This window comes from Halomonas sp. GXIMD04776, from assembly GCF_049808615.1.
Classification (GTDB): Bacteria; Pseudomonadota; Gammaproteobacteria; order Pseudomonadales; family Halomonadaceae; genus Modicisalibacter.
The window spans coordinates 1-56917 of record NZ_JBNCAN010000005.1; the positions used below are offsets into that span (position 1 = coordinate 1).

Consider the following 56917-nt stretch of genomic DNA (forward strand, 5'->3'; position numbering starts at 1 on the left):
AAGGAGGCGGTGGGCATGGTACATTTTGTCATGGCGGCTGATGCGGTTGATTCTGGTGTAGGAGCTTGAATTATAACCGATTTTCAGCCGCTTTTTTCATGCCCGATGCAATATCCGGGCTAGGGCAGGATCGATGCTGGAGAATCTTCCCATGCCTGATTAACGTGGCTGCGTCCTGTCTGATCTGGCGATGGATAGAAAACGAGAGCTGCACTAGGATAAGGAAATGGCAATATTCATAAGGGAGGTCACATGTTGAAAGTAAGCAAGGTGGCGTTACTGACAAGCTTGGTATTGCCCACCGCTGGAACGGCGGTGGCCGATGAAAATAGTCCAAGTATGAAGATCGACCTTCAGGAACCTGGTGGTGACATCACCATTGCCAAGCTCGTATCGAATGTCGATGGCTTCGTGGTGGCGCACGAGGCGGATGATGAGGGCAATCCGATAGCGCCGGAATCCATCGGCCACACCCAAATACACAAAGGTGCCCAGGAGCGCGTCGGGATAGTGTTGGATAGGGACATCGACTCCGGCGAAAAAATCTTCGTTATGCTGCACGAGGATACCGGCGAGATCGGCAAGTACGAATTCGGGCCGGATAACACCGAGGTGGATAAACCCGTCATGGTGGACGGTAAACCCTTCATGCAGTCTTTCCAGGTTAGCTGGACCGGCGATCACTGATCCTCGCGGGTCATCCAGTGGCTAACCATCCCCTGGTGGTCACTGGAATGATTCCCCACGCTGAAGCATTCGGCAAAGTTCGGTCGCTAGGGGCAGTTCGACAAAGTAGCGTCGATATATTGACATAAGTCAATTACTCCTCAGGAAACCTCGTTTCAAGGGCTCTACTGCCACTTGTTTTAGCGAAGGCCTGCTAAACTATATGGCATAGCCAGTAGCAATTTCTTACCTACAAGGAAAAGAAATAGGTCAGTGCTAATTTTTTAGTATTTTATGTATTAGATTTTTTTAATCTATATGTTGGCATGGCGCTTACATATCGGTCTGCTTAGCGTGAAATACGAGCATTCGATTTTTAAAACGGCAGTTCTTTGGCGTTTTATCCAGCGAATTCGCTGAATGAAAAATAAATGGCCATGAAAAACGACGACCGGTGAGTCTCAGGTAGGCTCGCCAACGATGAGGAGAACACCATGGGGATGTGGAAACTCAAGCGCCGGGACTTCCTGAAAGGCATGGGGCTCACCGGCACCGGCATCATGCTCAGCGGCAATGTCTGGGCGCTCAATCGCCTCGAGCCCATCGGTGACACCCTGAACGATGAGTATCCTTATCGTGGCTGGGAGGATCTGTACCGCAATGAGTGGTCCTGGGACAAGATCGGCCATGCGGCTCACTGTATCAACTGCATGGGCAACTGCGGCTGGGATGTCTATGTAAAGGACGGTATCGTCATCCGCGAGGAGCAGATCGCCAAGTACCCCTCGGTCAATGACAAGGTGCCGGATGCCAATCCGCGAGGATGTCAGAAGGGCGCCATTCACTCCACCGCCATGTACGAGGCGGATCGTGTGCATTATCCGCTCAAGCGTGCCGGTGAGCGCGGCGAGGGCAAGTGGCAGCGTATCTCCTGGGATCAGGCCACGGAAGAGATCGCCGACAAGATCATCGACATCTTCGAGAAATACGGCCCGGGCAAGCTCAAGACCCACCAGGGCTCCGGCAACCAGTCCATGGTGCGTCAATCCGCAGGCAATCGCTTTTCCTGCCTGGTCGGCGGCATCCAGCTCGACGGCTTCACCGTGGTCGGCGACCTGAACACCGGCGCGCATCTGGCCTACGGCAACCCGCTGGAAAGCTTCACCTCGGATGCCTGGTTCGATGCGGACTACATTCTGCTGGGCATGATCAATCCCAACGCCACCCGTATTCCGGATGCCCATTATATCTGGGAAGCACAGCATAACGGTGCGCGTATCGTCTCCACTGCGCCGGACATGAACCCCAGCGCCATCCACACCAACCTGTGGATGCCCATCAAGAAAGGTACCGATCCCTACCTGGCCATCTCCATGGTCAACGTGATCATCGAGGAAAAGCTCTACAAGCCTGACTTCATGAAGGAGCAGACGGACCTGCCGATCCTGGTGCGCAGCGACAATCAGAAGATGCTGCGGGAATCCGACATGGAAGAAGGCGGTTCCGAAGAAGTCTTCTACCACTGGGATCTCAACAGCAACAAGGCAGTCAAGGTCAAGGGCTCCACGGGGTCCACGGACAAGACACTGAAACTCGACAACGTCGACCCTGCCATTGAGGGCGAATTCGAGTTTGACGGTATCAAGGTCACCCCGGTCTTCGAATTCGTCAAGAAGGAAGCCGCCAAGTTTCCCCCGGAAGAGACCGAGTCCCACACGGGGCTGAACGCGGACATGGTGCGTCGCGAGGCGCGTCGCCTGGCCCAGGCGCGCAAGGCCATCGTCATGCTGGGCTACATCACCTCGTTCTATTCCAACTGCCTGTTCACCGGCTGGGGCTATGCGCTGGCGCTGGCATTGACCGGTCACGGCGGCAAGACCGGCGGCCTGGATACCTCCTGGGTGGTGTGGAACCATCCGCGCTGGACGGAGCTTGCCAACTTCGGCGGCAAGAAGCTGCCTCGTTACGAAGCCGGCGGCATCGGTGAGTTCAAGCGCGGCAACATGATCAAGGGGGCGCGCAACCACTTCATCGGCGCAAAGCTCAAGGAGGCGGTGGGCTTCGATCTCGACGATATGGAAGAGATGATGCAGGAGTCCATCGACAAGGGCTGGATGCCCTATTACGGCGAGATCAAGGGCATGATCTCCGTGGCGGACAACACCTTCCGACGCAACAAGTACATCGACGAGTATCGCCGGGTGCATCTGGAGCAGGCCAGCGAACTCTATGTCAACGTCAACGTGCGCCTGGACTCCACCGCGGAGTGGGCGGACTACGTACTGCCCGCGGCCAGCCACTATGAGGCCTGGGATCTGCGTACCCAGGGTTTCCACCGCTTCTGCAACGTCTTCACCAGCCCGGTTAAGCCTATCTTCGAATCCAAGCCGGATTGGGAAATCATGGCGCTGCTGACCAAGAAGATACAGGAGCGGGCCATCGCTCGCGGCATCGGGCCGATCGAAGACGGCGATGTGACCCGGGATCTGCATACCATTCATGACGACTTCACCATGAATGGCAAGCTGATGACCGATTACGACGTGACCAAGTGGATGGTGGAAAACTCACCGGAGTTCGGTGATATAACGATAGAGGAGGCGGCGGAGAAAGGCTTTATCGTGTTGAACGAAAAGGCTGGCACCAATCAGCCTTTGGTGAAAGATGAGCCCTACAACCCCTTCACCGCCCAGACGGATGCCAAGAAGCCCTACGATACCCTGACCGGGCGTATCACCTTCTATTGCGATCACCCGTGGTTCATGAAGATGGGCGCCGCGGTACCCACCGGGCGCGGCACCGCCGGGCCTGCGGCTTCAAAGTACCCGTTGGCATTCTACTCGCCTCACACCCGCTGGGGTATCCACTCCAACTGGCGTTCCAACAAGTTCATGCTGCGCCTGCAGCGGGGCGAACCAAACATCTACATCAATCCGGCGCTTGCGGAGAAGCGAGGCATCAAGGACGGCGATACCATACGGTTGTTCAACGCCAACGGCGAGTTCTTTGCCCAGGCCAAGTTCTATCCGAGCATTCCCGACGACACCATCATGATGGAGCATGGCTGGGAGCCGCATCAGTACATTCAGAGAAAGGCCATGAACGTCTCCATGGCAACCTTCCTGCAACCGCTGGAAATGGCCGGCGGCTGGGGACACCTGGGCTTCAAGTATGCGATGTGGAACGCCAACCAGTTGTCTCATGAAGGTAGCTACGACATCGAACTGGCCAAACCCGAAGACATCAGCTTCAGCTGATCCTGACCGGCACAAGAGGAGAACGTCATGGCCGTAAAACGTCAAATCAGCATGGTGCTGGACCTGAACAAATGCATCGGTTGCCAGACCTGCACAACCGCCTGCAAGCTGATGTGGACCAACCGCAGTGGTCGCGAATACATGTACTGGAATAACGTCGAAACCATGCCTGGGGAGGGTTATCCCAAGGGCTATCAGAAGATGGGGGGTGGTTTTGACAAGGACGGGGGCCTCAAGCTCAGCAAGCAGCCCTCGTTGGAAGACTACGGTATTCCCTGGGAATACAACTACGAAGAAGCCCTGATGACCGGTACCGACCCCTGGCTCAGGCCCAACGTCAAGCCCACCTGGGGTCCCAACTGGGATGAGGATCAGGGGGAAGGGGACTACCCTAACAGTTACTACTTCTATCTACCGCGCCTGTGCAACCACTGCGCCAATCCGGCCTGCCTTGCGGCCTGTTCGCGCAATGCCATCTACAAGCGTCAGGAAGACGGCATCGTGCTGGTGGACCAGGAGCGCTGCCGGGGTTATCGCTACTGCGTCAACGCCTGCCCCTACAAGAAGGTCTACTTCAACGAGGAGCTGTCCAAGTCCGAGAAGTGCATCTTCTGCTACCCGCGTATCGAAAAGGGTCTGGCCACCGCCTGTGCTCGCCAGTGCGTCGGCCGGATTCGCTGGATCGGCTATCTGGATGACGAGGACGGCCCCATCCATACCCTGGTGGAAAAGTACAAGGTCGCCTTGCCGCTGCACCCGGAGTGGGGTACTCAGCCCAACGTGTTCTACGTGCCGCCGCTGTCGTCGTCCAAGTTCGGCCCCAATGGCGAGGAACTGGATGAGCCGCGTATACCCCTTGCTTACCTGGAAAGCCTGTTTGGCGAGCGGGTCGGCGAGGTGCTGGAGACCATCAAGCGCGAGCGCAAGGCCAAGAACGAAGGTCGGGAGAGCGAGCTGATGGATACATTGATCGGCTTCAAGCATGCCGAAATGTTCAAGCTGAGCTGAGGGCAACACCATGACGACAGCTCAACGGCCACCTTCAGTGGACTCTCCCGCTCGCGCGAAAGCCAAGAGCACGATTTATCGTCTGGCGGCGGTGGCCTTCGGCCACCCGCTGCCGGAAACCCAGCAGGCCTTCGCGGATGGCAGTTTCAACCAGGCGCTGGACAGCGCCTGGCAGGCGGTCACCGGTCGTCCCTGGCCCTGCCAGCCGGCAAGCAGTAGTTTCGCCGAACTGGAAGCCGGCTATATCAGCGCCTTCCGTCATGGCCGACAGGGCAGACCGCAGGTTGCGCTGGTGGCAGGCGAGTATGAGGAACTGCTCGATGGCCAGATGCGCCCCACTTTTCTACTGAACGTGCAGGCCTTCTACAAGCATTTCGGCCTAAAGGCTGCCGTAGGGGACGAGGGGCTGACCGAGGAGCCGGATCACCTGAGCGCCATGCTCGAGTTCATGGCGGTCTTGACCCATCTGGAAGCCCAGGCGCTCGCAGCAGGCAAGGAGCCAACCTCCTACCGTCTTGCGCAACGGGATTTTCTCAAGCGTCATCTGGTGCCGCTGCTTGCAACCATTCAACGCCAGGTCGCCAGCGAAAAACGGCTGACCCTGGATGCGACCTTGGTACGCCTGATCGAGGATCTGCCGGAGTGGGCCAGAAACCAGCTTGTCGAGCTCGAAGCGCGGGTTGGCCCTTACGATGAAAAGGTGAAGGGGGCTGCCATCAAGGGCCGCGCCCTCGACCAGAACTTGTGGAATTGAGGAGAAAGTCATGGCAATGCGTTGCTCGATCAAGTACGTAGTCGCGCTCTGCGCGTCCCTGGCGCTGCCTGGCACCGCCATGGCGGAATTCTCGGAGTTTGAAAACCCTAATATTCAGGACGTAAAACCCTGGGACACTATCAGGATAGGTCGAGTACCTGATGACATCTATCTGCGAGATATTGATGATCCAGACGACATTATCTGGGACCGGATTCCTTCCTATCGCACTTATTTGAGCGTGGCGCCGCCGGTGCACCCCTCGACAAGGCTTCGCTTCAACGCGGATAGCGGTACGAACCTGTATTTCCAGATTGCCCGCACCTCGGATTATTTCCTGGTGCGCTTGCGCTGGAAGGACACCACGCAAAACGTCGGCACCACCATTGACGGCTTTCGCGATGCCGCCGCCATCCAGTTCGCCCTCAATGGCAGTACGGACACGTCCTACATGATGGGCTCCGGGCCGGATAGCCCGGTCAATATCTGGTACTGGCGTTCGGACTATGACTTTAATGTGGAAGACCTGGCCGCCGGTGGCTATGGCAGTACTACCATGTTGCCGGATCAGCAGATCAACGGACATGCCGCCTACATCGATGGCCGTGCACCCGTGGATCAGGAATGGCATCTGGTGATGGCTCGAAAAATCGGTAGCGACGGGGAACATCAGATCGATCTGACCAAGGATGAGATTCCCATCAGCTTCGCCGTATGGCAGGGCGCGGATGGCGGACGCGACGGTAACAAGCACGTCACCCAAGGGTGGATTCTGCTGGACAATAGCCTGGAGGACGGCAAGTCATTTGACGACGACAAGGCTCAGGCCTCCACTCAAACGTCCAATCAATAGGTTTTTATCATGTCGGTTTCCTACCTCAACGTAGGCAGTGACTCAGCGGACAGTAACGAGGAACTCAAGCTCAGCCCGGCGGATTGCGGGCTGGGTCACTCCTGTCAGTTTTGTCCTCACGAGCCCCATTGCAGTCTGGACAAGCCCCACCACGAGAAACTGCTGATCGAAAGCCGCCTCGAGCGCATCGATCAGATCGTGCTGGTAATGGCCAACAAAGGCGGTGTGGGCAAGAGCACCGTATCCGCCAATCTGGCGGCGGGCCTGGCCCAGCGCGGCTATCGGGTCGGGGTGGCGGATGCGGATATTCACGGCCCCAATCAGAGTCGTTTTTTCGGCTTTGCCGGCGAGCATGTTCGCCTGAGCGATCAGGGCTTGGCGACCAAGGAGTTCAAGGACGATTCCCTGGCGCATCCGGTCAAGGTAGGCTCTCTGGCCTTTCTGATGGAAAGCGACGACACCCCCATCGTGTGGCGAGACGCCTACAAGCATGACTTCATGCATCATCTGGTGGGCTCCTTCGACTGGGGCGAGCTGGATTTCCTGATCGTCGACATGCCCCCGGGTACCGGCAACGAGCTGATCACCCTGGCGGACATGCTCGAAGGCGCAAACGTCTCGGCGCTGCTTGCCACCACTCCGCAAGACGTGGCGCTGATGGACAGCTTGAAGGCTGTGCGTTTCTGTCATGAGCGAGGCCTGCCGATGCTAGGCGTGGTGGAAAACATGTCCGGCATTACCTGCCCGCACTGCAGCGGTGAGTTTCATCTCTTTCCCCGAGAGCATTTGGCAGAAAGCCTTGCAAAAGCGGGTATCGAATCTCTTACACAGATTCCCCTGGCGCTGGAACTTGCCTCGGGCTCCGATCTTGGCACCCCGGTGGTGGTCGCGCACCCGCAGAGCCCCGCCGCTCAGGCATTCACGCCGGTGGTGGAGGCCTGCGTGGCAAGAGCCCAGGCAGAGTTTTCCCAGGCTGCGGTGCATTCCCTGGGGGATGCCTTCGAGAAGAATCTCGAGTCCACGGATCTGGAAGAGGCCTTGGCCGGCTTGCCGCCGGAGGAACGCGATGCTGTGCGCCAGGAACTTGCAGCCATGTTGAGCGCCGAACAGAATCGGCTCTCGGATATCGACTCATCCGTCGATTCATCCAGTTATGATGACAGCGACAAATAAGGAATTTCATGCGCACCACCGGTACCGCACCCGACCCTGAGCGTCGTCGCCTGTTTCGTAATCTGCTTGGTGGTGGCGATCCCGAAGCGCCGCATCAGGCGCCCTGGCACCGCGTGCCGGAAGTCGGTGCCGGTGATGGCGATGTGCTGTGGTCCGGCTGGGCATCCCAGAGTGAAGTGTTCGTGGTGGGTGACGAAGGCATGATTCTGCACTTTGATGGCACTCCCGCTGAAGACGGCAGCCTGTGGCATCACATGGAAACACCGATACGTCTTCCGCTGCACGCCCTCTGGGGCCTTGATCGCTCGCGGCTTTATGCGGTGGGTTGGATGGGCACCATTCTGCATTTCGATGGCAGCCAATGGCATCTGCAGCGCGGCGGCATCATCGACGAGCACACCGAACGCTTCGCGCCCTGTGAGGAGAACACGCCGCTGTTCGCCATCACCGGCGACGAGTCGGGCCGCGCCTGGGCGGCAGGGGACGACGGTATGATCCTGGCCTTCGACGGCGAAACCTGGCAGCGCGAGGCAAGCCCCTCCACGATCAACCTGCGCGGCATTACCCGCACACCCAATGGGCAGCTCTATGCGGTGGGCGGCGAAGGCACGGTGCTCACCAGTTCCGGCGATGGCCAGTGGCAACAGCTGGACTGCCCCTTCGGTTCCGGCTTCATGACCGTGCTGGCCCTCGGCGATGATGAATTGCTGATGGCCGGCGGGCGCTACTTCATCGATCAGAACGGTTTTCGCGGCGAGCTGGTACGTTATCGAAAAGGGCGCTTCGAGAACGTTCAGGTCGACAAGCCCATGCCGCGACTGCGTTCCCTCAAGACCTACAAGGACGGCGTACTGATCGTCGGCGACCAAGGGCATCTTTACTATCTCAAGGGCAGCCGTCTCGACCAGTTGCAAAGCAACAACCGGCACGACCTGATGGATATCGTGCCGCTGCCCACCGGGGAAGCCCTGGCGGTGGGGGACTTCGGCACCATCATGACTGCGGCGGCGGACTTTACCCAAGCCCTGGCGCCGGTGGTGGACCCGAACGCAGAGCAGGCCGTTGATTGGCAAGCCATGGACTCCGGTACCAACCATCAGCTCTGGGGCCTCTGGGCCAGCCCGGATGGCACGCTTTATGCCTGTGGCGAAGGCGGTGTCGTGTTGCGCCACGCCAGCCACGATGACAGTGATCGCTGGGAAACATTGCCCGCCCCCAGCGAACTCTCGGTGCACTGCGTATGGGATGCGGGGCAGGGTGGCCTGTATGCCGGTGGGCAGATGGGACAGATATTTCGCTTCGACGGCGAGCAGTGGGACAAGCACTACGACCTGCACCTGGATATCACTATCCTGGCCATGTGGGGCACCGGTCCGGACTCGATCTATGCGGTGGGAGATGAGGGGCTGATCCTGCACTGGGACGGCCTGGGCTGGCAACGCATGACCAGCGGTACCAAGTCCGCGCTCTACAATATCTGGGGCATGGACGATGAGCATATCCTGGCGGTGGGCGATTTCGGTCTGATCCTGCGCTGGAATGGGGACAACTGGGCGGAGTTTCATGCCGGTACCGAGAACTTCCTCTACGATGTCTGGGGCGACAGTCTGAGCAACATCTTCATCATCGGGCTGTCCGGTACCCTGGGCCACTTCGACGGCACGCGCTGGGTGCTGACCCCGGCCCGGGCCCGGGATGATCTGCTGGCGATAGATGGCTCATCAAGTGTCGGCCCCTACGTGGTCGGCACCGGCGGTAATATCCTTCGCCATGAGGCGGGAGAGTGGCATCCGGAGAACTCCGGCACCACCACCGGCCTGCGCGCGGTGCGAGTGTCGGCCCAGGGCGATGTCTATGCCGCCGGCGATAAGGGCACGATTCTGAAAAGAAAGCGTTAGCGAAAGCCATGAATAATGATGACGCGGTGCTGGTCTACGACGGCCAGTGTCCTTTCTGCGCCAACTATGCGCGTCTGGTGCGATTGCGGGGCACTGTCCGTCGACTGCAGCTGGTCGATGCCCGGGAATCGCCGGCAATCATGGACGAGATTAGCCGCGCCGGGCTGGATATCGACCAGGGCATGGTGCTCAAGCTGAACGGAAAGCTGTATCACGGCGACGATGCGATGCATCGGGTGGCACTGATGAGTAGCCGCTCGGGCATCTTCAATCGCTTCAATCACTGGATCTTTCGTTCGCCCACTCGGGCACGTCTGCTGTATCCGCCGCTGCGAGCAATCCGCAATCTCGTCATCAGGGGGTTGGGGCGCAGGCCTATCGATAATCTTGGTCGCAAGCAGGGTGGCGGGGATTCCTGACATGCTTGCACCAACTCAAGAATCTGTTGTGGCTCGACGTGGGCGGGGCGGGAGCAGAGGGTTCAGGTCGTGACGATATGTGGTTGGCCGGCCGGTGTCTCGAGCACTGCGTTGGGGCCTGTGATCACCACGTCGAAATCTTCGAGGCTGGCAAAGTAGGCGGGGCGGATTACCCCCGCCTTGGTATCGTCGGCCACCAGCAGGCGCTGCGTGGCACATGCGATGGCGGCTTGCTTGGGTGCCACTTCATGGAAGTGAAAACAGCTCACTCCCTTGTCGGCATGCATGCCGGCGGCTGAGATGAAGGCCTTGTTGATGCCAAGGCGGGAAAGGCTAGCGGCAACGTCGTCGCTGGCGAAGGTTCGAGAAGAGGCGTGATAGACCCCTCCAAGCAATACCAGACGCACACCGGACAGCTGGGAGATCGCGTTGGCCACGTTGAGGGCATAGGTGACCACGGTCAGGGAGCGATCCTGGGAAAGGCCTGATGCCAGAGGCATCAGTGTCGTGCCGCAGTCGATGAACAACGTATCGCCATCCTCGATGTGATGAGCCGCCGCGTCACATAGCCGCTGTTTGGCGTCGGCCTGGCGATCCTGCTGGGTTGCCAGGTCATAGAGTGGGGTATAGCGCGGATCGTCGGCGCGCACCAGGTGGCCGCCGATCAAGGCAAGACCGCTGCTCTTGGTGGTTAGATCGCGGCGAATGGTCATTTCCGAAACGCCACAGAGCCTGGCGGCCTCGGGCAGGCGTAGAGCGCCACCCCGTGCCAGAGCCTCGGCCAATCGCGCCAAGCGCCGAGCGCTGCGTTCGTTCATTCGACAGTTCTCCATAGGACAGGTACCGGCCTCATCCCGGCCGGTATTCATTGATGCTAACCGAACTCTCTGGCGTCTTGAATCGAGTTCGGAGCGTGATTTTTGTTAGAAAAATAACACTGAATGTTATAAATTTCACTCTGAGTGCCATGACACCTGTTCGTGCTCACGGCGCTTTCGCTGATTACAACGACAAGAGTGGAGTCCGTCATGCCCAAGTTTGTTTTCCGTCCCCCTATCATCTCGCTGGCTGCCGCTAGTGTCTTACTCCCCATCACTTCCTCGGTGCAGGCCGAGGACACTTTCACGCCGCGCTGGTCCTTCGCCAACGTGTCGATCAACTACCTCGATTGGTCGGATGGCACCGAGGAACGCACTGCCGACAATGCCGCCAAGGGCGACTTCTTCTACCTTGAACTCGAGGGCAGTGTCGGTTTCGACTGGGGGGAGTTCTATGGTTTCTACGATTTCGAAAATCCTCAAAACGATACAAAAGAGGAAGACGGCCGCGACAATCGACGCAGTGCCGCCAAGGTCACCTCGCATATCTATCTGGGCGAGACGCCTTTCTCGCTTTACTTTCACGTCTACGACTTTCGCGACTACGGTTACGACAGTGAGGAGCAGGATCGCGTCGTCGGCTTGGGGTACCGCCATACCTTCGACAATGGACTGTGGTTCAAGCCGTTTCTGGGCAAGGCCTGGGTGGAGAGCCAGTCCGGTGGCTACAGTGGCGAGAATGGCTACATGCTCGGCTGGGTGCTGGGCTACGATTTCGAGGCCTTCGGTGAAAACCTGAGTCTGACCAACTGGCACGAGCAGACCTTCGACCGAGACGACGACTACCTGTCTCGCAACTACGTCAACGGGCCGGCCGGCAGTGTCGGCACCAACGGCGCCGTGGCCCTGTGGTGGCATCCGGTCGAGGCGATTACCACCGGCGTGCAATATCGCTATTCCAACAACAAGTTGGGTACCGCCGACCATTATCAGAACGCCATGATCTATACCCTCAAATACAATTTCCTCTAGAAACAAGGATCTCACCATGACGCTGATCATGAGCCTCATCGGGATGGCGACCCTGATTCTCATCGCGCTGCTGTTCTCGACCAATAGGCGGGCAATACGCCTGCGTACCGTGGGCGTCGCCTTTGCCATTCAGGCGGGCATTGGCGCCTTCGTGCTCTATGTACCCTTCGGTCAGGCGGTTCTCAAGGCGGTCTCCGATGCGGTCAGCCAGGTAGTGCTCTACGCCAACGATGGCATCGATTTCCTGTTCGGCGGACTGGCCAACGTGGAATCGGTCGGCTTCGTCTTCGCGATCAAGGTGCTGCCGGTGATCATCTTTTTCGCGTCGCTGACCGCCGTGCTCTACTACCTGGGCATCATGCAATGGGTCGTCCGCATTCTTGGCGGCGCGCTGCAAAAGGCGCTTGGCACTTCTCGCGCCGAATCGCTTTCGGCCACCGCCAACATCTTCGTCGGACAGACCGAGGCGCCCTTGGTAGTGCGCCCTTTCATCGCCGGCATGACGCCATCGCAACTGTTCGCGGTGATGTGTGGCGGGCTTGCCTCGGTGGCGGGCTCGGTGCTGGCGGGCTATGCCGCCCTGGGGATTCCCATGGAATATCTGGTGGCGGCCTCCTTCATGGCTGCCCCCGGGGGATTGCTGTTCGCCAAGCTGATCATGCCCGAGACCCAGGAGGTGGTAGACAACGTCGACGAGGCCAGCGAGGTGCTCGAAGCTCAGGACCAGCCAAGCAACGTGCTCGATGCCGCCGCCGCCGGAGCTTCTTCGGGTCTGCAACTGGCGGCCAACGTTGGCGCCATGCTGTTGGCCTTCATCGGCCTGATCGCGCTGATCAACGGCATTCTGGGCGGGATCGGCGGCTGGTTCGGCATGGAGTCGCTGAGTCTCGAATTGATCCTGGGCTGGCTGTTTGCTCCCTTGGCGTTTCTGCTGGGAGTGGGCTGGGAGGAGGCGGTGTTCGCCGGTTCCTTCATCGGGCAGAAGCTGGTACTCAACGAGTTCGTTGCCTACGTCAACCTGGCGCCCTACATCGACGGCGAGACGGTGGTGGCTGCCACGGGCGAGATGATCTCGCCCCATACCGTGGCGATACTGTCGTTTGCCCTGTGCGGCTTCGCCAATCTGTCGTCCATTGCCATTCTGCTGGGCGGTCTGGGGAGCATCGCCCCGAGTCGCCGTCACGATATCGCCCGATTCGGCCTCAAGGCGGTGTTGGCGGGGACGCTTTCCAACCTGATGTCCGCCACGATCGCCGGTTTCTTCATCGCCCTGGCGGCGGGGTGATGACCGGCATGACGCTAATCCATGAGAGAACAGTATGACCCATTCTTCCGATAACGAACTTCGCAATGCGGCACGTCAGGCCTTGAGTCTGATGGATCTCACCAGTCTCAATGATGACGACAGCGACGCCACCATCGAGGCATTGTGCCGACGCGCCAAAACTTCCGTCGGCACACCGGCGGCGGTCTGTATCTATCCAGCCTTCGTGGCGACCGCCAGACGCGCACTGTCCGCCTATGGCCTTGGCAATACCGTGAAGATCGCCACCGTCGCCAACTTTCCCGGCGGTGACGGTGAGCTCATGAAGGTTGCCCGAGAGGTCAGGGCGGCGGTCGCCTCCGGTGCCGACGAGGTGGATGTGGTCTTTCCTTATCGTGCCCTTATGGCGGGCGACGAGGAGCAAGGTCGCGAACTGGTTGACGCCTGCAAGTCGGTGTGTGCCGATGCCACGCTCAAGGTGATCCTGGAAACTGGCGAGCTGAACGATCCGGCCCTGATCCGGCGGGCCGGTGAACTGGCCATCGACGGCGGCGCAGATTTCCTCAAGACCTCTACCGGCAAGGTGACGGTCAATGCGACCCTCGAGTCGGCGGAGATCCTGTTGACCCTGATTCGCCACGCCGATCGTGAGGTGGGTTTCAAGGCTGCCGGCGGCGTGCGTAGTGCCGAAGATGCCCAGGCCTATCTGCAGCTGGCGACGCGCATCATGGGCAGTGACTGGCTCACGCCGGCGCACTTTCGTTTCGGCGCCTCGAGTCTGCTCGACAGCCTGCTCGTCACCCTTGGCGTGGCCATCGTCCCGGACGACGCCGGAGACTATTGATGCTGCCCCAGGAGTTGATCCGCCACAAGCGCGACGGTCTCGAGCTGCCCTCGGAGGCCATCGCCGAATTCGTGCGTGGCATTGCCGAGGAGCGTATCGGTGACGGTCAGCTGGGGGCCTTCGCCATGGCGGTGTATCTCAACGGCATGAGCGATGCCGAGACCGTGGCACTGACTACCGCCATCCGGGACTCGGGTCAGGTGCTGCGCTGGGACGATCTCGAACTGCCTGGTCCGGTACTCGACAAGCACTCCACCGGCGGAGTCGGCGATCTGGTATCGCTGGTACTTGGCCCCTGGATCGCTGCCTGCGGCGGCCACGTGCCGATGGTTTCCGGGCGAGGTCTGGGGCATACCGGGGGCACGCTGGACAAGCTGGAGTCGATTCCCGGCTACGACGTGTCGCCGGATCAGGGGCGCTTTCGTCGTCTGGTCCAGGAGGTCGGCGTGGCGATCATCGGCCAGACCGCAGATCTGGCGGCCGCCGACAAGCGCCTCTATGCGGTCCGCGATGTCACCGCCACGGTGGAGTCGCTGCCGCTGATCGTCGCCTCGATATTGGGCAAGAAACTGGCTTGCGGGCTCGACGCCCTGGTCATGGATGTCAAGGTGGGCAGCGGCGCCTTTATGCCCACACAGGAGGCGTCCATCGAGTTGGCCAACGCCATTGCCGAGGTGGCCAGCCGGGCGGGAACGCCGACGACGGCGTTACTCACCGACATGAGCCAGCCACTGGCGCCTTGCGCGGGCAATGCCTTGGAAGTATACGAAGCCATCGCGCTGCTCTCCGGTGACAAGCGCGAGGGTCGTTTGTTCGAGGTGACCCAGGCGCTGGCGGTGGAGATACTGCTTCAGGGTGGCCTGGCCGAGTCGCGCCAAGCGGCGATGACGCGTCTCGACCGGGCGCTTTCCTCCGGAGACGCCGCCGAGCGCTTTTCGCGCATGGTAGCGGGGCTCGGCGGGCCCACGGATCTGCTCGAGCGCGCCGATCGTCATCTGCCTCAGGCACCTTGCCAGATCGTGGTGCATGCCGACAGACCGGGCATCCTGCGGCGTCTCGATACCCGGGCCCTGGGAATGGCCGTCGTTGAACTGGGCGGGGGGCGTCTGCAGGCCGGGGAGGCCATCGATCACGGGGTCGGCTTGAGTGATATCGCGGCCTTGGGCGAACGCGTCGATGACCGGCGTCCATTGGCGATCATTCACGCCCGGAATCAGGCCGACGCCCAGCGCGCCGCCCAGCGCCTGCGCGCCGCGGCCGAGATCGGCGATGACGAGGTTACACCGCCCACCTTGATTCACGATGCGATCCGCCGGGAGGCCAAATGACACGTGCCATCGTACTGGTACTCGACTCCTTCGGCATCGGTGCCGCCGCGGATGCCGCCGACTTCGGCGACGCCGGTGCCGACACCCTGGGGCACATCGCTGCCGCCTGTGCCCGGGGGGATGCCGACACTTTACAGGGCCCCGAAGCCGGCCTCTCAACAGGCCCCGAAGCCGGGCTCTCAACAGGCCCCGAAGCCGGCCTCTCATCGGGCCCCGAAACTGCCCCTGGCCGTCGAGGCCCGCTCAAGCTGCCCAACCTGGCGCGTCTGGGGCTGTTGCATGCCCACCGCGAGAGTACCGGCACCTGGGCCGAGGGCATGGCCATACCCGAGACGCTTGACGGGGCCTATGCCTACGCCAGCGAGGTATCCTCCGGCAAGGACACGCCCTCCGGCCATTGGGAGATCGCCGGGGTGCCGGTGCGCTTCGACTGGGGCTATTTCGACGCGCCGACCGATAGCTTTCCCGCCGAACTGCTCAAGGCACTGGTACGCGAGGCCGAACTGCCCGGGGTGATCGGCAACTGCCATGCCTCGGGCACCGAGATCATCGCCCGGCTCGGTGAAGCACACGTTGCCAGCGGCAAGCCCATCGTCTACACCTCGGCGGACTCGGTGTTCCAGATCGCCGCACATGAGGAGGTCTTCGGTCTGGAACGGCTCTACCGGGTCTGCGAAATCGCCCGGCGCCTGCTCGAGCCCTACAACATCGGCCGGGTGATCGCGCGTCCGTTCACCGGCGAGACGGGCGGGACCTTTGTGCGCAGTGCCAACCGGCGTGACTACAGCGTCGAACCTCCATCGGCCACCGTGCTGCAGAAGCTTCACGATGCCGGTGGCGAGGTGATCGCCATCGGCAAGATCGCCGATATCTACGCCCATTGCGGCATCTCGCGCTCGGTCAAGGCCAGTGGCCACGATGAGTTGATGGACGCCACCTTGGCGGCCCTGGATGAGGCCATCGACCGCAGCCTGATCATGACCAATTTCGTCGATTTCGACATGCGCTACGGTCATCGCCGCGATATCGCCGGCTACGCGGCAGCCCTGGAGCGCTTCGATGCGCGACTGCCCGAGCTTCTTGCCAAACTTGGCAACGACGATCTCCTGATCCTCACCGCTGACCATGGCTGCGACCCCTCCTGGCCCGGCAGCGACCATACCCGGGAGCATATCCCGGTACTCGTCCGAGGCGCGGGGATGGCGACTGGCTCGCTGGGCGCCCGGGAAACCTTTGCCGATATCGGCCAGAGTCTCGCCGCCTACTTCGGCCTGCCGGCGATGGCCGATGGAACCAGCTTCCTTTCTACCGCCCCACGAGGAAAATCCTGATGGCAACCCCCCATATCAATGCCGAGCCTGGCGATTTCGCCGACACCGTACTGATGCCCGGGGATCCGTTGCGCGCCCGGTATATCGCCGACACCTTCCTCGACGACGTGCGGGAAGTGAACAGCGTGCGAAGCATGAGTGGCTTCATCGGACGTTACAAGGGGCGCGACATTTCGGTGATGGGACATGGCATGGGCGTCCCTTCGGTATCCATCTACGCCCGAGAGCTGATCGTCGACTATGGCGTCAAGACGCTGATTCGTGTCGGTTCCTGCGGGGCGGTGCGCGACGACATCGCCCTGCGCGATGTGGTCATCGGCCTGGGCGCCTGCACCGACTCCGGCGTGAATCGTACCCGCTTCGCGGGCATGGACTTCGCCGCCGTCGCCGACTTCGAGCTGACCCGCCATGCGGTGGAAGCCGCCGCGGCCCAGGGTGTGGCAGTCAAGGTCGGCAACCTCTTCTCGGCGGATCTGTTCTACGATCCGCGTCCCGAGATCGCCGAACTACTCAAGCGCTACGGCATCCTCGGCGTGGAGATGGAGGCCGCGGGCCTTTATGGGGCGGCTGCCGAATTCGGCGCCCGGGCCGCGACGCTGTGCACCGTTTCCGATCACATTCTGAAGGGCGGTTCGTTGTCCAGTGCCGAGCGTCAGGCCACCTTCGACGACATGATGGTGGTGGCCCTGGAGTCGGTGCTGCGAGACGATCGGGCAAGGGAGGCAACGCCATGAGTGCCTCGAGTGGTATCGATGCCGGGCTTGTCGCCGAGCTGATCGGCGTGCGCGATCGCGCCTACGCGCCTTACTCGAATCATCCGGTCGGCGCCCTGGTGGAGAGCGAAAGCGGTACACGCTACGCCGGGGCCAATGTGGAGACCGCCCACTACAAGGGGCTCTGTGCCGAGGCTTCGGCCATCGCCGCCATGGTCAGCGCGGGGGAGCGTCAGTTGCAGCGGGTGTACGTGATCGGCCCCGGCGAGCATCTCTGCACACCCTGCGGCGACTGTCGGCAGCGTATCCGTGAGTTTGCCAGTGCCGACACGCGGATTCTGGTCCTCGATGCCGGTGGCCGACTGCTGCGGGAATACACTATGGAAGCCCTGTTGCCGGATGCCTTCGGCCCCGAGAATCTTGGGAAGTCGTCATTCGCGTAGCGTCAGCTGGTCGAAGTAAGGGGCGAGGCGTCTCACGAGTCTCGCCGCGTCTTCTGGCCGCGGGGCATCGACGATCGGTTCGGTGTAGGCGGGGTTCAGGCATTGGTCATGACGTGCCAGCTGAAGTGCATAATGACGCACGCCGCAATCGACCAGGCTCAGTGCTAAACGCTCGATGGCCTTGAGATCGAAGTCTCGCCAGTGAACTGTCGTGCGACATTCGAGATCGATGCCGCTATCCAGTAACAGTGCCAGGCTCTGAGCATGGCGCTTCCAGACCCTGCGGCGCCCGGCGATACGCTCGAAGTCGTCGGCATGTCCTTTGACGTCTAATCCTACCCAGTCGAGCCAGGGCAGGAGTGTCTCGAGGCGACTTGGGTAGATGCCCGCGGTATGCAATCCCACCTTGAAACCCAGCGCTTTGGCGTCACGCATGGCCGGTGCCAGATCGGCGTGCTGGGTCGGTTCGCCGCCGCTGAATACCACGCCATCGAGCAGCCCGCGCCGATTTTCCAGAAATTCGTGGATTTCCAGCCATTCCTGGGGCTCGCTCCGGCGCGATGCGAGCATCTGCGGATTGTGGCAGTAGCCGCAACGCAGCGGACAGCCCTGCAGGAAGACCACGCAGGCCAGATGGCCCGGATAGTCCAGGGTCGTCATCGGCGTCAGGCCCGCCACGGGCAGGTGAATGCCATCCTGCTCGATACTGTCTTGATGCCGGGAGCAAGGCTCCCGGCGAACATCGATACTCATGAATTCAACGTCGCTTCGCAAAAGTGGCGCCGTTCGCGATGCTCGGACTGCTTGCCCACGTTGAACTGGCTGACCGGGCGATGATAGCCCATGACTCGGGTCCAGACTTCGCAGCGTTGGCGCTGGTCGTTGGGAAGCATGTCGCGTGAAGTTTGATGGTTCATTGAATGATTCCTTTGTCGATGGTGGTGCTTCGTTCACGATCGCGCGGCAGATCGTGGTCAGGGTTTTCAGGCCGTGGCCTGGGCTTGTCCTGCCAGCAGCGCCTCGTCGCAGCGTGGGCAGAACTCGTGCTCGCCGGCCAGGTAACCGTGTACCGGGCAGATCGAGAAGGTCGGGGTGACGGTCAGATACGGCAGCCGGAAGCGCGACAGTGCCCTCTGTACCAGGGCCTTGCAGGCGGCGGCGCTGGAGAGCTTCTCGCGCATGTACAGATGCAGCACCGTGCCGCCGGTGTAGCGACTCTGCAGCGGGTCTTGATGAATCAGTGCTTCAAAAGGATCGTCGGTATGGCCTACCGGCAGCTGGCTGGAGTTGGTGTAGTAGGGCGCCTCTTCGGTGCCGGCCTGCAGGATGCCCAGATAACGGCGCGCGTCTTCCTTGGCGAAACGATAGGTGGTGCCTTCCGCCGGGGTGGCTTCCAGGTTGTAGAGATGCCCGGTGTGCTCCTGGAACTCGCGCATCCGTTCGCGCACATGATCCAGCAGCTCCAGCGCCATGGCGCGGCCTTCCTCATCGGTGATGTCCAGGCGGTCTTCGCTGAAATTGCGCACCATCTCGTTGAGTCCGTTGACCCCCAGGGTCGAGAAGTGATTGCGTAACGTCCCTAGATAGCGCTTGGAGTAGGGATAGAGCCCGGCGTCCATCCACTGCTGAATGCGCTCGCGCTTGAGTTCCAGGCTGTCCCGGGCGAGTTCCATCAGCCGGTCGAGCTCCGCGTAGAGCCCGGCTTTGTCGCCGGCGAAACGGTAGCCCAGCCGGGCGCAGTTGATCGTCACCACACCCAGGGAGCCGGTCTGTTCGGCGCTGCCGAACAGACCGTTGCCGCGTTTGAGCAGTTCACTGAGATCCAACTGCAGGCGGCAGCACATGGAGCGCACCATGTGCGGCTCCAGATCCGAATTGAGGAAGTTCTGAAAATAGGGCAGGCCATATTTGGCGGTCAGGGCGAACAGGCGCTCGGCGTTGTCGCTGTCCCAGGCGAAGTCCGGGGTAATGTTGTAGGTGGGGATGGGGAAGGTGAACACCCGCCCCTGTCGGTCACCGGCTTCCATCACCTCCAGGTAAGCGCGGTTGATCAGGTCCATCTCGGCTTGCAACTCGCCGTAGCTGAATCCCTGCTCCTTGCCACCAATCACTGGTACCTGCTCGCGCAGGTCCGCCGGGCACACCCAGTCGAAGGTGAGATTGGTGAAAGGCGTCTGGCTGCCCCAGCGGGAAGGCACGTTGAGGTTGTAGATGAACTCCTGGATCGCCTGTTTGACAGCGGCGTAGTCCAGACTGTCCTTGCGCACATAGGGCGCCAGGTAGGTATCGAAGGAGCTGAACGCCTGGGCGCCGGCCCATTCATTCTGCAGGGTGCCGAGGAAGTTGACCATCTGCCCCAGAGCGCTGGTCAGGTGTCGCGGCGGCGTGCTTTCGGCGCGATCCGCCACGCCGTTGAAGCCTTCATTCAGCAGGGTGCGCAGCGACCAGCCGGCGCAATAGCCCGCCAGCATGTCCAGATCATGAATGTGCATATCGCCTTCCCGGTGCGCCTCACCGACGGCCTGGGGATACACCTCGTCCAGCCAGTAGTTGGCGATCAGCTTGCCGGAGACGTTGAGAATCAGCCCACCCAGGGAGTAGCCCTGGTTGGCGTTGGCGTGTACTCGCCAGTCAGCGCGATTCAGGTACTCATTGACGGTTGAGGCAACGTCCAGGTGCCGCGGCATGTCGGCTTCGGTAACGAGTGTGTTCACTGGTTCCCCTATATGTGCTATCGAAAAGGTTATAAAGCACTACATGTTGTGCATGAAGCCTAAAAGGTTTGTCGCCGGGAAAGATTGACTCGAGTCAATAAAATGATTGGTTGCGACAAAACGAAGACGCCCATCGGAGAACGATGGGCGCAGTGGGGGCGTTGGTAGGAAGTGGCGAGTAAGGGGGCGAGATATCCTTAGCCCGAAGCGGTTTGTGTGTTTGCCATGCCGGGCCGACCATGCCAGTAGCCGTCGCAGATCTCGGCCTCGACCAGCGCCAGCGGATCGGCGGGGGGCAGTTCGCCGCGCCGGGCCTGGTCGAAGGCGTGAACGACCTCCGCCATGCCGGTGGCGCGGGGGCTCAGACGCGCCACGCCGACGCTCATCGACTGCATGTCGGGAATCTCGCGGCGCAGGTCCTGGCAGGCGCCGGACATCGTCTGGATGCCGTTCAAGGTAAACACGCCCTCGGCCTCCTGGGAGCGCAGGGCGAGCCCCTCGGGATAGTGCTGGCAGACGAACTGGCAGCGGTCCTTGGGATGCTGGTGGCGCCGGGCGGTGAAACAGCGCGCCGACCAGGCCAGGGGCAGGTGGCCGTAGGCGAACACCTCGCAGGGCTGATCGAGTCCTTCCCGGGCGCATTCGTCGAGCAGGGTGGCGAGGTCGTCCCGGGGCATTTCCACCGGGGCGCACCAGCGCTGCAGGCCGGCCTTGGCCAGTACGCCGATGGCCGCCGGGTTGTAGAGGTTCAGCGACGCGCTAGCGGTGAAAGGCAGGTTCGCGGCGATCAGTAACTGCAGGGCGCTCTGATCGTTGGCTTCCACCAGGAACTCGCCGTTGGCGCACAGCTTGCGCAGGCCGCGCAGGTCGGCCTCGGATTCGATGAGCGTCTGGGAGGAGAGCACCACCTGCTTGCCGCTCTGCTCGAGTTCGCGACCGATGCCCAGCCAGTCGTCGAGCTTCATGTCGCGGCGGCGGGAGCAGACCGTCTCGCCGAGATGAACGATCTCCACCGGCCAGTCGGCGGCGTCACGATAGAAAGCGGCATAGTGGTCGCGGGTCCAGTAGAACAGCACGGGGCCGAGGGAGAGTTGCATCCTTGTGCTCCTTATTTCCAGCGGCGTTCGTAGGCGCCCAGGGTGGTGGTGGCGCCCTCGGAGAGTTCGCCGAGATCGACCTGCCAGGCGGGATCGGGCTGGAAGCGCTCGGGATTGGCGTCGAGCCGATCAAGTGCTTGGCGCCAGATGCCCGCCACCTTGGAGACGTAGGCCGGACTGCGCTGGCGCCCCTCGATCTTCACCGCGCTGATGCCGAGCTCCTTCAATTCCGGCAGCAGGTCCAGCGTATTGAGGCTGGTGGGCTCCTCGATGGCGTGATAGGTCTCGCCGTCCACCTCGAAGCGGCCCTTGCACAGGGTCGGGTAGCCGGCTCGCTCGCCTTCGCCGTAGCGGTCGATCAGCACGCCCCCCAGGCGCGATTCCAGCCCGCGAGGCGTTTCCTCCCAGCGCACGTGGGCGGCGGGGGAGCAGACGCCCCGGGTATTGGGCGACTCGCCGGTCAGGTAGGACGATAGATAGCAGCGCCCCTCGGCCATGATGCACAGGCTACCGAAGGCGAAGACCTCAAGCTCCACCGGGCTCTTCTTGGCCACGTCGCGTACCTGGGTCATGGACAGCACCCGGGGCAACACGGCGCGCTTGATGCCGAAGTGCTCGTGGTAGAAGCGCAGCGCCTCGTAGCTGGTGGCGGAGCCCTGTACCGAGAGGTGGCGGGATAGATCCGGGTGTCGCCGGGCGGCGTAATCGAGCAGGCCCAGATCGGCCATTATCAAGGCATCGACGCCAAGATCCGCCGCCTGATCCACGGCCTTCGTCCACTGGGACCAGCCGGCGGGCTGGGGGTAGGTGTTGATGGCGCAGAACACCCGCTTGCCCCGGGAATGGGCATAGGCAATCCCTTCCCGGGCGCGCTTCTCGGTGAAGTTGAGGCCGGCGAACTGGCGGGCGTTGGTGGCGTTCTGGAAACCGAAGTAGACCGCATCGGCGCCATCGTCCACGGCGCGTTTCAGCGCGGGCAGGTTGCCCGCCGGGCACACGAGTTCCATGACTCTCTCCTGACTGAAAATCCATCCATGCTAATCGAGGCAAGATGTATCTGTTTTGATTCAAATCATTCTTGGCGTGATTGGTGCTAGCGGCTGTGTCAAGAGCTCGCTGCGAGGCAGGGTAACTAAGGGAGGGAGTTGGAGCGCCGTGTCGCCTTACTCCCCATAGCACAGCGCCTTCATTCGCTGTGTGTAGTCGACCAGGTTGCTTAGGCGGCGGCCATGAGTCTGCAAGGGATTTTCGTGGGGCTGGTCGAGAATGTTGGCCAGAAAGGCGTGCAGGCTCATGTCCAGGCTGTGTAGTGTCTCGCCGAGGAAGAACGGTTTGTCTCCCAGCAGGCTTGACAGGGCATCTAGCACCGGCGTGCCTTGCGCATAGGCGGTGGCCGGGTCGTTGGGCGACAGGCCGCGCCGGCGCATGCGACGCAGCAGCGTGCGACGTATCGCGAACAGTCCCGGGCCACGCAGGGCGCGCGGTAGATAGGGCGTCAGGTCCGGCTTGAAGACGCGCCAGCCGGCGGGGTCCCCCCAGCGCATGTAGGTGATCTGCCAGTAGAGGCGCTCTTCCACCAGCTCCCGCACGAAGAAGGCCATCGCCCTCTGGGCCTCGTCGAGATCGGCGTCCAGGTGCGTTGGCTGGCGAGCCTCGAAATGTTCGATGATGGCCTGGGAATCGGTCACGGTCTGCGCGCCGTCGACGACGAAGGGAATCTGTCCCGAGGGCGAGCGGCGTGGTCCGCTCGGCACCGAACGAAAGGGAATTTTTCGATAGCGCAGATAGGTTTCCGCCTTCATGCAAAAGGGGCTGGCGTTGGGCAGCCCCCAGAAGGGGCGGAACTGATGCAGCTCGATCATGGAAGCTCCCGAGGAGAGTGCCTGCCGACGGTTAGAGGCCATGCGTCGGCAGACGTTCGAGGCTAGTGGCTTGGCTTGTCGAGAGGCTTGCGCTTGCAGGTATTGATGCCCAGCAGCCGATAGGCGGGGCAGAATCGAAACAGCCCGGTGATCAAGGGTACGATGCCAATCCAGCCCCACCAGCCGATGACGCTCGTCAATGTCAATGCGATCAGGATCAGTCCGGCGGCGATGCGTATTCCGCGCTCGACGTTGCCGACATTAGGTTTCATATGAAATCTCCTTCGAGTGATTGGTCACGAGCCTTGGCCATGACCGCAACGTTACCGATCGAGCACCGAAGGAATCGGTGTTCTTGACACATAGAGTATATACAATATATAAAAAAATAAAGTGTATTGTTCATTCATGATGCTGGGGCGTGACACTTTCCCACCATCAGTCCTCGAGGGAGGGGTGCCGCCATGTTGATCTGTCCGGGAGTCGCCCTTGCGGCCATGCAGCAGTTCTTCATAAACAAGGGGCTGGTCGGTATCGGCCTGATCGACAAGTTTCGCGCGATCTATTGGCTGTTGACCCACTCATGCCCTGTCTCTATACCAACAATCAATCACGGAATATAACGCCTCGGGAGAGTGATATGAGCGATGCCATTCAACTGGCCTGTCCCCATTGCCTCAGCATAAACCGCGTCCAGACGAGCAGACTGGGCGAGGGCGCCAGATGCGGCAAGTGCAAGCAGGCATTATTCACCGGTGAACCCATCGAGCTGAATGACACCAACTTCGATGCGATGGTGAATCGCAGCGATCTGCCGATCGTAGTGGATTTCTGGGCGGGTTGGTGCGGGCCCTGCAAGATGATGGCCCCGATCTTCGCCCAGGTGACCCGAGAACTCGAACCGCGGCTACGTTTCGCCAAGCTGGACACCGAGGCCGAGCAAGGCATCGCCGGGCGCTTCGGTATTCGCAGCATTCCTACCTTGGTAGTCTTTCGTCGCGGTCAGGAGGTCGCTCGTCAGGCAGGCGTGATGCAGGCTTCTCAGCTCACCCAGTGGCTTCGACCTCATCTGCTGTAGAGCTTGTCGAAAAAGTGATAGAGAGGCTGTGCGGTTCCTGCGCTCCGTGCGCCTTGTGCTTGAGCTGCTCGGCGATTTCTTCAGCGCTTCCATAGGAGAGTGTCATGTGTGAACTCTTCGCGATGTCGAGTGGCTCGCCGACAAACGTGCATTATTCGCTCGAGGAGTTTTCCCGCCGAGGCGGGCTCGCCGGTCCGCACAAGGACGGCTGGGGAATCGCCTATTATCTGGATGGCGACGTGCGTCTCGTCAAAGAGGCCGAGCCGGCCAGCGACAGTGCCTGCATTCGCTTCCTTCAGGAACGTCCGTTTTCGAGCGAGCTGGTCGTCAGCCACATTCGTAGGGCAACGCAGGGCGTTCGCAAAGTCCGTAACTGTCAACCGTTCACTCGGGAGTTGGGTGGGGCGATGCATGTGTTCGCCCACAATGGTGACCTTGATTGGGTCCGATTGACCGCGCATTTGCCGCTCGGCTCGTATCATCCCGTCGGTGAAACCGATTCCGAATATGCGTTCTGTGCACTGCTCGAGCGCCTGCGTGCGCTTTGGCTCGCGACCGACGGTGTACCGGCGCTTGAAGACCGGCTCGTCATCGTATCGAACTTTGCTGCGGAAATTCGTGAGTTCGGACCGGCAAACTTCCTCTATGCCGATGGCGATGCCTTATTCGCGCATGGCCACAAGCGCACGCAAGGGCAGGCCGGCATCCGGCCGCCGGGCCTGCATGTGCTTCACAGGCGCTGTGCGCCCTCGGAAGCGGTGTTAGAGACACCGGGTCTAACGATCGAGTCTCCAGACGCTTCGCAGCACGTCGCCTTATTCGCCAGTATTCCGCTGACGTCGGATCCCGGTTGGCAAGCGCTCGACGAAGGCGAATTGCTCGCCGTGAGGCATGGCAGAGTCGTGGCGCGAATGTCCGCCGAAGCGGCGATTTTAAGTCCAGGCACGCTGCGTTGAGAATGGCAAGAAACGTTTGTTTTCTTTACACAACAAGCCAAACAGAGGGCCCTGTTAAGGTGTTAGACGACTAACCCGAATACTGCACCAGATATGAAAAAACGGCTGAAAATCGGTTATGATTCAATGCCTTACACCTGATCCAACCGACTTAGTTGTCATGATAAAATGTACCATGCCCTTCGCTTCCTTTCCACGCTGTAAAGGCCGTCAGATCGTCGCCAGTTTCGCCGGCAGCGATATCACTCCGATGGCGGCATTCTACTTCTGCGTCAACTCGACCGGGGGGTGGGCCTGACACGTGCCGTGGCCCACCGGCTGAGCGATGAACGCGATCCTAAGCGCTGCGTGCATCGCACGGAGATCCTGGTTCGCCAACGGATCCTTGGCCTGGTCCTGGGTTACAAAATCTCAACTATCATTACGAGCTACGCCACGACATCGTACTGCCGATCGCCGTCGACACGAATGACGCGCTAGCCAGTCAATCCAGCCTGTGTCGCTTCGAGCAGGAGGCCGGTCAGGACTAGGCAGTGACGATACACGAAGAGATGGTCGAGCAGTTCATCCGCTCGTTTCGTAAGTTGCCCAGGAAGCCGCTTTATCTTGACTTCGACGCCACCGATGACCGAGTGCACGGCCAGCAGTTCGGACACCACTTCAATAGTTACTACGACCACGGCATCTTCCTGCCGCTAGCCAGCAAATTGGTGCTCGGATAACCCCGCTGCGTGCTGTCCCCGGCGCTGAAAACACAGAGGGGTAGGGGGAGTGCGCCTTAAGCTTAGAAAATTGATCAAAAAGCAGTCAATTTTTGGTCATGGGAGCCATCATGCTCACTGGACCATGAATCTAGACGCTTCTGAGCAGCTCGTGGCAACAGCTGGGCTAGGAGAAGAGCGTGTTGCAGAGCGGCGCAGCAAGCCGGAGCGTGCTTAGACCCTATGATCGCTTCACGCGCGCCGCTATGTTTCTAGCGTTACCACGATGGCCGAGAACGGAGGCTTATCTTCGACCCCGAGCGGGAACTATTTCACAGGAAAATTGGCCCGACCGAGAAATCTTTCGAGCGGACTATCGCTCGCAAACAAATGGCTAATCACTTCGTGATATCAATCTCATCCTCCGAGAACCAACCATTACTGATGACGTTTGCTTTGACCGCTTCAGGATTCTCCGAGTATGCGACGAAGGCGAGGCTTCGTTCTGCGCGGCTGCATGTGACGTAAAGCAGTCGCCTTGTCCTATCGATCGACGTGTCCTTCCCTTCTTCCATATTTTTCATATCGGTCGCGGTGGGGGCTTTCTCGCCCAAGAGCTTTGCATATCCGAACATGAACCCGCACGCCTCGGAGTCGTCCATGATCACCATGACCCGCTCGAACTCCAGCCCCTTCACGCCTTGGTGGGTGTCGAACGAGGCAAGCCCCGAGACGTATCGGCGGTAAATATCGATTTCAGCAAAGGGTGCGTTCATCATCGAGAGAAGAGCGCCCATCTCTGGCGTGAGAGGATCGTCCGCCTCATCGCCCGCTTTGTCATCGGCTTCTGCCTCAGGGGCAGCTTCTTCGGCTTCGGCGCTTTCAGCCAGGAGAACTTCCACGACCGGCAACAGGGCATCAGGAATGACGAAAAGTTGATGCTCGGCAACACTGCGCAGCACCTCGCCGCAAACTGGATCGCCCTCTTCCCAAAGCGCCATCAAAGCATCGACGCCAGACTGCGCCTGCTTCAGCAATGCCCCCGCATCTTCGGCGGCTTTCAGCGCTGGCGCAGTCACTAATGGTGACGACTGGCGCACGATCCGAGAGACGGCAAACTTGTCACCGCGTTTACTCGCTTCAATCAGCGGAAGGATGGACTGGGTAAAGAAGCGGGTCGCCGGAAGGGTTCCATCAAGCAGCCCCGTTCGCCACGAGTCGATCTCGTACAAGGGCGCGAACACGTTTTCGAAGCCGAGGCGCTTCGCGGACATGTGATGTTCAAGCGTGAGAACCTTGCAGTTATCAATCTGGCCCCACGACGCGTCATCAGTGACGGCTGCCATGCGCGCCCTGATCTCGTCCTCAACGGCCTTTCGGTCTGGGGCACCAGACAGCCTTATGAAGAGGCGAACATGCCCTTCAATGGCATCGCTTCGCGGCTCCTGAATGTGAGTATCGACTTCCGACCTGATTTTGTTGATTAGCGTCACCACGCGCTTCGGGCATCGGTGGTTGAGCTTTTTGGAGGGTTTCGCCCAATTTTCCGGCAGCGCGTCTTCGATCCGTTCCTTTCCGTCCGCATAAATCCGCTGCATCACGTCGCCGATCAGCCCCAGAGCAAACCGATCGGAGTGCTCTTGGGCCGGAACAAATAGCGCATCGACGAGATGGCGATTGGTATCCTGGCTTTCGTCAATCAGGAGAAACGGGAAGCGTCCCACGAGTATCCACCGCATTAGCGGCTTTTGCGCTATGAAGGCCGAGCAAATCGCGATCACTTCCGAGTGGTTTAGCGAATTGGGCTCCCTGTTCTCGCCATTGGGATTGTAGGAGAAAGACTTGATTTCGCCGAGACGATCTAGCCGTTTCGACTTTGATTCGATCTGCGCCAAACGTGTGATTGATGCCTTCGTACCCGCGCGACCTTTCTCCTCCTGAACCCTCAACTCCTCGATATCGGCCACGAGGCTCTCGCGAAGCCACTCACGAATGTCGTGATGGAACCCCTTGATGAGCTCCCACGCAAAACTGTGGATCGTCGCGACGTAGAATAAGGGGCTGAAATCAATCCGGCGCTTGATCTCCTCGCAAGCCGCATTGGTATAGGTGATCACGCCGACACGATAGCCGTGCAGCGACAGGTCGCGCCCATAAGTGGCTTTGACGTGATTGAGCGCCTTTACAAGCGATCGGGTTTTACCTGATCCCGCGCCTGCAAACAGAAAGAAGCAGCGCGGACTCGCAAGATCGAGATAGGAGGCAATCTCCTCGTCAACCGGATCGTCGAGAGTGATGTTGCTGAGTTCAGCGGCTTCGGCTGTCATGCTTCTGGCTGCTCCTCTGCGGCGGGAGCAGCTTTGGTGACGATCAGGCCCAGGTCTTCCTGTCGCTCCTTCAGTTGACCGGACAGCCATTTCAGTCCGTCGAGGATGTAGAATGGCGGCTGCAATTTCTTTGGGTCATCAAGCTCAAGCAGATTGAGGGCGAACTCCGCTTTTACCCCTGTTTTCAGTGCATCGAGAATGGCTTCAACCAATCCCGCGACATCGTCGCTGTTCTCGATCGCTGTCTTGAACTTCGCCCACAAACCGGTGCCATCAGACTCGCCAAACAATGTATGGTTCTCAAGCACGAGCGCGTCTTCAAGCGTGTTGCAAAGCGCCTCGGCCTTCCCGCCTTTGAATTCAATCACGACAGGACACTGATAGGCGGCGCGCACCGCAAACCGCAGCTGATTGTGCCAGATGCTCTTCTCTTCGGGCTTGAGGTCGAGAAGCTCGTCCAAGTCCTCTTTGCCAGGGCACCAAGACTTCAGCGTCGGATTGCGGGTTTTCAGTCCGTCCCCGCGTTTGGGCGGCACGGACTTGTTCTCCGCATTGCGCGCGTCAAGATCAGTGACGATCAAGGATGTAAGCCCGAGATGATCGATCAGTGGCTTGAGACGATGAGCATGACTCCCTCCGATCTCAAGCCAGGTGATGTAGCACTCATGGAGAGGTGAAAGCTCTGCATGATGTCGAACGAAGAAAGGAACGAGAATGCGTTCGGCAGGCCCTTCGACCAGCACTGCGGCATCGGCGAAGAAGAGATCGCAATGTGTGACCTTGATGTAGCGGGTGACGAAGCGCTTGGTCTCGGTGTCAGTCCCGAAGACAGTGCCGAGATTTACGACGCACGATATGGGGATCATCTCGCCCGTGGCAGGTAGCCTGCGGAAATAGCGCAAATGATCGAAATCGCATTCGTGCGCGATGTGGCTGGAATGCGTGCTGACGATCAGTTGGGTCTTGAGATTCTCGGACTCCCCGAGATTGTCGTGCTTTCGCAACACCCGATAGGCCTGCCGGATGAAGACCTGCTGCACTTGAGTGTGCAGATGGGCTTCCGGCTCTTCGATAAGTACGAGATGGAGCGGCGGAATGAAGGCATCTGGCTGCGTGGTTGACTGCGAGGCCGCCTTCCCAACGCGCATCCAGGCATCCCTGAAACTCATCAACCTGAATATCATCGAGATGAGATTCTGGTAGCCAAGGCCGTTAGAGTCTTCGGGCAAATTCAGCTCGATCTTGGCTTTACCATCACCAGTCGAGATGACGTATTGGACCGCAGCGTCGTGATTCAGCCCGTCTACGGGCTTTAGGCGCGAAGAAATCTGCAGGCGCGGATCGGTTACGCCAGGATAGCCCATTCCCTCGACCTCTTGCAGAGCGGCAGGAAGCAGTAGCCGTCGTAGAAGCCAGAGAAATATCGACCGAGCTGCTCGCCATGCACCAAGTCAGCGGTGTCATCGAAGATTCGCCGCACCCCGCTTTACGAAGCGTATCTGTCTGCAAGGCGATGTCTTGCTCCGCCGTCGAGACCCGCACATAGCCGATCAGCGCTATTGATCGCCTTCGTGTCCTTTAATCCGTCCCCCTATCTTTTTGTTCGATAAGCCAACAAGAAAATCTAATTTAGTACATTGTCTTGGCTGGCTGTCTGATGATTGTTTTTACATCATGGCCGCACACCGGAGGCCACATTAGAATAAGGTGTCGAGCCGGCACCATAAGATCGCTTTTCTTGTCATTGACGAAGCAATGCATATGCATTACTTTTAGTGCATTACCTTGCATTGCTACTGTGGGAGGCCAATCATGAACACGGTCATTGAGGATGACTCCACCCTGACGGATCGTTATCAGACGACCGTGCCGGCATCTGTTCGTCGTGCACTGAAGCTGAACCGACGTGATCGGATTCACTACACGATTCGCCCTGATGGGGAAGTGGTGCTTACCCGCGCCCTCGACGAGTCCAGCCAGGATCTCGTAATGGCCGGTTTCCTGGCATTCCTGGAGCGCGACCTGCGGGAGCATCCGGAAAACATTCGTCCTGTCACTGCCGGCACCTTTGCCGAAGCCGAACGCCTGACGGCAGGCGTTGAGGTAGACCTCGATGAGGAACTGCCAGTGGACGACGATGACGCATGAGTCCTCTGAAAGTAAACGGATGGACGATCTACGCACACCCACTGTTCCTGGAGCAGGTCGATGCGCTCACCAGCAAGGTGAGGCGGCTCCAGGCAAAGGATCCGCTCGGTTATCGCAGCAAACCCGCCGCCAAGCGTCTGGCGGCGATTGTGAAACTGATCAAGAACGACATTCCACAGGATCCGGCAAGCCCTCGATATCGCCAAGGAAACACGCTCGGGAATGAGCATACCCATTGGTGTCGGGCAACGTTCTACCAGCAGTACCGGCTGTTCTTTCGCTACGATCTTGCGAGCAAGATCCTCATCTTCGTCTGGGTCAACGACGAATCCACCAAGCGCGCTTACGACAGCAAGCAGGACGCTTACGCTGTTTTCCGCAAAATGCTCAATAACGGTAATCCACCGGATAGCTGGAATGACTTGAGGAGAGCAGCTACCAGTGATAGCGAACGCATCAAGGCGTTTCTGGGAACAGAGGATGATAAGCCTTGAGTTTTGATCGGCCTATGAAGGCATCAAGAAGCATCGGATCGACTCAGATCCAGCCGCGTCGCGCCAGCACGTAGTACAGCAGCGGCACCACCAGGATGGTCAGCAGCGTGGACATGGCGAGCCCGAAGATCAGTGAAATCGCCAGGCCGTTGAAGATCGGGTCGCTGAGGATGAAATAGGCGCCGACCATGGCCGAGATGGCGGTCAGGGCGATGGGCTTGATGCGCACTGCGCCGGCCAGCACCACCGCCTCGTCCAGCGCCACGCCTTCGTCGAGCAGCTGCTTGATGAACACCACCAGCAGGATGGAGTTGCGCACGATGATCCCGGCCAGGGCGATCATGCCGATCATGCTGGTGGCGGTGAACTCCCGGCCGAGCAGGGCGTGTCCCGGCAGGATGCCGATCAGGGTGAGCGGAATCGGCGCCATGATCACCAGCGGCAGCAGGTAGGAGCGGAACTGGGCCACCAGCAGCAGGAAGATCATGAACACCCCGACGCTGTAGGCCGCCCCCATGTCGCGGAAGGTCTCATAGGTGATCTGCCATTCGCCGTCCCATTTGAGCGCGCCGAGCTCCGCCAGGGGCGGCTGGCGGATGAAGTACTGGGCCGGACTGTCCGGCTCGGCGTTGAGTTCGCTCACCAGGGCGAACATGCCGTACAGCGGTGAGTCTATCTTGCCGGCCATGTCGGCGGTGACGTAGGTCACCGGCAGCAGGTCCTTGTGATAGCGCGCGCCCTGCCAGGGCGCGTCGTGAAACTCGGCGATGCTCGCCAGCGGGATCAGCTCCCCGCCGCGGCTTCTCACCGCCAGCGACAGCAGCGCCGCCTGCTGGGCCCTGTCGCCTTCCTCGAGGATGACGCGGATGGGCACCGCGTACTTGGCGTTCTCGTCATGCAGATAGCCGACGTTGCGATCTCCCAGGGCGATCTGAATCGCCTCCACCACCTGGGACTGGGAAACGCCAAGACGCGCCGCCCGCGCCCGATCCACCACCAGGTCCCACTGGCGGGTGGGCGCGGTCAGGGTGGTATCGATATCCACCAGCCCCTCGATGCGGGTCATGCGCTCGGCCAGGTCCTGGGCGAGCTCGGCGCGGCGGCGATGATCCACGGCGTAGACCTCCGCCACCAGCGGCGAGAGCACCGGCGGGCCGGGCGGCACCTCGACGACCTTCACCGCCGCATCGAAGCGCTCGCCGATGGCCTGCAGCGCCGGACGGATGGCCGTGGCGATGGCGTGGGACTGACGTTCGCGTCGGGATTCGTCGGCCAGATTGATCTGGATATCGCCCTGGTAGGGGTCGGCTCGCAGGTAGTGCTGGCGTACCAGGCCGTTGAAGTTCATCGGCGAAGCGGTGCCGGCGTAGGCCTGCCAGTTGGCGACCTCCTCGACCGTCTCCAGATGTTCGCCCATTGCCAGCAGTACCCGCTGGGTTCGCTCCATGGGCGTGTGCTCCGGCATGTCGATGACGACCTGCAGCTCAGACTTGTTGTCGAAGGGCAGCATCTTGAGGATCACCGCCTGGAACACCGGCAGCGCGCTAGCCAGCAGCGTCAGGCCGATCACGCCCAGGGCGAGCACTCCTCGGCGCCAGCGATGCGCGCCTAGAAACGGCGTGAGCAGCCGGCTGAACCAGCGGCGGGTCGTGGGGTTGACGCCCTCGGCGGAGTTGGTCGCCTGTTCCTCGGCCTGGGCAGCGACGCCTTTTTGATGGGCGAGCAGGCGCAGGGCAAGCCAAGGGGCCACCACGAAGGCCACGATCTGGGAGAATACCATGCCCGCGGAGGCGTTGATGGGAATCGGGCTCATGTAGGGGCCCATCAGGCCGGTCACGAAGGCCATGGGCAGCAGCGCCGCCATGATGGTGAGGCTTGCCATGATGGTCGGCGTACCCACCTCGTCCACCGCCACCGGGATGATGTCCTTGACCGGATGGCGGCTGGTGCGGATGCGGCGATGGATGTTCTCGGTGATGACGATGCCGTCGTCGACCAGGATCCCGATGGAGAAGATCAGCGCGAACAGCGACACCCGGTTGATGGTGAATCCCCAGGCCCAAGAAAAGACCAGGGTCAGCAGCAGGGTGACCAGCACCGCCACACCGACGATCAGCGCCTGGCGCCAGCCCATGGCGATCAGCACCAGCGCCACCACGCCTAGCGTCGCGGAGATCAGGTCCGAGATCAGCTTGCGCGCCTTCGCCGAGGCCGTCTCGCCGTAGTCGCGGCTGACCACGATCTCGATACCTTCCGGCAGCGCCCGGTTGCGCAGGGCGTCCAGGCGCCGCTCGATGGTGGTGGTGATGTCGCTGGCGTTCTCGCCGGGTTTCTTGGCGATGGCCAGGGTCACGGCGGGGTACAGTTCGCCGGCGGTTCCGGGACGCGAATCGCTGGTCGCCGGACCGAAGCCCATCATCACGCTGCGATCCGGAACGCTGTCGCCGCGGCTGACGGTGGCGACATCGTCGAGGAACACCGCCGCCCCATCGTGCATGCCCACCACCAGCCGGCGCAGGGTCTCGATGTCGCTGAGCAGGGCCCCCGGCTGAAGCGGAATCGACAGGCCGTCCCGGGTGATGCGACTTTCCTGGCCGCTGTCATTGGCGGCCCGCAGCGCGCTCTCGATATCCGCGACGCTGAGATCGTAACCGTCCAGCAGCGCCGGGTCGAAGCGCACCTCCACCCGGTCCGGCGTCCCGCCCACGGTGTAGATGTCGCGGGTACCGGGCACCCGCTTGAGCGCCACCTCCAGGGTGTGGGCGAGCCGGGTCAGCTCCGCCCCGGTGCGCCGCCCGCTCGGGTCATACAGGGTGAGGGTCATGATGGGCACGTCGTCGATACCCTGGGGCTTGACCAGCGGCTGACTGGCGCCGAGATCCGACGGCAGCCAGTCCTGGTTGGAGTAGACCTGGTTGTACAGCCGCACCAGGGCCTCCTGCCGGGAAAGCCCGACTTCGAACTCCACGGTGATCACCGCCTCACCCTGGCGCGAGACCGAGTAGACGTGCTTGATACCCTCGATCTCGCTCATCACCTGTTCGGCGGGAATGGCGATCAGACTCTCCACTTCCGCGACGCTTGCACCGGGCAGGCCGATGAAGATGTCCGCCATGGTGACGTCGATCTGGGGCTCTTCCTCCTTGGGCGTGATCACCACGGCGAGGATACCCAGCAGGATCGCCATCAGCGCCAGCAGCGGAGTCAGTGGGGAATTCTGAAAGACACGGGCAATGACACCGGAGGGGCCGACCGGGGGTAGGGGAGGACTCACTGACCGCTTTCCTCACCGACGACCGTCAGCCGTTCGCTGCCGAACAGGGCATCCGGAGACGTCGCCACCCGCTCGCCCTCGTCGAGCCCCGCCAGCACCTCGAGGCGACCGTCGCGTTCGATGCCGGTACGTATCTGGCGCAGACGCGGGCGATCATCATCCAGCACGAAGACCGCCGTCAGCTCGCTGTGATGGAAGACCGCGCCGGCCGGTATCCACAGCGCCTCACGGGTGGCCACCGGCACGTCCACCTTGACCAGCATGCCCGGATAGAGTCCCTCGCCAGGTGCCGGTAGCGCCAGTCGCAGGCGGAAGGTATGGGTCTGTTTACTCGCATAGGGGTAGAAGGTCATCTCGCCGGTCTTCAGGATGCGGCCGTCGGTCAGTGTCACCCGGGCCTGGCGCTGAGCCCTGGCCAGGTCGGCGTAACGCTGAGGCAGGTCGACCACCACCCGCAGCCGCTCCAGCGACAGCCCGGTCAGCAGCGGCTGGCCGGGACTGACCGCTTCCCCCACCTCGACGTGGCGCTCGGTCAGGATGCCGTCGTAGGGCGCGAGCACCCGGGTGTATCCCAGCTGTTCCCGGGCCTCGGCAAGCGCGGCCTCGGCGCGCTCCACTCGGGCCTGGGCACTGGTCAGCGTATTGCGCGCCTGATCGAATTCCTCCCGGGAGATCAAATCGCGGGCCTGCAGGGTTCGCACCCGCTCGAAGCGCTGACGGGCGTCCTGCAGTCCGGCCTGGGCGTCCTCCAGGTTGGCCTTGGCCTGGTCGCGGCGGGCGCGCTGCTCACTGTCTTCCAGTTGCACGATCAGCTCGCCGGCGGCCACCCGGTCATCCACGTCGAAAGGCAGACGCATCACGCGGCCCGAGGTCTGGGCGGAGACCGTGCTTCGCTGCACCGCCTCGACCGCTCCGTCAAGTCTCAGCGTCTCCTGTAGCGTCGCCCGCTCCACTTCGGCAACGGGAAGTTCTGCTTGAACGCTCAGGCTGAACAGAGCAGCGACGAGGCCACTCAGCAGGAGTCGGAACACGCCGGTCATATCGATGTTTTCTCTCCCGCCGACTGATGCAGCGTATTGGCGGATCCTCGGTCAGGCGTATCCTTCTCGGACGATTGCTCCCGGGTGTCTTCGTACCCGGTGATCATGGGCTTGAGGTGACTGAAGAGCGTCTTGCCCATGGTCGTCATGTAGACGTGGCCGATCACGAAGACCAGCATGGCGAAGGCTGCGGCGGTATGCACCAGGGCCACGTCGCCCAGGGACAGGCCCTCCAGCCCCCAGGCGGGCCAGTGGTTGTAGAACAGATACAGCAGCCCCGAGATCCAGATGACCGGCGAGATCACCAGCTTGAAGCCCAGGTAGGCCAGGCGTTGCAACGGGTTGTGCTTGGCCTGGGTGGTTCGGCGAAAGGGATGCTCGGCGCCGGTAAAGGTGCCGATCAGGTAATAGTGGATCACCGCGCCCAGCTTGTCGGTGGTGGGAATGTACTGGCGCCATTCCCCGGTGGTGAAGTGCCAGAAGATCGCCAGGATCCACAGGCCGATCAGGGTGTAGGCCGCCAGCCCGTGCAGCCGGGAGGCGGTGCCGAATCCCAGTGCCTGGTAGCTGCCGTGGATTTCGAAGCCGGTGAACATCAGGAAGAAGATCAGCGCCGCCTGGGAACAGTGCCAGAAGCGTTCGAAGCGCTTGTAGATCATCACGCCTTTCATGAGTCTTTCCTCCTGCGACGTGTCACGATGCGTCCACCGGCATGGACGAGGCTGCCGACCAGTACCAGCAGGGCGGCGCTCCAGCCCGCTCTATCCAGCCAGACGCTGCGGTCCCGGGCGGGAAGGTAGAAATCCGTCAGTGCCGCCAGCCGCCCCTCCCGGGCATGGCAGGCGCTGCAGTGCAAGGCGTCCTCGGCCGGCGCGACCATGTGGGTGATCGGCCAGTACATGAGTGTTTCCACGAAGGCATACTCGCCGCTGTAGGGTTGGTCGGCGTATTCGGTGCCGGCCTTCAGTGCCTTGCCCCAGTCGAAGTTCGTCCACAGCGCCGTATCGTCGTCGGCACTGTAGACGTGGTTGACCAGCAGGTGCTGGTTGACCGGATCGTAGGGCTGCGTGCCCTGCATGATCTTGAAGGGCCAGATGCGCGAATCGGGGTCATCGTGGCTGCCCTGGAGTGTGTTGATCTCGATGGGCTGATGGCTGTCATCGAGGGTGTCGCTGCGCAGGGTGTAGCGCACCTGGCCGTCGAACCAGCGGTATTCCGGCACCACATTCTCGCCATGGCGGAAGGTCCCCTTGGTGCTCAGGTACTCGAGATTGCCATCCGCATCGCGAATCGTCAGCGGCTTGCCATCCTCGCCGAGACGCCCGGCAGTGGACCAGTCCCACCAGGTCTTGGTAGCGACGCCACCCCGAGCGAATTCTGGTATATGACAGCTCTGGCAGGCGACCTGGTCGACGTGGTCGTTGAGCTTGTTGGAGGCGTGAGGTGCCGTGCCGTGGCAGGACTCAGAGGAAGCCCGGGTGAAGTCGGTGTGACCCGGCACGTCGATACCCTGGGTATCTCGGGCCTTGGCCAGATACCGGCTGCCGGTGACGCTGTGCGCCGAGGTGGTGTGACAGTCGGCGCAGGCGAAATCGGCCCCGTCCGATGACATGTGCACGTCCAGCGAGAAGGGCGGGGTGACCAGGGACGAATCCAGATCGCCGTGTTTCACTCCATCGCCGCCACCGCCATAGAAATGACAGCTGCCGCAATTCTCGCGAGCGGTGGGGCCTATGTGCTGGGCGATGAGGGCCAGATCGGGAGGCTCTCTTGTCGGGTCGTCGGGAGATTCGTAGAGCGGGTGGCCGGCACCCGTGGGGGTCTTCCAGTAATCGCCGGTGGTGTCGTGGCAGATCAGGCAATCGACTCGGTTGCCCGCGGCGGGTGGATCCTGGCGCATATCCTGCCAGCCGTAGCCGGTATGGCAGCTGGTGCAGCGCGGTTCATTCGAGCTGACCGAACCGCAGAAGCTGTTGATCACGTGACGCTTGCCCAGCAACTGACGGGTCGTCGGGTGCAGGTATTCCCAGGTCCAGTGGGTGCTTGCCTGAAGTTGATCGGCGGCCTCGGTGTGGCATTTCAGGCACGCCTCGGTAACTTCGGGCCCCGAGGCGAAGGGGCCTTGAAGCGCCTTGAAGCGTTCGTGATCCGCCGTCGAGGGTGACGCGCGTTCCAGTGCCGCTACCGGCAATGTGCCGGAGAAGAGCAGCAGGAAGGTCAGGAGAGCGCTTACCAGCATACGAGTGTGGTAATCCATCATGATGACCTCCCCCAACATCGTGTTGAAATCAGCCAGCACGCGAACCTTGTGACTGGATAGTTATAACGCTATTCCAAATGTTAGTCTCAGCATCGTCGGTTGTATTTCTCTCCACCATGACCTGAATCAAGACGTCGCCTCTTTGCGCACCGTCATTCACGCTTTCGCATAAACTGTGACATCCAAATAATGTTTTGGTGGGCCGGTCTCTATAGGGGGTAGGTCATGAAACAGTTCAGAAACATCCTCTATGTCCTGGAAGCTGCCTCGGAAATGGATGCCGCTCTCGAGAGGGTTGTCTTGCTGGCGGGAAACAACCAGGCGGATCTGACGGTGATCGATGTCATGGTGCCCACAGAGGCGACTCCGGTATTACTCGCCAATGGCCCCGGGCCCACTGAACTGCAAGCGTCCTTGGTCGCCGAGCGTCGGGCGGCGTTGGAGTCATTTGTGGAACCCTACCGGAAAGACTGTACCCTTCATGTCGATGTGCTGGTCGGTAGGCTTTTCATGGAAACGATTCGCCACGTATTGAAGAACTCATACGATCTGATCATCAAGAATGCCGAGGACCCCGATTGGCGTGACCGATTGTTCGGCAGCGACGACATGCACCTGCTACGCAAATGTCCATGTCCGGTCTGGCTAATGAAACCTAGAGAAAAAGCGAGTTACGACAACATAGTCGCCGCGATTGATTTCAATCCGGATCGGCTCGACACGCTGGAAGAGCCACTGAACATTCAGGTTCTCAAGATAGCCAGTTCATTGGCACTGGCGAATTCCGCCATCTTGCATGTAGTGCATGTCTGGGATGCCCCTCACGCCGGGTATGTGAGCATGTGGGCGAGCGACAAGAAAGGTGCGATGCAGGCCTTCACCGAAGGCGTGTATGCCGGTCACATGAATGGCATGAATCGATTGAAGCAATTGATGCCCGCATGGATTGGACGGGAAGCCTATGACTATATCGCTCCTCGATTCCATGCGCCCCAAGGAGCGCCGGAAAAGATAATACCTGCAATGGCCGTTCAACTGCAGGCGGACCTGATAGTGATGGGTACCGTTGCACGAACGGGCATCACGGGATTGCTGATCGGGAATACGGCGGAAGCGATTCTCGATCAACTGACGTGTTCCGTGCTTGCCGTCAAGCCAGCGGGTTTCGTATCACCGATAACAATCGACTGACGATTCCGTGGCGTTCCTTGCACTCTAATCGCGCCGCTGCATATCGTCCGTTGATGGGAATATCGGTATATCGGGCATGGTTCACCTTCGCATCTGATCAGGCACAGAATTGCTCATAGAGCGTCTGAATGACCGCCATGGCCTGCTCGCTGCTGATGCGATAGTAGATCTGCTTTCCTTCACGGCGTGTCGCCACGAGGTTTTCTCGCCGTAGTACTGCGAGCTGCTGCGACAAGGTGGGTTGTTCGATGCCCGTCTGCTGTTCCAGATCGCCCACGTTCATCTCACCTTGGGACAGGTGGCACAGCAACAGCAGACGGTTCGTGTTCGCAAGTGTCTTGAGCAGTCGTCCTGCCTCGTCGGCGCTCTCGCGAAGCCGGTCGAGTTCCAGTGCGGTGTCTTGTCGCATCGTTGTCAAAGGATCCCTATGGTTTTATAAAAACATTATATTTAAAAATAAAGTGAAAGGCCACGATGGATCATCCCCCCGGTACGGGAGGAAACGACCTCCCCCGGGAGACTCACGCCAAGGAGAAAACCAATGACCTCATCTCGATACACTCGTCTCTTCCTGCCCCTGGCCACTCTCGCAATGGGGGTTGGTGCAAGCGTCACATCCCAAGCCAGCTCTGAGGAGTCCACTCAGCAAGGCGCCGCAGAACAGGCCATGGTGATCGTCACCAGCGATTCGCTGCAGACCCAGGGCATGGCCATGGTGTTGTCCCGCACCATGCAGCAGCAGGGCACGAAATTGAACATCCTGCTCTGCGATCGGGCCGGGGATCTGGCAATCGCAGATTACCAGAGTGAGTCCGCCCTGGCGCCCAAGGACATGAAGCCCGAAGGGTTGCTGCAGATGATCATGAACGACGGCGCGGAGGTGGCGGTCTGCGCGCTCTATCTACCTAACAGCGATCATCAGGAGAGCGATCTGCGCGAGGGCGTGAGCGTCGCCCAGCCGCCGGCGATGGCCGAGATGATGCGCGATCCCGATACCAGGATCTTCCACTTCTAACCGCCATTCAAACGGCCGCTCCATGGAGCGGCCGCCTCGTTTTTCGAGGGCAGCGCATGAGCCTGCTGATTCGCATGACCCGCAATCTGACGCTTGCCATCCCGGTGACGATGCTGCTGGGCCTGGCCTATGGCCTGATTGCCTCGGCGGACTGGCTGCGGACGCTGATCGTGCCGCTGACGCTGCTGATGGTCTATCCAATGATGGTCAATCTCAAGCTGCGCAAGCTGTTTGAGGGCGGGGACCTCAAGTCGCAGCTGCTGGCCCAGCTCATCAACTTCGCGATCATCCCCTTCGTCGCCTTCGCCCTGGGACGGCTGTGGTTTCCGGAACAGCCTTATCTCGCTCTTGGGCTGCTGCTGGCTTCGTTACTGCCGACCAGCGGCATGACCATCGCCTGGACCGGATTCGCCAAGGGCAACCTTGCCGCCGCGATCAAGATGACGGTGGTGGGCCTGATTCTTGGCTCCCTGGCCACGCCGTTCTACGTGCAATGGCTAATGGGCGCCGCGGTGCCGGTGGATCTGATCGCCGTGTTCCTGCAGATTGCACTGGTCGTGTTCCTGCCCATGCTGGCGGGCCAGCTCACCCAGGCCTATCTGATCCGACGCCACGGGCAGCAGGATTATCAGCAGCGCTGGGCGCCACGGTTTCCGCCACTGTCGACCCTGGGAGTGCTGGGGGTCGTCTTCGTGGCCATCGCCATGAAAGGAGGGGAGCTTGTGGCGCATCCGGAGATGCTGCTCGACATCCTCGTGCCGCTGTGCGCCCTCTACACCTTCAACTATGTCTTCAGCACCTTTGTCGCCAGGCGCCTGCTGCCTCGTGGAGACGCCATCGCCCTGGTCTACGGCACAGTGATGCGCAACCTGTCGATCGCTCTGGCCCTGGCCATGAACGCCTTCGGTGAGGCCAGTGCGGATGCGGCGCTGCTCATCGCCGTCGCCTACATCATTCAGGTGCAATCCGCCGCCTGGTACGTGAAGCTCAGCGACCGATTCTTCGGCCCCTAATTGGCCTGATGACCTATAAGGGATCTCCCGTATAGACCACGCTTTTCATGAGCCAGTTATCGGTATCTAGGATCCGATACAGGTGATGGTTCTACTTGAGTGATTTTTAATAAAGGGTAAATCGACTTTTTCTTGATTCAAATCAAGTTTTCATGGAGGCAATAATAGTTTCAAAATATATATTTTATTTATAAGTATATAAACTCGATGTGTTGGGAAGGCTAAATGGATGAAGTCTCGTACCGCTAGTTTACGGATTACAGGGAATCCTCCTAGCCGGGATGTACAGGATGTTCTGAATCATCGAGTGCCGCTTTAGCAAGTATCGATTGACCTATTCACACGTGCGACATAGGTGTCGTATCTGACCTGAAAGGGGTCTCATAAGATGAAAAAATGCAAGATGACAACCATCGCCACGCTTGCGCTCACAGCCTCACTAGGCGCCGTTCCCAGTGCCGTTTTCGCGGAAGGCGAGTCCACGCCGAATCAGTTCTGGTGGCCCGAGCAGCTCAACTTGTCGCCGCTGCGCGACAATAACGTGTCGTCTAATCCCTACGGCGAGGATTTCAACTACGCGGAGGCTTTCTCGCAGCTCGATCTCGATGCTTTGAAAAAAGACCTTAAGTCTGCCATGACCACGTCTCAGGATTGGTGGCCAGCCGACTGGGGCCACTATGGCCCACTGTTCATTCGCATGGCTTGGCATAGTGCTGGTACGTACCGCGTTGCCGATGGTCGGGGCGGTGCCGGTGGTGGCCAGCAGCGTTTTGATCCGCTGAACAGTTGGCCTGACAACGCCAGTCTGGACAAGGCCCGTCGTCTATTGTGGCCGATCAAGCAGAAATACGGCCGCAACATTTCCTGGGCCGATTTGCTGGTACTTTCTGGAACGGTTGCGCTGGAGGATATGGGGTTCAAGACCTTCGGTTTTGCGGGCGGCCGTGAAGATGACTGGGAACCGGATCTGGTTTATTGGGGGCCGGAACAAGAAATGCTGGGCCGCGATCGCCACGATGAGAAAGGGGAGCTGGAAGGACCGCTCGCCGCCACGCAGATGGGGCTGATCTACGTCAATCCGGAAGGCCCGGGGGGTAATCCGGATCCTGTTGCCGCCGCAAAGCAGATCCGCATGAGCTTTGGGCGCATGGAGATGAATGACGAGGAAACCGTGGCCTTGATCGCCGGTGGTCACGCTTTCGGGAAAGTACACGGCGCGGGCAAGCCCGGCGACTGCCTAGGCCCCGAGCCGGCGGCTGCGGGCATCGAGGAGCAGGGTCTGGGCTGGAAGAATAAGTGCGGCAAGGGTAACGCCGAGGACACCATCACCAGTGGCCTGGAGGGGGCGTGGACCCAGTTGCCCACGCAGTGGTCGATGCTGTACCTGTCGAATCTGTTCAACCATGAATGGGAGCTGACCCGTAGTCCCGCCGGCGCCTTACAGTGGGAGGCGAAGGACGGTGCGCTGGACAACTCGGTGCCCGATGCGCACGTCGAGGGTAAACGCAATGCGCCGATCATGCTGACGACCGACCTGGCGCTGAAAGAAGACCCGGTCTATCGCGAGATTTCCCAGCGTTTTCTGGAAAATCAGAAGAAATTCGAGGATGCCTTCGCCCGTGCCTGGTTTAAGCTGACGCACCGTGACATGGGGCCTCGGGCACGTTATATCGGCTCCGAGGTGCCGGCGGAGAAGCTGCTCTGGCAGGATCCGCTTCCCGAGGCGGATTACGATGTCATTGACGAGGGGGGCGCCGAGGACATCAAGGAAATGATCCTGGCCTCCGAGCTGACGGTGCCGGAACTGGTGCGCACCGCCTGGGCATCGGCCGCCAGCTATCGCGGTAGCGACATGCGCGGTGGCGCGAATGGTGCGCGCGTGCGTCTCGAGCCGCAGAACGGCTGGGCGGTGAACAACCCGGACGAGCTCGCACGCGTGCTGGCGACGCTGGAACAAGTGCAGCAGGAGTTCAACGAAAATCAAGGAGGGGACACCCGCGTCTCGCTGGCCGACGTGATCGTGTTGGGTGGCGCGGCGGCCATCGAGAAAGCAGCGAAGGACGCCGGTCACGATGTGACGGTCCCCTTCGAGCCCGGCCGCAGGGATGCCCTGCAGGAGATGACCGATGTGGAAACCTTCGAGGTTCTCAAACCGACCGCTGACGGCTTCCGCAACTACTACGGCGACGGCAACCGAATGTCCCCGACCGAGGCGCTGGTTGATCGCGCGGATCTGCTGACGCTGACAGTGCCGGAAATGACCGTGCTTGTGGGCGGCATGCGCGCGCTGGATGCCAATACCGGCGGTGTGCAGCACGGTGTGTTCACCGACAGACCAGGAACACTCACGAATGATTTCTTTGTGAACCTTCTGGACATGGCCACCAAATGGGAGAAGTCGGGCGATAAAGAGGGTCTTTATATCGGCCGTGACCGTGCCAGCGATGAACAGCGCTGGACCGCGACTCCGGTCGATCTAATCTTCGGCTCGAATTCCGAGCTGCGGGCGGTGGCGGAAGTGTATGCCTCCAACGGCGCGGGCGAGAAGTTCACCGATGACTTCGTTGATGCCTGGGCCAAGGTCATGACACTGGATCGCTTTGACTTATAATATGCCGGCGTAGGACCCGGGATGAGTGGCGAGTTACCGCGACTCATGGAAAGTAAACAGCGGCGCTGAATGCGCCGCCGTTTTTGCCCGGTAATCGTGGAAGCAAAAATAAAAGGCTGCGAAAAGAAAAGAGATAAGCACCTGTTGTATCGAATCAGATGCTTTGTCGTAATTCTGACCTATCCGAGAGTTACTGGCCTTTGATGATGCCTGTCAGGTCAAATTGCGCCAACCCCTCTTTTTCCTTCTGCATTATTGCGACACTCCCATGCAACCCCGGGGAGTTGGTAAAAAACGAGTCGAAAACGCTGTCATGCTGATCGCGCCAGCAGGCGCCCCAGCAGCAGCGGCGTGAACAGACAGGTCGCCAGTGCCACCACCGCCATGGCGCCATAGAGTTCGGCGTCGATTGCCCAGGGGCCGAGTTGATAGGCCTGGTGCACGATGACCATGGCGATCTCGGCGCGAGGCACCATGCTAACGGCGATCAGCCATGCCGAATCTCGGTCGGTCATCAGCCGGGCTGGAAGATAGGTCCCGATCAGCTTACCGGCTACCGCTGCGATCAGCAGCACTAGACCGACACCGAGCGCCGGTAGAATCAGCGTCGGGTCGAGGTGCAGACCGATGGCGACGAAGAAGTACGGTGTGAAGAAGTCGTAGAGCAGGCCGTAGGCATCGTTGGAGCGCACCTGTTCCGGGTAGGCGCTGAAGACGATCCCGGCGAACAGTGCCCCCACCGCCAGCGAGAATCCCAGCACTTCGGCGATGCCGGCGATCACTGCGCCTAGGGCAATCACGGTGAGCAGATGCTCCGGGGTCCGTTCCCAGCGATGCAAAAAGCGATAAAGCCGCGGCGTGAGGTAACGGGCAAACAGCCAGCAGAAGATGATGAAGACGATGAAGAGCAGCGCCAGTTCGCCCGCCGCTGCGCCCATCGAGAGCCAGAAAGCGCCGTCGCCGCTTTGTAGTACCGGTAATACTGCAAACAGCAAGACCATTAATACGATGCCCGAGATGTCATCGAGTTCGGCGACATCGACGGTGAGCGTGCCGGCGTCGTTGTTCAGGACGCCGGCCTCCTCCCAGACCGGAATGATCACGCCGATGCTGGTTGCTGTCAGGGCGACGGCGATCACCAGCGAGGGAATCAGTTCCAGTCCCAGCACCCACTGCGACACCGCATAGCCCGTGAGCCCCGCGATGGTGATATTGCCCAGCCAGATCACGCTGGCACTCGGCAGCTTGGCGAGTAGCCGTCGCGGATCAAGCCCCAGTCCTACCCGAAACAGCAATGCCACCAAGCCCAGTTGGGCCAGCAGTTCGATACCTGCCTCGGTCTCGACATTGATGATTCCCGCGCTCGCATCCAGGGTGCTGATACCGACGCCCAGCAGCAGAAATCCTACCAGTGGCGGTATGCCGATACGCTCGCAACCGGCACGCAGGAGCATCGCCGCTGACGTCGAGAGCCCGATGAAGAGAATCAAGAGCGTGGTAGTCGAGAGGCCGTCCATGTTGTTGACTCCAGATAAAAAGGCGCAGACGTGCCAGCATGAACCATGACGTAGAGGTCGATAATCCGCTGACACGGCGCATGATACGTCACAAAACATGGCGTTGCGGTGGAAAAGGTCAAGGTTACCATCTAAGATAGTAACCAATTACTATCTTTTGAGAGATTCCATGTCACGAACTCGTCATCTGCCCTCCCAAGAACGCAAGGAACTGACCGTGCGTGCCGTGGTGGAGCTATGCGGTGAACAGGACCCGGCGCGTATCACCACCGCCTCCATCGCCGAGCGCATGAAGGTGACTCAGGGGGCGTTGTTTCGTCATTTCACCGGCAAGGAGGAGATATGGCAGTCGGTCATGGCCTGGATCGCCGAGCAGGTCATGCAACGTCTCGAAAAGGCTGTCGCCCGGGCCGAGACGCCGCTGGCGATCCTGGAGGCCATGTTCATGGCGCATATCGGCTTCATCACTGAGCACCCGGGGGTGCCGCGACTGATGCTCGGGCAATTGCAGCACGCAGAGCCAACCTCCGCCACGCGATTGGTACGCTCCATGCTGGCCAGGTACCGCGAACGGCTCGCGGCCATTCTGTCGAAAGGCAAGGCGAGCGGTGAGCTGCGGGCCGATCTGGATGTCGAGGCGGCAGCCACCCAGTTCATCGGCACGGTACAGGGGTTAGTGGTTCAGTCGCTGATCGACGGCGACGTCACTCGCATCGCCGAACAAGCACCGGGCGCCTTCCTGCTCTATCAACGTGGTATTCAGGCCGGGGAGGGAGCATGAGTTTGTTATCGAAACGTGGTTGGCGTGGACTGCTAGTCGTGTCCGGCCTGGCGCTCGGCATCGGATTGATCGTCATCTTGGTATTGAATCGTCAAGCCCCTTCGCGAAGCGAGACAACAGCCGGCATACCGACCGTGAGCGTCATCGAAGCCAGGCCGCTGCCGTTTCGTATCGAAGCCAGAGGACATGGTGTCGCGCGACCTGCTCGAACCTGGCAGGCCATCGCCAATGTGCCGGGCCGAGTCGTCCATCGCCATCCGCAGCTGGAAGATGGCGTGTTGCTGCCGGCCGGCACGCTATTGCTGGAGATCGATCCTTCTCGCTATCGACTGGACGAAGCCGAGGCTCAGGCCGAACTGGCCAGTCTCTCCGCTGAGCAAGCCGAGTTAGAGATGGAGGCCGAGAATACGGGGCGACTGCTGGCTCTGGAGCGCGAACGTCTGCAACTGGCCGAGCGGGAGCTGTCGCGTATCCGGCGCCTGGCGGATAGCGGTTCGGTGTCGCGTTCGCGCCTTGATGAAGAAGAGCGTGCGACACTCTCGCAGCGCGAGACCGTGCAGTCATTGGAGAACGAACTACAACTCATCCCCTCGCGGCGCCAACGCCTGAAAGCGGAAGTCGAACGGGCCTCCACGCGTCTGGAACAGGCACGCCAAGATATCGAGGATACCCGTTTTGTTGCCCCCTACGATCTGCGCCTGGGCGAAGTCGAGGCCGAGCTACATCAGTACATCAACGCCGGTCAGCGGCTGTTTCAGGCCGACGGCGTGGCTGCTGCCGAGGTCGTCGCCCAGGTGCCGTTAAGTATGTTGCGACGGCTGATGGGGGTGTCAAGGCATTCCGACACCAAGGAGAGCGTACTGGATCTCAGCGAGCGGCTGGACTTTTCGACCATCGATGCCGAGGTACAGTTGGTTGCTGGGGGGAGCGCCCGCTGGCCAGCACGGGTGGTGCGCGTGGCCAGGGGATTGAACCCCGAAACGCGAGCAGCCCAGGTAGTGGTCGAAGTCGAGGAGCCTTATCGGCGTGCCTCTCCTCCTGAAAAGCCGGCCCTGCAACCCGATATGTATGTTCAGGTGCGGCTGTCCATCGAAGCACCGGAGCCATTGCTGGCAATACCGGCGACGTCGGTTCATCACGGAGAGGTCTACCTGGTCGACGGGCAGAAACGCCTTGAGCGTCGCTCGGTCGAGGTCGCTTTCGAACAGCATGACCTGGCAGTGATTGCCTCGGGCTTGGCAGGCGGCGAGACTGTGATCGTGGATGATCTGACACCGGCGATAACCGGGATGGCGGTCGATCCGCGGCGTGATGAGGAACTGGCACAGCGCTTGCGTCAGCGAGCGCTAGGAGAGGCGCCATGATCCGCTGGTTTGCTGGACATCCCACCGCCGCCAATCTGCTGCTGATCCTGCTCTTGGCCATCGGAGCCTTTGCGGCTCCTACTCTCAAGCGCGAGACCTTTCCAGACTACCTGCCTAGCGAAGTCGGTATCGAGGTCGAGTACCGCGGTGCCATTGCCGCGGATGTCGAGGATGAGATCTGTCGTCGTCTTCAAGATGCCCTTAACGGTATAGACTTTCTCGATGAGCTTGTCTGTGTGGCTCAGGATAACCTGGCCAGCGCCACGGCGACCATGGAGGATGAGGGCAATATTGGCCGCTTCCTGGACGACATTTCCACCGAGGTGGATGCCATCACCGATTTTCCCGAGCAGGCCGAACCCGCGGTGGTTCGCGAGCTGCATCGCAGCGATCTGGTGGCGGCGGTGGCGGTCGGCGGCGACATGCCGCTATCCGATCTGGAGGATTACGCCAAGACCCTGGAGGATCGGCTGCTGCGCCTGCCCGGTGTCGCCAAGATCGATATTCAGGGGCTCTCCCAGCGCCAGTGGCAGATCGAAGTGCGTCGCGAGGTGCTGGCCCAGTATGGGCTGTCGGCGAGCGAGTTGTCGGCGATCCTCGCCCGCCAGAACATCGATATGCCGTTGGGATCATTGGAAACCCCACACCAGGATGTCCAACTGCGCTTCACCGACCAGCGCCATACTTTGCGTGCGCTACGAAATGTTGTGGTCGTCTCCGGTGCCGAGGGAGGTGAGCTGACCCTGGGGCAGGTCGCTACCCTGCGGGAGACTCCCGAGCGGGAGGAAGAGAAAATCTGGTTCGATGGCCGGCGTGCTCTGGTATTGGAAGTGCACAAGACGCTGCGCGACGATGCCCTGGACGTGATGGATGCCCTGCAGGCAGTGGTCGAAAGCGAGCGCCGGCGCCTGGACGGCGAGGTATCGCTGACCCTGACCCAGGACATGACCAGCATCGTGCGTGATCGTCTGCAGATGCTGGTTGAGAACGGCATCATCGGTTTCGTGCTGGTAGTGCTGGTGATGAGTCTGTTCTTTCGGCCTCGATTGGCGCTGTGGGCGGTGCTTGGATTACCGGTGGCTTTCCTCGGGGCCTTCGCGGTCATGGGGTTGGCCGGATTGTCGTTGAACATGATCACCTTGGTGGCCTTGCTGATGGCGATCGGCATCGTCATGGATGATGCCATCGTGATTACCGACAACATCGCTGCCCACGCTCGGGAGGCCGCCACGCCGCTGGAAGCGGTGGTCGCGGGCACCCGCGGTGTGCTCCCCGGGGTGCTGTCATCCTTCCTGACCACGGTGGCGGTCTTCCTGCCGCTCTCCTTTCTCGCCGGCGAACTCGGCGATGTACTCGAAGTGCTGCCGGTGGCATTGATCGCCGCCCTGGCGGCCAGCCTGATCGAAGCCTTCTTCATCCTTCCCCACCATTTGAAGGGCGGCATCCCTCGCCTGCAAGCCGAGCCATCGCGCCTGCGCGCCGGCTTCGAGCGGCGCTTCGAGACCTTCCGTGACGGCGTCGGGCGTCTTGCCGATGGAGCGATTCGCTTTCGCTACGCGGTGCTGGGTGGCGTACTGGTGCTGTTGCTGGGGTCCGGGGGCTTTCTTGCCGGAGGGCATATCGGCAGCGAGGCGATGCCGGAGATCGACGGCGACGTGCTCGAGGCGCGTATCCTGATGCCCCAGGGCACGCCGCTTGCGCGAACCGAGACGGTGGCCGCCCAGGTGGTCAAGGCCATGCACGAGATAGACGAACGCTTGTCCCCGGAGCAGCCGGACGAGGAACCCTTGGTGCGCTCCACTCAGGTGCGTTTCAATCACAATCCCAGCGCCCAGGAAGCCGGGGCTCATGTCGCCACGGTGATGGTCGATCTGCTCACCGCGGAGCGTCGCAGTCTGAGCCTGGATGAACTGACCATGGCCTGGCGGCGAGAGATCGGTGATATACCCGGGTTGCAAAGTCTCATTATCCAGGAGCCAGGGTTCGGACCTGCCGGCATTCCGATCGAAGTTCGCCTGCAAGGGGAAGATCTGGAGGTGTTGAAAGATGCCGCCCTGGAATTCGCCGGACATCTGGAAGATTATACCGGCGTATACAACGTCATCGACGATTTGCGCCCGGGTAAACCGGAGAGGCGATTCTCGCTGGCTGAAGGGGCTCATGGATTGGGGCTTTCCGCCCAGGAGGTGGCCGCACAACTGCGAGCAGCCATGCTCGGTGAGATCAGCGATACGCTGCGGATAGGCGAATGGGATGTCGACGTCCTGGTGCGCCACGACCTGGAAGACCGGCAGAGCCTGGACGATCTCCAGGACCTGACGATCCGCCTTCCCGATGACAATCGGGTGCCGCTGAGCGTGGTGGCTAACATTGAAGAGGCACGTGGCTGGGCGCTGATCACTCGTGTCGACGGCCTGCGTACCGTCACGGTATCGGCCAACGTGGATGCGCGTCTCGCCAACGCCCAAGCCATCGTCAATGACATTCATCAGCATTGGCTGGCCGATTTCAAGTCAAACTATCCTGAGGTTGACGTCGCTTTCGAGGGGCAGGTGGCGCGCTCCGCCGAGACCGGTGGCTCGATTCAGCGTGCCCTGTTGATCGGACTGATCGGCATCTTCCTCATTCTCTCCTTCCAGTTCCGAAGCTACAGCGAGCCGCTGATCGTCATGCTATCGATTCCGTTGGCGTTTGTAGGTGCGTTATGGGGTCATGTGCTGATGGGCTTCTACTTGTCGATGCCATCGCTGGTCGGCGCGGCGTCCCTGGCCGGCATCGTGGTCAACAATGCCATCCTGTTGATCCAGTTCATCAAGGAACATCGCCGTGCCGGTATGACGATACACGCCGCCGCCGGACAGGCCAGCCGCGATCGCCTGCGCGCCATCCTGATCTCTGCGACCACCACCATCGCCGGTTTGTTGCCGCTACTGGCCGAGACCAGCGCCCAGGCGGCTGCCATTCAGCCACTGGTGATCTCGGTGGTGTTCGGTCTTTTGACCTCTACCGTGCTGGTGCTGGTGGTCATTCCGGCGCTGTATGTGATCTTCGACGATCTGGGCTGGGCGCGAGTGGAAGATGACATGACCCAGGCAGGAATGGAGGCGAGAGGAGCGAGTTGAGATGTCTCAACATTTCTATCGGGCGCTGCTGCCCGGTGGATGCAAGCAAACCAACGTGCAGTGAGGAGCAGACCATGGGCAAACAACAGACATACCGAGCCATCCTATCGACCGCCGTAGTAGCGTGCCTGGCATGGAGTGGAGGCGTCCTCGCAGCGGAACCGGTAGGCCCGAAGCTGACCGAGAAACTGCGTGGGCTGCTGGTAAAGGAGATGATTGAAATCGAGGCGGCGATGAAGGAGACCTATGGCGCCATCATCCAGGGCAAGCATGAGGAGGTAGCACAGAAGGGGCAGGCCATCCATGACAGCTTCATCCTCGAGCAGTCCCTGACCGAGCAGGACCGCCAGGACCTGAAAGCGGCGGTGCCCAAGGAGTTCCTGCAGATGGACCAGCGATTCCATCAACTGTCGGCGTCGCTGGTCGAGGCGGGGAAACAGAAAAATACTGAAGAGCAGCTCGAGACCTTCAACCGCATGACCGAGTCCTGTGTGGCCTGCCATAGCCGCTACGTGACAGATCGTTTTGAGGGGTTGGGAGACCAGTCGATTCCCATGAACTGGTGAACCGGTAAGCAGAGAGCGCGCTACAGAGGAGTCGCCTTGACCATCAGGCCGTTGAGATGATGGGGCGAAGGTTCCAGGAATGTACCAGGCAAGCTGCCCGGTACCAGCGCCCGTTGAGCTGTTGTCCTTATCGGCTAAGCTAAGCTTTTGAGGGTTTGATTTCAGTTGTGGAGGAATCATGACACGACAAGTGAAGTTGGTGGTTCTGGGCGCCGGCACGGCCGGGCTGACCGCCCTGAGTGAAGCGCGGCGCTATACGGATGATGTGCTGCTGATCAACGCTGGACCCTATGGTACGACCTGCGCACGGGTCGGCTGCATGCCCTCGAAGGCGTTGCTCGAGGTCGCCCATGCCTATGGCCGCCGCGACTGGCTCGGGGAGAGCGGTATACGTGGTACCGATACGCTCGAAGCCGATCTGGCCACGATCATGGCGCATGTGCGCAAGTTGCGCGATCGCTTTATCGCCGGTCCGATCGGCACCGCTGAATCATTGGGCGAGCGCAGCATTCACGGCCAGCCTCGCTTTCTCGATCCCACCACCCTCGAAGTGAACGGCGAGCGGATTCAGGCCGAGACCGTGATCATTGCCACCGGTACGCGTCCTATCCTGCCGGAGGCTTGGCGCGCTCTCGGTGATCGCGTGGTGACCTCCGACGATGTCTTCGAACTCCAGGCGCCGGGGCGACGCCTGGGCGTGGTCGGACTTGGCCCGATCGGTGTGGAACTAGGACAAGCCTTCGCTCAACTCGGTTGCGAGGTGCATGCCTTCACTCGTGGATCCAGCGTGGCGGGTCTGAGCGACCCGGATGTCAACGCCAGCCTGCTCGACGTGCTCAAGGGTCAGATGTCCGTCACTACCGAGACGGATGTAACGCTCCGCCAGGGCGACAAGGGCGTATTGATGCAAGGTGGAAGCCGAGAGGTAGAGGTCGACTGGGTGCTCGCCTCCCTGGGAAGGCGGCCCAACGTCGAGGGGCTGGGTCTCGATAACCTGGGCGTGGAACTCGACAAGCGAGGTGTGCCTCTTTTCGATGCGTCGACTCTGCGAATCGCCGATCTACCGATCTATATCACCGGCGATGTGAATGGGCTGCGCCCGCTGATGCACGAGGCGGCAGACGAAGGGCGCATCGCCGCCTATCACGCCCTACATCCCGAAGCCGAGTGTCTCAGCCGGCGCACGCCTCAAGGAATCGTCTTCACCGAGCCCGGCGCCGGGCATGCCGGGCTGACCCGAGCGGAGCTGCCGCAGAGCGGCGTGGTGACCGGCAGCGTCGACTTCGATCAGCAGGGCCGAGCGCTGATGGCGGGACGCAATGCGGGGCGCCTGCAGCTATACGCCGACGAGCGTGATGGGCGCCTGCTCGGCGTGGAGATGGTGGCCCCAGACGCGGAGCACCTGCTGCATCTGCTGGCCTGGTCGATTCAGCAGGAGTTGACCGTCGAACAGCTGCTCGAGATGCCGTTCTATCATCCGGTTGTCGAGGAAGGGCTGCGCACCGCCTTGCAAGCTGTTCGTCGCGAACTCGGCAAACGGCGCACCCAGCCCGATCTGCCGCTGTGTCATGAGCCGGCGGACTGGGCGCTGGGCTAACCGTTTGCCGAACTTGATGAATCTTCGAGGAGACACCTCGAGGCGCAGTTCAATAGACGTCTTCACGATAGCGCCCCTGGGCCTTGAGCGTTGCCACGTCCATGCCCAGCGGCGCAACGACCTCGTTCAGCGCCGCCATGACGCTTGCTGCCATGTTCCGGCCACCGCAGACCAGAATCTGTGCACCTTTTTCGATCAGCCGGCGTAGTTCCGGACCATTCGCGATGAGCTTGTCCTGCACATAGGCACGTTCATCGACGCGGGAGAATGTCGTGTTCAGCCTCGTCAGTCGCCGGTCCTCGAGATAGGTGCTCAGTTCAGGCTCATAGAGGAAGTCGGACTGCGGATTGCGACCGCCCCAGTAGAGGTGCATGGGGTGATGCGACGTGTTGTGGCGGATAAAACCGACCAGCGGCCCGATGCCGGTGCCTGCGCCGATCAATACCACCGGCGCCTTGCCGGAAGCGGGGCGGAAGTCCGGATTGGGCTGGATGAAGGCCTCGATGGTGCCGCCTATCGGCAGCGCATGGAGAAAGCCCGAACACAGGCCATCGGGATGATGACGCACGCAGATCTCCAGCATGCCATCCTTCGAGGCGGAAGCCAGGGAATAGAAGCGTGGCACCTGGCTGCCCGGCGGCAGGATGCCGACCAGGTCGCCGGCCTCGAAAGGCGGCAGGCCGGTGCGCCCCAGTAAACGGCTCAGCAGGCTGGCCTTTCCTCCATTTTCAGGCACCTTGAAACGCAGCACGGCGGTGGGGGCCTGCACCTCGGCGCCGTAATCGACCCGCTCGACAAGTTCCAGCGCGGTGGTGCGTGGCCGCACCGGGGTATGGACCAGCGTCAGGTCAATACTGAGCATCTTGCCCAGGGCGTTGCCCCAGCGGGTAAACTCCTGGGTTGACTGCCGGTCGATGGTGTCGAGCGGCAGCAGCCGCGGCCAGCCCCTGGCGGCAAGCGTCGAATCGACTTCCTTCGCGAACCCGCAGAACTGCGGGAACTGCCGGTCACCGAAGCCCAGCACGGCGACCGGGAGCTCCGGCGCCTTGGTGATCTTCTCGAGCCGCTCCAGGAATTGATTGGCCGAGGCCGGTGCATCGCCATCTCCGTAGGTCGCGGTGAGGATGAACAGCCGTTTCGCGCTACGATAACGCGGGGCCAGCTGGTTCATGGGGGCGGTATGCACACGATGGCCCGCCTGGACCAGACTGTCGTGCAGGGTCCTGGCGAAGCCCCAGGTCGTGTTGCCTTCGCTGCCGACGAGGATCACGCCATCCGCGGCGTTCGGCCCGCTGTTCGCGGAAAGCTTCGGCTTGGACCGCTGGCGTTTCCACCAGATCGTCATGCCGGTCACGGTCATCACCGGCACCGTCAGTGCGGCCAGGCCCAGGATCAGGCCAAGCCACCAGAGGCCTTCACCGGTGTGAAGCATATAGATGAATTCATAGAACTTGTGGGTGGCGTCATGGGGCTGGTAGGAGAGCCACTCGCCGCTGGCCTGATCGATATAACCGGCACCCTGGTCGGTACCCAGGGAGACCATGTCCGTGGGATCGTCCGGGTAGGGGTAGACCAGCTCTCGCAGGTCGCTTAAGTCCGTTGCCTGTAAAACCGGCAAGGTGTCAATGGCGGCGGGTGCGCCACCGCTGACCTCCAGCGGGAATTCGGGCTCGGCCTCCATTCCCTCCGGGGCCAGGCCGAAGGTGGTGGCGGACAGATAGGACCCGGTCAGCCCTGACAGCAGCAGGCCGAGAAGTGCCGCTCGGCCGAGCTCGATATGCAGCCGCTGGCTCAGGGTGCCGCGCACAGGACGCAGCAACTGACGCCATCCGCCCAAACGAGTCGCCAGCAGCATGGCACCAGAGATCGCCAGCACCACCATCGCCAGGGCCGAGATGCCCGCCACCGCGCGACCGGACATGTCAAGCAGCAAGGAGCGGTGCAGGTTCTTTACCCAACTCGTGAACGACGATGGCTCATAAGGGGCGACGGCCTGCCCGGTGCGTGGATCCACCCGATCGGCTCCCACCTGACCGTCTCGAGTGTAATAGACGATGAGGGTGCCCGAGGGCGTGCGCTCGATCTGCTCGGCCCCCGGGTAATGCTCTGCTACCTTGCCCGCCAGCTCGGCGACGCTGATCTGCCCAGCGGCGGGAACCACGGTCCCCGCCCGCTCGAGGGCCGGATCGAGCGACAGGATCGCCCCGGTCACCGTGAGAACGATGACGAACAGCGCTGCGATCAGGCCGGGTAGCGAATGCAGCTGGCGTAGCATGGTATCTGTGCTCCTTGTTCGATCGGAATCAGAAGGTGTAGTGGAACGACTGCACGTAGCCGCGTCCGGAGACCGGCTGGCCCGCGCCCTCGGTGGTCAGTGGCACGACGATGTCGGCACGATTGTCGCGCATGTCCTCGACGGCGGTATCCACGCGCACTTCATATCCTGCATCGATCTGCTCATCGGCAATGTCGAGGGTGATATTCAGGGCGCGGCCGCTGCCGACGCTGGCCCCGGTCAGACCGTCATATTCACTGCTGCGCTGACCGCTGCCTCGCGCCCAGTCCCGCAGGTGCTTGTAATATTTCGACTTCTCTCCGGCGATCCAGAGCGTATTCTGGTACTGGCCGTCGGCGTCGGTAAGATAAAGCGCCACATAGGCGCCATCGCCGCCGTAGCTTTTCAGCTCGGTGGTGAAGGTCACTTCGCGTGCCTGAGCGAGGGCCGGCAGCGTGATGGCGGCGGCAAGGCAGAGGGCAAGAGCAAGGGCAGTGGTGAATTTTTTCATCGTTTGTCTCCGCTGAATAGGCTGTCGGGTATTACCGCGTCCTCCGCGTACTCGATTTCCAGCTTGCGCAAGCGCAGCGATGCCGGGGAATAGTCAGCCTCGACCTTATTGCCATCCGGATCGAGGCCCTTGACCTCATAGCAGCCGTCATCGATCTTGATACGGCGCACCTGCCAGCCTTTGGCCTCTAGTTGCTGGCGTAGGATTTCACGAGGTTGCCAGTCGGCGACCGGGTCCTTGCAGTCGTGGTCTGCTTGAGCGGCGGGGGCGCTCAACAAGGTACATAGCGTGACGGTTGTAATAAGGGGGATGTTCATGATCTTCTCCATGCAAGATTCGCTGTCACTGTAGCTCGTTATGCTGACAACAGACTGAAGCGGCTGCGCCCGGTGGAATGTGCGGATGATCCAATCTCATTCAGGTGGCCGTCAGGTCGATCCGTTAGTCTCGGGGTATCGATGGCGTCAGGAGAAAGGGAATATGCGCATATTACTGATCGAGGACGCACCCACCTTGGGCGAGGCGGTGCGCGATCAGATCGCCGAGGATGGTCACGCGGTGGACTGGATGCAGACGCTTGAAGAGGCAAAGGCGTGTCTTGCGACCACTGCCTACGATCTTCTTCTGCTAGATCTACTACTGCCTGATGGAAACGGGCTCGATCTACTGAGGCGCTACCGCCGAGCCGGAGACACGACACCCGTCATCATTCTGACCGCCCGGGATCAGATTTCCGATCGTATCGCTGGATTGAATGCCGGCGCGGACGATTATCTCGTCAAACCTTTCGACCTGTCAGAATTGTCAGCGCGAATCGCTGCCGTGGCGCGACGTTACACGGGCAACCCCAATCCACTGATTCATGTGGGCGAGCTGGAGATCGATCTGGTTGATCGTTCGCTGCGCCGGGCCGGGCATGTCGTCGAACTGACGGCTCGGGAATGGGCGCTGCTTGAGGCGCTCGTGCAACATCCGAACGCGCTGCTGTCACGATCGCAGCTCGAGGATCGCCTGTATGCCTTCGGCGCGGAGATCGAAAGCAATACCGTCGAGGTGCATATCAGCCGCATGCGCAAGAAGCTGGGGCGCGCCACGATCGAGACGGTACGCGGCATGGGCTACCGGCTGGGGCGAACATGAGCGAGACGATCAGCCTGCAGCGCCGTCTCGGGGTTGGCCTGACCCTTGGTGTGGTGTTGCTCTGGTTGGTTGCAACCACACTGACAGTGTTCATCGTGCAGCATTCCATCGACAGAACCCTCGACAGCTCTCTGGAAGAGACCGCGCAGCGCATCTTGTCCCTGGCCGTCGTGGAGATATTCAGCCGGGAAGAGTCCAATCTGCTTCAACAGGTCGCCTCTTTGCGCCCCCATGAGGAATACATCACCTACCTGGTGCGAGGAGCGAATGGTACGCCCTTGCTCATATCCCATGATGTCGATCTGTCCGTCTTTCCCGAAACGCCGCAGACGGGTTTGCGCAGTACCACGACACATCGGCTTTACGGCACCTCGGCGGTCAGCGATACCTTCTTCATCGAGGTTGCCGAACCCTTGACCTATCGCCGTCAAGCGACCCGGGAGATGCTGGCGATGCTGCTGT

The 56917-nt window shown here is 60.8% G+C and carries 50 protein-coding genes and 2 pseudogenes (1 of these 52 cut by a window edge); 33 read left to right on the forward strand and 19 right to left on the reverse strand.

All coding sequences use genetic code 11. The features are described from left to right. The first annotated feature begins 252 nt into the window (after positions 1-252). From ACPF7Z_RS04320 to ACPF7Z_RS04355, 8 genes are all read left to right on the forward strand, one after another. Positions 253-687 carry a DUF7282 domain-containing protein gene (locus tag ACPF7Z_RS04320; RefSeq protein ID WP_425191940.1) on the forward strand — a complete coding sequence of 145 codons (435 nt, stop codon included), beginning with the start codon at positions 253-255 and terminating at the stop codon, positions 685-687. 473 nt (positions 688-1160) lie between these two features. Continuing rightward, positions 1161-3923 carry a molybdopterin-dependent oxidoreductase gene (locus ACPF7Z_RS04325; RefSeq protein WP_425191941.1) on the forward strand — a complete coding sequence of 921 codons (2763 nt, stop codon included), beginning with the start codon at positions 1161-1163 and terminating at the stop codon, positions 3921-3923. A 27-nt stretch (positions 3924-3950) separates the two neighbouring features. Next, complete coding sequence (gene clrB, locus ACPF7Z_RS04330; RefSeq protein ID WP_425191942.1) at positions 3951-4931, forward strand: chlorate reductase subunit beta; 981 nt, start codon at positions 3951-3953, stop codon at positions 4929-4931. 10 nt (positions 4932-4941) lie between these two features. Further along, on the forward strand, positions 4942-5685 hold the full coding sequence (locus tag ACPF7Z_RS04335; RefSeq protein ID WP_425191943.1) for a molecular chaperone TorD family protein: 744 nt from the start codon (positions 4942-4944) through the stop codon (positions 5683-5685). Between the two features lie 10 nt (positions 5686-5695). After that, positions 5696-6538, forward strand: coding sequence for a dimethylsulfide dehydrogenase (locus tag ACPF7Z_RS04340; RefSeq protein WP_425191944.1), 843 nt, complete (start codon positions 5696-5698; stop codon positions 6536-6538). Positions 6539-6547: 9 nt separating this feature from the next. Beyond that, positions 6548-7711 carry an Mrp/NBP35 family ATP-binding protein gene (locus ACPF7Z_RS04345; RefSeq protein WP_425191945.1) on the forward strand — a complete coding sequence of 388 codons (1164 nt, stop codon included), beginning with the start codon at positions 6548-6550 and terminating at the stop codon, positions 7709-7711. Between the two features lie 8 nt (positions 7712-7719). Next, positions 7720-9609: a WD40/YVTN/BNR-like repeat-containing protein gene (locus tag ACPF7Z_RS04350; RefSeq protein WP_425191946.1), complete on the forward strand. Its 1890-nt coding sequence runs from the start codon at positions 7720-7722 to the stop codon at positions 9607-9609. Positions 9610-9617: 8 nt separating this feature from the next. After that, on the forward strand, positions 9618-10028 hold the full coding sequence (locus ACPF7Z_RS04355) for a DCC1-like thiol-disulfide oxidoreductase family protein (protein WP_425191947.1): 411 nt from the start codon (positions 9618-9620) through the stop codon (positions 10026-10028). A gap of 62 nt (positions 10029-10090) precedes the next feature. Here ACPF7Z_RS04355 and ACPF7Z_RS04360 read toward each other — a convergent pair whose 3' ends face one another. Then, positions 10091-10846, reverse strand: a complete 756-nt coding sequence (locus tag ACPF7Z_RS04360; protein ID WP_425191948.1) for a DeoR/GlpR family DNA-binding transcription regulator — start codon at positions 10844-10846, stop codon at positions 10091-10093. A gap of 210 nt (positions 10847-11056) precedes the next feature. Here ACPF7Z_RS04360 and ACPF7Z_RS04365 point away from each other — a divergent pair, with 210 nt between their 5' ends. From ACPF7Z_RS04365 to cdd, 7 genes are read left to right on the forward strand one after another with little or no spacing between them, the layout of a single operon-like run. Then, entirely contained in the window at positions 11057-11878 is an 822-nt protein-coding gene (locus tag ACPF7Z_RS04365) for an outer membrane protein OmpK (protein ID WP_425191949.1), read from the forward strand. A gap of 16 nt (positions 11879-11894) precedes the next feature. Further along, entirely contained in the window at positions 11895-13163 is a 1269-nt protein-coding gene (locus ACPF7Z_RS04370; protein WP_425191950.1) for a NupC/NupG family nucleoside CNT transporter, read from the forward strand. A 34-nt stretch (positions 13164-13197) separates the two neighbouring features. Next, complete coding sequence (gene deoC, locus ACPF7Z_RS04375; protein ID WP_425191951.1) at positions 13198-13986, forward strand: deoxyribose-phosphate aldolase; 789 nt, start codon at positions 13198-13200, stop codon at positions 13984-13986. Further along, a complete protein-coding gene (gene deoA / locus ACPF7Z_RS04380; protein WP_425191952.1) occupies positions 13986-15314 on the forward strand; it encodes a thymidine phosphorylase in 1329 nt (442 codons plus the stop codon). The genes deoC and deoA overlap by 1 nt, the downstream gene beginning before the upstream one ends. Further along, a complete protein-coding gene (locus ACPF7Z_RS04385) occupies positions 15311-16645 on the forward strand; it encodes a phosphopentomutase (protein WP_425191953.1) in 1335 nt (444 codons plus the stop codon). Before deoA ends, ACPF7Z_RS04385 begins: the two co-directional genes overlap by 4 nt. Beyond that, the gene (gene deoD, locus ACPF7Z_RS04390; protein WP_425191954.1) at positions 16645-17379 is read left to right on the forward strand and encodes a purine-nucleoside phosphorylase; all 735 of its coding nucleotides are present in this window, start codon (positions 16645-16647) and stop codon (positions 17377-17379) included. Before ACPF7Z_RS04385 ends, deoD begins: the two co-directional genes overlap by 1 nt. Further along, positions 17376-17801, forward strand: a complete 426-nt coding sequence (cdd, locus tag ACPF7Z_RS04395; protein WP_425191955.1) for a cytidine deaminase — start codon at positions 17376-17378, stop codon at positions 17799-17801. Before deoD ends, cdd begins: the two co-directional genes overlap by 4 nt. On the opposite strand, the gene ACPF7Z_RS04400 is transcribed toward cdd, so the two are convergent. From ACPF7Z_RS04400 to ACPF7Z_RS04425, 6 genes and pseudogenes are all read right to left on the reverse strand, one after another. Next, complete coding sequence (locus tag ACPF7Z_RS04400; RefSeq protein ID WP_425191956.1) at positions 17790-18554, reverse strand: anaerobic ribonucleoside-triphosphate reductase activating protein; 765 nt, start codon at positions 18552-18554, stop codon at positions 17790-17792. The genes cdd and ACPF7Z_RS04400 overlap by 12 nt on opposite strands. Continuing rightward, positions 18551-20488 (reverse strand): annotated as a pseudogene (locus tag ACPF7Z_RS04405) (ribonucleoside triphosphate reductase). Before ACPF7Z_RS04405 ends, ACPF7Z_RS04400 begins: the two are co-directional and overlap by 4 nt. 224 nt (positions 20489-20712) lie before the next feature. Then, positions 20713-21612 carry a U32 family peptidase gene (locus tag ACPF7Z_RS04410; protein ID WP_425191957.1) on the reverse strand — a complete coding sequence of 300 codons (900 nt, stop codon included), beginning with the start codon at positions 21610-21612 and terminating at the stop codon, positions 20713-20715. 11 nt (positions 21613-21623) lie between these two features. Continuing rightward, positions 21624-22619 (reverse strand): ubiquinone anaerobic biosynthesis protein UbiU, encoded by a 996-nt coding sequence (gene ubiU, locus ACPF7Z_RS04415; RefSeq protein WP_425191958.1) that lies wholly within the window; start codon positions 22617-22619, stop codon positions 21624-21626. Between the two features lie 156 nt (positions 22620-22775). Beyond that, positions 22776-23474 carry a glutathione S-transferase family protein gene (locus ACPF7Z_RS04420; RefSeq protein WP_425191959.1) on the reverse strand — a complete coding sequence of 233 codons (699 nt, stop codon included), beginning with the start codon at positions 23472-23474 and terminating at the stop codon, positions 22776-22778. Positions 23475-23536: 62 nt separating this feature from the next. Next, positions 23537-23746 (reverse strand): YgaP family membrane protein, encoded by a 210-nt coding sequence (locus ACPF7Z_RS04425; RefSeq protein WP_425191960.1) that lies wholly within the window; start codon positions 23744-23746, stop codon positions 23537-23539. Positions 23747-24114: 368 nt separating this feature from the next. On the opposite strand from ACPF7Z_RS04425, the gene trxC reads away from it, so the two are divergent. From trxC to ACPF7Z_RS04450, 5 genes are all read left to right on the forward strand, one after another. Continuing rightward, positions 24115-24552 (forward strand): thioredoxin TrxC, encoded by a 438-nt coding sequence (trxC, locus tag ACPF7Z_RS04430; protein WP_425191961.1) that lies wholly within the window; start codon positions 24115-24117, stop codon positions 24550-24552. 104 nt (positions 24553-24656) lie between these two features. Continuing rightward, positions 24657-25508, forward strand: coding sequence for a class II glutamine amidotransferase (locus ACPF7Z_RS04435; protein WP_425191962.1), 852 nt, complete (start codon positions 24657-24659; stop codon positions 25506-25508). Positions 25509-25683: 175 nt separating this feature from the next. Further along, complete coding sequence (locus ACPF7Z_RS04440) at positions 25684-25806, forward strand: hypothetical protein (protein ID WP_425191963.1); 123 nt, start codon at positions 25684-25686, stop codon at positions 25804-25806. Beyond that, positions 25776-25988 carry a hypothetical protein gene (locus ACPF7Z_RS04445; protein WP_425192129.1) on the forward strand — a complete coding sequence of 71 codons (213 nt, stop codon included), beginning with the start codon at positions 25776-25778 and terminating at the stop codon, positions 25986-25988. Before ACPF7Z_RS04440 ends, ACPF7Z_RS04445 begins: the two co-directional genes overlap by 31 nt. A gap of 53 nt (positions 25989-26041) precedes the next feature. Next, positions 26042-26230 (forward strand): transposase, encoded by a 189-nt coding sequence (locus tag ACPF7Z_RS04450; RefSeq protein WP_425191964.1) that lies wholly within the window; start codon positions 26042-26044, stop codon positions 26228-26230. 377 nt (positions 26231-26607) lie between these two features. On the opposite strand, the gene ACPF7Z_RS04455 is transcribed toward ACPF7Z_RS04450, so the two are convergent. The 3 genes and pseudogenes from ACPF7Z_RS04455 to ACPF7Z_RS04465 form a co-directional block, all read right to left on the reverse strand. Beyond that, positions 26608-28536 carry a UvrD-helicase domain-containing protein gene (locus ACPF7Z_RS04455; protein WP_425191966.1) on the reverse strand — a complete coding sequence of 643 codons (1929 nt, stop codon included), beginning with the start codon at positions 28534-28536 and terminating at the stop codon, positions 26608-26610. Then, on the reverse strand, positions 28533-29900 hold the full coding sequence (locus tag ACPF7Z_RS04460) for an ATP-dependent nuclease (RefSeq protein ID WP_425191968.1): 1368 nt from the start codon (positions 29898-29900) through the stop codon (positions 28533-28535). Before ACPF7Z_RS04460 ends, ACPF7Z_RS04455 begins: the two co-directional genes overlap by 4 nt. A gap of 62 nt (positions 29901-29962) precedes the next feature. Further along, positions 29963-30096, reverse strand: a pseudogene (locus ACPF7Z_RS04465) (recombinase family protein); the annotation flags it as partial. 252 nt (positions 30097-30348) lie between these two features. Here ACPF7Z_RS04465 and ACPF7Z_RS04470 point away from each other — a divergent pair. Next, complete coding sequence (locus ACPF7Z_RS04470) at positions 30349-30684, forward strand: type II toxin-antitoxin system PrlF family antitoxin (protein ID WP_425191969.1); 336 nt, start codon at positions 30349-30351, stop codon at positions 30682-30684. Further along, positions 30681-31178, forward strand: a complete 498-nt coding sequence (locus ACPF7Z_RS04475; RefSeq protein WP_425191970.1) for a type II toxin-antitoxin system YhaV family toxin — start codon at positions 30681-30683, stop codon at positions 31176-31178. The genes ACPF7Z_RS04470 and ACPF7Z_RS04475 overlap by 4 nt, the downstream gene beginning before the upstream one ends. Positions 31179-31221: 43 nt before the next feature. Here ACPF7Z_RS04475 and ACPF7Z_RS04480 read toward each other — a convergent pair whose 3' ends face one another. From ACPF7Z_RS04480 to ACPF7Z_RS04495, 4 genes are read right to left on the reverse strand one after another with little or no spacing between them, the layout of a single operon-like run. Then, complete coding sequence (locus ACPF7Z_RS04480) at positions 31222-34452, reverse strand: efflux RND transporter permease subunit (RefSeq protein WP_425191971.1); 3231 nt, start codon at positions 34450-34452, stop codon at positions 31222-31224. Further along, positions 34449-35492 carry an efflux RND transporter periplasmic adaptor subunit gene (locus tag ACPF7Z_RS04485; protein WP_425191972.1) on the reverse strand — a complete coding sequence of 348 codons (1044 nt, stop codon included), beginning with the start codon at positions 35490-35492 and terminating at the stop codon, positions 34449-34451. Before ACPF7Z_RS04485 ends, ACPF7Z_RS04480 begins: the two co-directional genes overlap by 4 nt. Beyond that, a complete protein-coding gene (locus ACPF7Z_RS04490; protein ID WP_425191973.1) occupies positions 35489-36163 on the reverse strand; it encodes a cytochrome b/b6 domain-containing protein in 675 nt (224 codons plus the stop codon). Before ACPF7Z_RS04490 ends, ACPF7Z_RS04485 begins: the two co-directional genes overlap by 4 nt. After that, entirely contained in the window at positions 36160-37752 is a 1593-nt protein-coding gene (locus tag ACPF7Z_RS04495) for a tetrathionate reductase family octaheme c-type cytochrome (protein WP_425191974.1), read from the reverse strand. Before ACPF7Z_RS04495 ends, ACPF7Z_RS04490 begins: the two co-directional genes overlap by 4 nt. Before the next feature lie 225 nt (positions 37753-37977). On the opposite strand from ACPF7Z_RS04495, the gene ACPF7Z_RS04500 reads away from it, so the two are divergent. Further along, positions 37978-38943, forward strand: a complete 966-nt coding sequence (locus ACPF7Z_RS04500) for a universal stress protein (RefSeq protein WP_425191975.1) — start codon at positions 37978-37980, stop codon at positions 38941-38943. 97 nt (positions 38944-39040) lie between these two features. On the opposite strand, the gene ACPF7Z_RS04505 is transcribed toward ACPF7Z_RS04500, so the two are convergent. Then, positions 39041-39352 carry an ArsR/SmtB family transcription factor gene (locus ACPF7Z_RS04505; RefSeq protein ID WP_425191976.1) on the reverse strand — a complete coding sequence of 104 codons (312 nt, stop codon included), beginning with the start codon at positions 39350-39352 and terminating at the stop codon, positions 39041-39043. A gap of 132 nt (positions 39353-39484) precedes the next feature. Between ACPF7Z_RS04505 and ACPF7Z_RS04510 the strand changes: the two genes are divergently transcribed. The 3 genes from ACPF7Z_RS04510 (at position 39485) to katG (ending at position 43582) form a co-directional block, all read left to right on the forward strand. Continuing rightward, positions 39485-39958: a hypothetical protein gene (locus ACPF7Z_RS04510; protein ID WP_425191977.1), complete on the forward strand. Its 474-nt coding sequence runs from the start codon at positions 39485-39487 to the stop codon at positions 39956-39958. A gap of 56 nt (positions 39959-40014) precedes the next feature. Continuing rightward, positions 40015-40971 carry an arsenic resistance protein gene (locus tag ACPF7Z_RS04515; protein ID WP_425191978.1) on the forward strand — a complete coding sequence of 319 codons (957 nt, stop codon included), beginning with the start codon at positions 40015-40017 and terminating at the stop codon, positions 40969-40971. A gap of 388 nt (positions 40972-41359) precedes the next feature. Then, positions 41360-43582 (forward strand): catalase/peroxidase HPI, encoded by a 2223-nt coding sequence (katG, locus tag ACPF7Z_RS04520; RefSeq protein WP_425191979.1) that lies wholly within the window; start codon positions 41360-41362, stop codon positions 43580-43582. A 311-nt stretch (positions 43583-43893) separates the two neighbouring features. Here the strand turns inward: katG and ACPF7Z_RS04525 are convergent, their stop codons facing one another. Next, complete coding sequence (locus ACPF7Z_RS04525; RefSeq protein WP_425191981.1) at positions 43894-45099, reverse strand: cation:proton antiporter; 1206 nt, start codon at positions 45097-45099, stop codon at positions 43894-43896. A gap of 169 nt (positions 45100-45268) precedes the next feature. Between ACPF7Z_RS04525 and ACPF7Z_RS04530 the strand changes: the two genes are divergently transcribed. The 5 genes from ACPF7Z_RS04530 to ACPF7Z_RS04550 all read left to right on the forward strand — a co-directional run bounded on the left by ACPF7Z_RS04530 (position 45269) and on the right by ACPF7Z_RS04550 (position 52529). Further along, on the forward strand, positions 45269-45880 hold the full coding sequence (locus tag ACPF7Z_RS04530; RefSeq protein ID WP_425191982.1) for a TetR/AcrR family transcriptional regulator: 612 nt from the start codon (positions 45269-45271) through the stop codon (positions 45878-45880). Then, complete coding sequence (locus tag ACPF7Z_RS04535) at positions 45877-47244, forward strand: efflux RND transporter periplasmic adaptor subunit (protein WP_425191984.1); 1368 nt, start codon at positions 45877-45879, stop codon at positions 47242-47244. Before ACPF7Z_RS04530 ends, ACPF7Z_RS04535 begins: the two co-directional genes overlap by 4 nt. Further along, entirely contained in the window at positions 47241-50366 is a 3126-nt protein-coding gene (locus tag ACPF7Z_RS04540) for an efflux RND transporter permease subunit (protein WP_425191985.1), read from the forward strand. The genes ACPF7Z_RS04535 and ACPF7Z_RS04540 overlap by 4 nt, the downstream gene beginning before the upstream one ends. 74 nt (positions 50367-50440) lie before the next feature. Then, positions 50441-50932, forward strand: coding sequence for a hypothetical protein (locus ACPF7Z_RS04545; protein ID WP_425191987.1), 492 nt, complete (start codon positions 50441-50443; stop codon positions 50930-50932). 178 nt (positions 50933-51110) lie between these two features. Further along, the gene (locus ACPF7Z_RS04550) at positions 51111-52529 is read left to right on the forward strand and encodes a dihydrolipoyl dehydrogenase (protein ID WP_425191989.1); all 1419 of its coding nucleotides are present in this window, start codon (positions 51111-51113) and stop codon (positions 52527-52529) included. Between the two features lie 49 nt (positions 52530-52578). Here the strand turns inward: ACPF7Z_RS04550 and ACPF7Z_RS04555 are convergent, their stop codons facing one another. Genes ACPF7Z_RS04555 through ACPF7Z_RS04565 form a run of 3 tightly spaced genes read right to left on the reverse strand, consistent with a single transcriptional unit; the run spans position 52579 to position 55632 of the window. Beyond that, a complete protein-coding gene (locus ACPF7Z_RS04555; RefSeq protein WP_425191991.1) occupies positions 52579-54804 on the reverse strand; it encodes a PepSY domain-containing protein in 2226 nt (741 codons plus the stop codon). Positions 54805-54832: 28 nt separating this feature from the next. After that, on the reverse strand, positions 54833-55315 hold the full coding sequence (locus tag ACPF7Z_RS04560; RefSeq protein ID WP_425191992.1) for a DUF2271 domain-containing protein: 483 nt from the start codon (positions 55313-55315) through the stop codon (positions 54833-54835). Further along, positions 55312-55632: a PepSY domain-containing protein gene (locus tag ACPF7Z_RS04565; RefSeq protein WP_425191994.1), complete on the reverse strand. Its 321-nt coding sequence runs from the start codon at positions 55630-55632 to the stop codon at positions 55312-55314. Before ACPF7Z_RS04565 ends, ACPF7Z_RS04560 begins: the two co-directional genes overlap by 4 nt. A gap of 163 nt (positions 55633-55795) precedes the next feature. Here ACPF7Z_RS04565 and ACPF7Z_RS04570 point away from each other — a divergent pair, with 163 nt between their 5' ends. Next, entirely contained in the window at positions 55796-56455 is a 660-nt protein-coding gene (locus tag ACPF7Z_RS04570) for a response regulator (RefSeq protein ID WP_425191995.1), read from the forward strand. Then, positions 56452-56917, forward strand: partial view of an ATP-binding protein gene (locus ACPF7Z_RS04575; RefSeq protein ID WP_425191996.1) — the start only. 860 nt of this gene lie beyond the right edge of the window; only the first 466 of its 1326 coding nucleotides appear in the window; its start codon is at positions 56452-56454; its stop codon lies off the right edge, out of view. The genes ACPF7Z_RS04570 and ACPF7Z_RS04575 overlap by 4 nt, the downstream gene beginning before the upstream one ends.

Coding starts and splice junctions, on each gene's coding strand:
- deoC (WP_425191951.1), top strand. CDS start 13,198: ATGACCCATTCTTCCGATAACGAACTTCGCAATGCGGCACGTCAGGCC.
- ACPF7Z_RS04475 (WP_425191970.1), top strand. CDS start 30,681: ATGAGTCCTCTGAAAGTAAACGGATGGACGATCTACGCACACCCACTG.
- ACPF7Z_RS04345 (WP_425191945.1), top strand. CDS start 6,548: ATGTCGGTTTCCTACCTCAACGTAGGCAGTGACTCAGCGGACAGTAAC.
- ACPF7Z_RS04525 (WP_425191981.1), bottom strand. CDS start 45,099: ATGGACGGCCTCTCGACTACCACGCTCTTGATTCTCTTCATCGGGCTC.
- ACPF7Z_RS04495 (WP_425191974.1), bottom strand. CDS start 37,752: ATGATGGATTACCACACTCGTATGCTGGTAAGCGCTCTCCTGACCTTC.
- ACPF7Z_RS04570 (WP_425191995.1), top strand. CDS start 55,796: ATGCGCATATTACTGATCGAGGACGCACCCACCTTGGGCGAGGCGGTG.
- ACPF7Z_RS04440 (WP_425191963.1), top strand. CDS start 25,684: ATGCCCTTCGCTTCCTTTCCACGCTGTAAAGGCCGTCAGATCGTCGCC.
- ACPF7Z_RS04490 (WP_425191973.1), bottom strand. CDS start 36,163: ATGAAAGGCGTGATGATCTACAAGCGCTTCGAACGCTTCTGGCACTGT.
- ACPF7Z_RS04325 (WP_425191941.1), top strand. CDS start 1,161: ATGGGGATGTGGAAACTCAAGCGCCGGGACTTCCTGAAAGGCATGGGG.
- clrB (WP_425191942.1), top strand. CDS start 3,951: ATGGCCGTAAAACGTCAAATCAGCATGGTGCTGGACCTGAACAAATGC.
- ACPF7Z_RS04540 (WP_425191985.1), top strand. CDS start 47,241: ATGATCCGCTGGTTTGCTGGACATCCCACCGCCGCCAATCTGCTGCTG.
- ACPF7Z_RS04335 (WP_425191943.1), top strand. CDS start 4,942: ATGACGACAGCTCAACGGCCACCTTCAGTGGACTCTCCCGCTCGCGCG.
- ACPF7Z_RS04355 (WP_425191947.1), top strand. CDS start 9,618: ATGAATAATGATGACGCGGTGCTGGTCTACGACGGCCAGTGTCCTTTC.
- ACPF7Z_RS04470 (WP_425191969.1), top strand. CDS start 30,349: ATGAACACGGTCATTGAGGATGACTCCACCCTGACGGATCGTTATCAG.
- deoD (WP_425191954.1), top strand. CDS start 16,645: ATGGCAACCCCCCATATCAATGCCGAGCCTGGCGATTTCGCCGACACC.
- ACPF7Z_RS04485 (WP_425191972.1), bottom strand. CDS start 35,492: ATGACCGGCGTGTTCCGACTCCTGCTGAGTGGCCTCGTCGCTGCTCTG.
- trxC (WP_425191961.1), top strand. CDS start 24,115: ATGAGCGATGCCATTCAACTGGCCTGTCCCCATTGCCTCAGCATAAAC.
- ACPF7Z_RS04455 (WP_425191966.1), bottom strand. CDS start 28,536: ATGACAGCCGAAGCCGCTGAACTCAGCAACATCACTCTCGACGATCCG.
- deoA (WP_425191952.1), top strand. CDS start 13,986: ATGCTGCCCCAGGAGTTGATCCGCCACAAGCGCGACGGTCTCGAGCTG.
- katG (WP_425191979.1), top strand. CDS start 41,360: ATGAAAAAATGCAAGATGACAACCATCGCCACGCTTGCGCTCACAGCC.
- ACPF7Z_RS04340 (WP_425191944.1), top strand. CDS start 5,696: ATGGCAATGCGTTGCTCGATCAAGTACGTAGTCGCGCTCTGCGCGTCC.
- ACPF7Z_RS04420 (WP_425191959.1), bottom strand. CDS start 23,474: ATGATCGAGCTGCATCAGTTCCGCCCCTTCTGGGGGCTGCCCAACGCC.
- ACPF7Z_RS04360 (WP_425191948.1), bottom strand. CDS start 10,846: ATGAACGAACGCAGCGCTCGGCGCTTGGCGCGATTGGCCGAGGCTCTG.
- ACPF7Z_RS04565 (WP_425191994.1), bottom strand. CDS start 55,632: ATGAACATCCCCCTTATTACAACCGTCACGCTATGTACCTTGTTGAGC.
- ACPF7Z_RS04555 (WP_425191991.1), bottom strand. CDS start 54,804: ATGCTACGCCAGCTGCATTCGCTACCCGGCCTGATCGCAGCGCTGTTC.
- ACPF7Z_RS04365 (WP_425191949.1), top strand. CDS start 11,057: ATGCCCAAGTTTGTTTTCCGTCCCCCTATCATCTCGCTGGCTGCCGCT.
- ACPF7Z_RS04545 (WP_425191987.1), top strand. CDS start 50,441: ATGGGCAAACAACAGACATACCGAGCCATCCTATCGACCGCCGTAGTA.
- ACPF7Z_RS04410 (WP_425191957.1), bottom strand. CDS start 21,612: ATGCAACTCTCCCTCGGCCCCGTGCTGTTCTACTGGACCCGCGACCAC.
- ubiU (WP_425191958.1), bottom strand. CDS start 22,619: ATGGAACTCGTGTGCCCGGCGGGCAACCTGCCCGCGCTGAAACGCGCC.
- ACPF7Z_RS04425 (WP_425191960.1), bottom strand. CDS start 23,746: ATGAAACCTAATGTCGGCAACGTCGAGCGCGGAATACGCATCGCCGCC.
- ACPF7Z_RS04515 (WP_425191978.1), top strand. CDS start 40,015: ATGAGCCTGCTGATTCGCATGACCCGCAATCTGACGCTTGCCATCCCG.
- ACPF7Z_RS04500 (WP_425191975.1), top strand. CDS start 37,978: ATGAAACAGTTCAGAAACATCCTCTATGTCCTGGAAGCTGCCTCGGAA.
- cdd (WP_425191955.1), top strand. CDS start 17,376: ATGAGTGCCTCGAGTGGTATCGATGCCGGGCTTGTCGCCGAGCTGATC.
- ACPF7Z_RS04560 (WP_425191992.1), bottom strand. CDS start 55,315: ATGAAAAAATTCACCACTGCCCTTGCTCTTGCCCTCTGCCTTGCCGCC.
- ACPF7Z_RS04530 (WP_425191982.1), top strand. CDS start 45,269: ATGTCACGAACTCGTCATCTGCCCTCCCAAGAACGCAAGGAACTGACC.
- ACPF7Z_RS04370 (WP_425191950.1), top strand. CDS start 11,895: ATGACGCTGATCATGAGCCTCATCGGGATGGCGACCCTGATTCTCATC.
- ACPF7Z_RS04320 (WP_425191940.1), top strand. CDS start 253: ATGTTGAAAGTAAGCAAGGTGGCGTTACTGACAAGCTTGGTATTGCCC.
- ACPF7Z_RS04400 (WP_425191956.1), bottom strand. CDS start 18,554: ATGAGTATCGATGTTCGCCGGGAGCCTTGCTCCCGGCATCAAGACAGT.
- ACPF7Z_RS04535 (WP_425191984.1), top strand. CDS start 45,877: ATGAGTTTGTTATCGAAACGTGGTTGGCGTGGACTGCTAGTCGTGTCC.
- ACPF7Z_RS04350 (WP_425191946.1), top strand. CDS start 7,720: ATGCGCACCACCGGTACCGCACCCGACCCTGAGCGTCGTCGCCTGTTT.
- ACPF7Z_RS04385 (WP_425191953.1), top strand. CDS start 15,311: ATGACACGTGCCATCGTACTGGTACTCGACTCCTTCGGCATCGGTGCC.
- ACPF7Z_RS04435 (WP_425191962.1), top strand. CDS start 24,657: ATGTGTGAACTCTTCGCGATGTCGAGTGGCTCGCCGACAAACGTGCAT.
- ACPF7Z_RS04510 (WP_425191977.1), top strand. CDS start 39,485: ATGACCTCATCTCGATACACTCGTCTCTTCCTGCCCCTGGCCACTCTC.
- ACPF7Z_RS04550 (WP_425191989.1), top strand. CDS start 51,111: ATGACACGACAAGTGAAGTTGGTGGTTCTGGGCGCCGGCACGGCCGGG.
- ACPF7Z_RS04505 (WP_425191976.1), bottom strand. CDS start 39,352: ATGCGACAAGACACCGCACTGGAACTCGACCGGCTTCGCGAGAGCGCC.
- ACPF7Z_RS04460 (WP_425191968.1), bottom strand. CDS start 29,900: ATGGGCTATCCTGGCGTAACCGATCCGCGCCTGCAGATTTCTTCGCGC.